We start from the raw sequence: 57,671 nt of genomic DNA, 5'->3' as shown, positions 1-57,671 counted from the left end.
GGCTCTCATCACCCCTTGGTGGCATCCTTGCACAGTGCGCTTGCGTGCATTCCGCCTCAAGTTGATACGGGGAAATGAAACACCCCCCATTACAAACGAGACAAGTGTCTGCCAGAACTGCGGCACTACTTATATCGGAAATTACTGCAATCGTTGTGGACAAAGCCGCAACACTCCACGCTATCGTCTGAGCAATGCTCTGAAAAACATTGCCGGAGGTTTCTTCAATATAGACAGGGGATTCGGACGCACACTCATCGATTTGCTCTATCGCCCTGGCTACCTGATTCGTGATTTCATCGGCGGGAAACGAATACAGTATTTCCGTCCGTTCCAAACCTTGTTCATCCTTGCCGCACTCTACCTCATGACTGTACAACTGGTAGCCCCGGAAGCATTGAATCCGAAAAAGGCTACCCAACAAGAGTTACAGGAGGAAAAGAAAGAAAAAATCATTTCCGCCCAAAAAAAACTACAAAGAAAGCTGAAAAAAGCTACGTCCGAAGAAGAAAAGAAAATGCTTGCCATTACTTTGGATGACCTGGAGAAGAGTCTGGAAAAGATTCAGGAGCAATCGACGAAAGATAGTGCAACTGTCACTTTCAATACCCGATACGAAGACAAAGAGGAGGACTTTATAGACACCCTGATAGAAAACAGTGACAAAATGGAAGATAAAATCAAACAATTCATTCGGCAATCTCCCTTCCTGACAAAAGTATGTAACCTGCTGATAAGTTGGGGACACGGCAACAAAGCATTTCATATCATCATCACCCTACCTTTGTTTGCATTCGCTACTCAGCTTGCCTTCCGCCGCAAGAAATATAAATCAAACTATAACACCACGGAACATATCTTTATACAAGCCTATATTGCCTGCCAGCTACTTCTGCTAAGTATAGTTATATTACCCTTCCACGGCTATGCAAGAATAAGTGATCTATACGAACTGCCTTGGTGGCTCATGTTCAGCCTATTTTGCTTGGACTACAAGCAACTATATCGTTGTACCTGGTGGAAAAGCTTTTGGCGCACAATAATTATGTTCATATACAGCCTGATACTGCTAATACTACTGGCTGTACTTGCCACATTGCTGGCAGGTGCAACTTTCTACATCCTACAACCATAGGAAACTTAAATCAATGGCTGCTGTCCCTCTCAAACATCATAAAAAGATGAAAGAAACATTTGCCTATATCAAATAAAAAAAGTAATTTTGTGCCCGATTATTCCGCACCGGGTTCAATCAAGTGTTTTCCAAGTGATTAGAAACCACCCGACGGAGCTAACTTATACATTATATATAAGAATGTACGCAATTGTAGAAATCAACGGTCAGCAATTTAAAGCAGAAGCTGGCAAAAAGCTGTTTGTACACCACATGCAGGAAGCAGAAAACGGTGCGACAGTAGAATTTGAAAAAGTTCTTTTAGTTGACAAAGATGGTGCTATCACTGTAGGTGCTCCTACTGTAGAAGGTGCAAAAGTTGTTTGCCAAGTTGTATCGAACATCGTGAAAGGTGAAAAAGTCCTTGTTTTTCACAAGAAAAGAAGAAAAGGTCATCGCAAGTTGAACGGTCATCGTCAACAATTTACTGAGTTAACAATTACAGAAGTAGTAGCTTAATCAATTAAAAAAGTAAGAAGAAATGGCACATAAAAAAGGTGTCGGTAGTTCTAAGAACGGCCGCGAATCACAGAGCAAGAGATTAGGCGTTAAGATATTTGGTGGCGAAGCTTGCAAAGCAGGTAACATCATCGTTCGTCAAAGAGGTACTGAATTCCATCCGGGCAACAATATCGGTATGGGAAAAGACCATACGCTTTTCGCTTTAGTAGATGGAACTGTACAGTTCAAAGTAGGTAGAGAAGACAGAAGATCTGTTTCCATTATTCCTGCTGAAAATGCAGAAGCATAAGTTTCTGGACAAGAAATAAAAGAGGATGCAATCCAAAAGGTTGCATCCTCTTTCTTTTTAGAAGAAAAACAACACCCTATCCGTTTTTTCTTTATCTTTGCATTTGCAAAACAGAGTATCATAAAACAAGTATAAGATATGCTTACCATCAAACAAATTACAGAAAACACCGACGCGGTAATCCGCGGATTGGAGAAGAAGCATTTCAAAAATGCTAAAGAAACCATTGAGCAAGTGCTCGAATTAAACAATAAACGACGTAATACCCAAACCTCTTTAGATAAGAATCTGTCAGAAGTCAATTCATTGTCCAAATCCATCGGCCAGTTGATGAAAGAAGGCAAAAAAGAGGATGCGGAAGGTGCAAAAAGCCGTGTAGCAGAGCTGAAAGAAGCCAACAAGAATTTGCAAGCAGACATGGATCAAGCCGCTACCGATTTGCAAAACGTGCTCTATACCATCCCCAATATTCCTTATGATGAAGTTCCCGAAGGCGCAAGCGCCGAAGATAATGTCGTAGTGAAAATGGGAGGTATGGAAAATGAACTTCCCAAAGACGCCCTTCCTCATTGGGAACTGACAAAAAAGTATGATATAATAGATTTTGATCTTGGTGTAAAAATCACTGGTGCTGGATTTCCGGTATATAAAGGAAAAGGCGCCCGCTTGCAACGGGCACTCATCAACTTCTTCTTGGACGAAGCACGTACTTCCGGATACACGGAAATTATGCCCCCAACAGTGGTAAACGCGGCTTCCGGATACGGAACCGGCCAACTTCCCGACAAAGAAGGACAAATGTACCACTGCGAAGTGGATGACCTATATTTGATTCCTACAGCTGAAGTTCCCGTTACAAACATATACCGCGACGTCATTTTAGACGAGAAGCAATTACCTATCAAGAATTGCGCTTACACTGAATGTTTCCGCCGAGAAGCAGGTTCCTACGGAAAAGATGTACGTGGATTGAATCGTTTGCATGAATTTTCCAAAGTAGAATTGGTCCGTATCGACAAACCTGAGCATAGCAAACAGTCTCATCAGGAAATGCTGGATCACGTAGAAGGATTACTTAAAAAACTGGAACTACCATACCGTATTCTTCGTCTTTGTGGCGGTGACATGAGTTTCACTTCTTCCATTTGCTACGATTTCGAAGTTTACAGTGAAGCTCAAAAGCGCTGGTTGGAAGTAAGTTCTGTTTCCAATTTTGACACATATCAGGCTAACCGTCTGAAATGCCGTTACCGCACAGCAGAAAAGAAGACAGAACTTTGTCACACATTGAACGGTTCCGCATTGGCACTGCCACGCATCGTTGCCGCATTATTGGAAAACAACCAAACTCCAGAGGGTATCCGAATACCCAAGGCATTGGTTCCATATTGCGGATTTGAAATGATTGACTGAGCATCAGACTAAGAATATCAACAAGAGCAAGTTTGACAACTTGCTGCCAAAGACAGGGGGGAGATAAAAACTCCCCTTTTTTTATGACCATAAGTAAGTACGTCCATCAAGCCAAAGCAAAACGGCAAGAACTCCATACGGCATGCCGTACCAATGCCACATTATAATATATAATGACATCAACATCACCTCTGTATGGAAGCTCTTTAGGAAATAACTTTTCGATACGCCGAAAACAATTTCCTCGTTACGGAAGAATAACTATCTTTGTACCCAAAAATTAGTGAGATGCTTGTAATCATCCGATAAGTTTCTTATAAACATCCCATCAGATGATTGCAAGCAGCCCATTGGTTGCCTATAAGCAGCCTGGTTCTTTTTCTAAAGAAAGGAAGTTATTCTTCCGCAACAAGAAAGCTATTCTTCCGCAGCATGGAAGTTAGATTTCACGGCTTGGGCAATTAACGGCCGAATAGGAATATCTCATTAAGGTTAACCTTTAAAACAAAAATACTTATGGCTTATTATGATTTAAAAAAGAAACCGCCCCTCACCACCAAGGAGGGGGAAGAAGATGTGCTGTATCCAGAGATTGTATATATCGGGACCATCACCGCAAAAGAATTGCTGGAATATACATCCAAATGCTCAGGATTCAAGGTTGGCGCAATGGACGGGATGCTGATGAGCATTTTTGACGGAATGGTTCATTGGCTCAATCAGGGGTTCCGGGTGGAACTGGGAGAGTTCGGCTACTTTTCAGGCAAGATAAAGGCAAACAGACTGGTGAAAAAGAAAACGGATATACGTTCCGGTTCAATTCACTTCGGAGACGTGAATTTCCGCCCTTCCGCCAAGTTAAAGAAGGCATTGGACGGAGAGTTGACCCGTACTCCCGACCATACTTTCCGCCATAGCAGCAACCATAGCATGGACGAGCTGGAGCAATGGCTGATGGCATATCTGGACAAGAACAGTTTCATAAAGCGCACCACTTACACCGAACAGACCGGACGCTTGAAATGGAAAGCGACACAAGACCTGAAGTTCTTCATGGAAAAGGGACTGATTGTGAGCAAAGGACGGGGAAACCAAAAGTACTATGTGAGGGCAGAGAAAGAACAATAATCGGATTCATGGAATTTCGCCATGTATTGATTGCCGCAAGCGCTTCAGGCAAAACCGGCAAGCTGAACTTACGAAACTTAATTTGTAATAAAAGAGCCATTTCCTGAGATAAATGTTTATTTGGGAGTAATAACGTATCAAAAAAAAAGCTATTTTTACAGCAAAACAAAACTTATAAAAATCCAAGCCCACATGACACAATCTGAAGTCTTCAGTAACTACATGGAAAAGGTACTCGACAAAAGCCATTGGTTAGAATCCACCAAATCAACTTTTATCGTTGTTGACAAGCATCTGAACATACTCTATCATAACAATAAAGAGGTGTGTAAAGTAAAAGACAAATTTATGCAACCGGGCGACTTCCTGCATTGCACCAATGCCATCCATAGCAAAGAAGGTTGCGGAACATCCGAATATTGCGCAGACTGCCAACTCCGTAATTCCGTCAAGAAAGCATTGACTACCAGCCAATCTGTTAATGAAGAAGTGGTGCTTACTTTGGATGACAACCAGAAACTGATTCTACAGGAAACAGCCACTCCTTTTGAATTTGAAGGCAATCAATATGCCGCTATCTTCGTAATCAACATTTCCGACCGCAAGCAAGAACAGATGTTGGAACGTGTGTTCTTTCATGACATGATGAATTTGGTAGGTGCATTGAGCAGCTTTGTGGATATACTGAAAGAGACTCCCGAACAAGCCATACTCGACGAAGTGAAAAAGCTCACTGATCAGATTATGGATGAATTATCCACTCAGAAAGAGCTCCTTTATGCTGAAAACGGTATTCTGACATTACAGACAAGCGACATTACCGTGAAAGAATTCCTGTCTTATGCCGCCTATTCACTCTGCCCAATGGCTGAAACCAAAAAGCACAAACTGACCATCTGCAACAACTGCAAAAAAGATATATTTATCCACACAGACACCAAGCTGCTGCACCGCATTATCCTGAACATGGTGAAGAATGCCGTGGAGGCTTCTGAAGAAAACAGTATCGTCACCCTCACTGCATCATCGGCGGAAAAGTCCGTGCTCTTTTCCGTCAATAACCCCAACGTAATACCAGAGGACTTCCGTGGCTCCATCTTCCACTTTGGACTTTCCACCAAAGGCGAGGGACGTGGCATAGGTACATACAGCATGAAATTGTTCGGTGAGAATTATCTGAAAGGAAAGGTTTGGTTCATCACCAATGAAACAGAAGGAACAACTTTCTACTTTCAAATGCCGCTGACTACAAAGTATTAGTAGAAATTATTCAATGTACTTTGACATTACTGTTTTCTCGATATTCCACTGCAAGCCGTTTATACCCGGAAGAAGACGTTGTCTCTTGCTGATTTTGCCATAGATTGAAGTTGATTTTAATAAATAAACCATATCTTTGCAAAACATATCAATCTGACAGATAATACGTAGTTATACCAACAAAATCATTAGATAATGAACAAAATTATCAGCAAAGAACAATTCTCAGAGAAAGTGTTCAAGTTTGAGGTGGAAGCTCCACTCATTGCCAAATCCCGCAAAGCAGGGCACTTTGTCATTATCCGCGTGGATGAGAAAGGCGAACGCATGCCACTCACCATCGCAGGAGCCGATACAAAGAAAGGAACCATTACATTAGTCGTACAGACCGTAGGGCTATCTTCCTCCAAATTGTGCCAATTGAACGAGGGAGACTATATCCTCGATGTAGTAGGTCCATTGGGACAAGCCACACATATAGAGAACTTCGGTACTGTAGTCTGTGCCGGAGGAGGTGTGGGTGTTGCGCCAATGCTCCCTATCATACAGGCATTGAAGGAGGCCGGCAATCGGGTGATATCCGTATTGGCAGGACGCAACAAAGAGTTGATTATCCTCGAAGAAGAAGTCCGGAAATCATCCGATGAAGTCATTATCATGACTGATGACGGCAGCTATGGCACGAAAGGACTCGTCACCGAAGGCATAGAGAGCGTCATCAAGCGCGAGAAGGTGGACAAGTGTTTCGCCATCGGCCCCGCCATCATGATGAAATTCTGCTGTCTGCTCACCAAGAAATACGAGATACCCACGGATGTGTCGCTAAACACCATCATGGTGGACGGAACCGGCATGTGCGGCGCCTGTCGCATCACCGTAGGTGGAAAAACACGCTTCGTCTGCGTGGATGGTCCCGAATTTGATGGACACCAAGTGGATTTTGATGAAATGTTCAAGCGCATGGGATCATTCAGAGATGTGGAGCGTGAAGAAATGAATCACTTGGAGGCCAGCATCTACCATGCCATGCCTGCCGAAGACACAACAGCCACTGCAGAAGCCGGAACAAGCTCCGCCACAAAAGCCCCGATGGACGAGCTGCTGGACCGCAAAGCCGCTTGGCGCGAAGAGCTGCGCAAGAGCATGAAGCCCAAGGAACGCACAGCCATCCACCGCTGCCCGATGAACGAACTCGATCCCGTTTATCGTGCCACCACCCGCACGGAAGAGGTGAACACCGGCTACACACGGGAGCAAGCCCTGACCGAAGCCAAACGCTGTTTGGACTGTGCCAACCCAACCTGCATGCAAGGTTGTCCGGTCAGCATCAACATACCGGCCTTTATCAAAAACATAGAACGCGGTGAATTACTTGAAGCTGCCCGTGTACTGAAGCATACCTCTGCCCTACCCGCAGTGTGCGGCCGCGTCTGTCCACAAGAAAAGCAGTGCGAAAGCCGGTGCATACATCTGAAGATGAACGAACCTGCCGTCGCCATTGGCAACTTGGAACGTTTCGTTGCCGACTACGAACGTGAAAGCGGCAATATTGTATTGCCTGAACTTGCGCAAAAAAACGGCATGAAGATAGCCGTAGTAGGCTCAGGTCCGGCCGGACTGAGTTTTGCTGGCGACATGGTAAAATATGGTTATGACGTAACTGTTTTCGAAGCTCTGCATGAAATCGGCGGTGTATTAAAATACGGTATTCCCGAATTCCGCCTGCCCAACAAGATTGTGGATGTAGAGATCAACAATTTAGAGAAAATGGGTGTCCGCTTTGTAAAAGACTGTATCGTAGGTAAAACTGTCAGCGTGGAAGAATTGCAGAAAGAAGACTATAAGGGTATTTTCATCGCCAGCGGCGCCGGACTACCTAACTTCATGGGTATTCCCGGAGAAAACAGTGTAAACATCATGTCCAGCAATGAGTACCTGACGCGCGTCAACCTGATGGATGCCTCCAATCCGACAACCGACACCCCTCTGAACCCTGCTAAAAGTGTAATTGTAGTAGGGGGTGGAAACACTGCCATGGATTCTTGTCGCACGGCCAAACGCCTCGGAGCAGAGAAAGTACGCATTGTCTATCGTCGTAGTGAGGCCGAAATGCCTGCCCGATTGGAAGAAGTGAAGCATGCCAAAGAAGAAGGTATCGAGTTTCTCACATTGCACAATCCAACAGAGTATATAGCGGACGAAAAGGGAGCTGTGAAACAAGTCATCCTCCAAAAGATGGAACTTGGAGAACCTGATGCCAGCGGACGCCGCAGCCCGGTAGCCATTCCGGGAGCTACCGTAACATTAGATATTGACATGGCCATAGTCGCGGTAGGGGTATCGCCCAATCCCATTGTACCGAAATCCGTAAAAGGCTTGGAATTGGGACGAAAGAATACGATTGCCGTCAATGATGACATGCAGTCGTCCATCCCGACCATCTATGCCGGAGGCGATATTGTGCGCGGTGGTGCTACCGTAATCCTCGCTATGGGAGACGGGCGACGGGCGGCAGCAGCCATGCACGAGAAATTAGGAAGCCTGTAAGGATTTTCTACAAGACTGTTCTTAGGCACGGACTGCACAGAGATTCACGGTGTTGCGCTATTACAACATTATGAAGCTGTGTCATTTCTGCATAGTCCGTGCCTTTCAGATTCATACATTCAAAACATTCCCAAACATGAAACACTTTGCATTGTTCATCTTCTTCTACTTGGCCTCGCTACAAACAAACGCACAGATTTCACTGAACAGAGACTCTCTCGTTTCCGACTTCAAATACCTGACGGAGCAACTGGAGGCCACGCACCCCGACCCTTACAGCGGCTTCGGCGGAAGAGTTTTCTTCCACAAGACTGCCCACAGACTGATACAAAGTTTATGGACAAACAACTATACGCAACAAGACTTTGCCGATACCATCAGCGCCTTCCTTTCCAATCTGCAAGACGGACATACATACCTCTCCAAGCACAACAATCAAAAAGAGAAGCCCCGCTATGCCCCCATCCGCTTCAAGACCATTCCAGACCATATCATCGTAAGTTCCATCAGCACAAAGCACAAGGAACTGCTGGGCAGCCGACTGGACAGCATCAATGGCGTCACCGTGAACGACTGGCTGCAACGCATCGCATCGCAAGTACCTTGCGAAAACCTTTATGGACGCTACTCGGAGCTATGCTGGCTTGCCGACACACAATCATTCTTAAGGCAGTTTTCAACAAACTACCAAGACAGCGTGCGCTATTCATTACATACTCCCGATGATGAAACAGTCAGCCTTACCCTACCCTTTGTCGCCGAAGATTCCTTGCGGAGCATCCCCAAGACACTTGCACCCGAATGGAAGCAATATCCTTCCGGCTACTTAGCCTACACTTTTACCGATACCACTAAACGCACTATGCTGTTCCGTGCAAGTCAAATCATGGCACGGGAAAACTTTGAATACACCTTGAAGCAAGGATGGAACAGTGCCTACACGCAACTGAAAGATTTCTACCACTATACATTGAAGCTGGAGATACCGGCAGATACAACCAAAGCCCTTGCCGCGATTCCTTCTTTCTCGGAAACATTCGCCGATATGCTGAAGGAGATGAAGAAGAATAAGTCTGCCAATCTCATCATAGACTTGCGCAACAATGGCGGCGGATGGACCCCTATCACACTTCCTACGCTACTGATGTTATACGGAGACAGGTATCTGACTACAGAAATGAACAGCCATTTCTACCGTCTCATCTCTCCACTCTATCTCAAGAAAATAAACATGACACTGGAACAAGTCAATGAAGCGAATCATTCTCACTATCAATTAGGAGACTATACCTTTGAAAAAGAAGCTGAAGAGGCAGATACTGCCTCCATCACAGTACGGCGCAAGAGGTTCATAGAAGATTGTATGAGCAATACCCGTGAACTGCTCACCCGCCAGAACGGAAAACCACTTTACCAGCCACAGAAAATATATGTCATCACAGACGCGGACACTTTCAGCGCAGCTTTTCACTACACATTCTACCTTTGGAAGATGGGAGCGACCGTTGTCGGTGTTCCAAGCAGACAAGCACCAAATACGTTTATGGAGCAGACACCTTTCCAACTGCCATACAGCAAACTCGAAGGCAGTATTTCCAACTGCATACAGGTATTTATGCCTGCCCAAGACCCGCGAGCCAAGACATTCTATCCCGACATGATGCCGACATACAAGACATACGCGAAATACAACTTCGACCGCCATACCGAAATACTCTATCTGCTTGACAAGATAAAGGAATCACTGAAATAGATTCCATACCTCAGCCGCAAAATAACAAGGACGGCACAGATAACCATAACAGAAAGCCCCACTTACAGTTTCAAGTTGTAAGTAGGGCTTTCTGTCTTTTTCTCTCCTATCGAAAGGGCTATTTCACTACCTTATTCGTAGCCGGATCGGGGAAGACGACTGTCGGCTTGAACGACTTTGCTTCTTCAAAATCCAATAGAGCATACGACATGATAATGACTATATCATCCGGTTGCACCCTACGGGCCGCAGCGCCGTTCAGGCAAATCTTACCTGACCCACGCTCACCCTTAATAATGTAGGTTTCAAAACGTTCACCATTATTATTATCGGCAATACACACCTTTTCACCGGCAATCATGTTGGCGGCATCCATCAGATCCTCGTCAATGGTAATGCTTCCCATATAGTTCAAGTTGGCTTCCGTAACGCGGGCACAATGGATTTTCGATTTCAGCACCTCAATCATCATAGCTTTGGCTTTTTTTAGTTTATTATTCCTTATACTTGATGTTATCAATCAGACGAACCTCTCCGCAGAATACCGTAATACACCCTACAGCATACGAAGTGTCCTCCCAATTAGTAATTCCTTGCAATGTGTTGCCATCCACCAGTTCAAAATATTCCAGACGAAGACCGGGAGTGGTTGCAATAGCATTTTCCACAAATCTCCGTGTTTCGGCTACTGTATGCGACACTGCAAAAGTACGACTCTCAAACAAAGTCTGCGAAATTTTCAAGGCATTTTTGCGTTCGTCGGCAGACAAACGGGCATTACGGCTGCTCAAAGCCAGTCCGTCTTCTTCACGTACAATCGGACAACCTACTATTTCCAACGGGAGTTTCATCTGACGAACCATCTCGCGAATAATCGCCAACTGCTGAAAATCTTTTTCACCGAAATAAGCCCGATCCGGCTTCACCACGTCAAAAAGTTTGCTCACTATCTGACAAACACCATTGAAATGCCCCGGACGATACGCTCCCTCCATCACTGTATCTAACGGTGCATAGCTAAACTGACGTGTATCCGGCTGCGGATACATCTCCTCCACGGCAGGTGCAAAGACAAATCTTGCACCGCAATCCTTCAACAAACGGTAATCAGCCTCTGGTGTGCGGGGGTATTTTACTAAATCATTCTTGTCATTAAACTGAGTCGGGTTTACAAAAACACTTACTACAGCAGCATCATTTTCGGCCACACAACGCTTCACCAATGAGGCATGACCGGCATGTAAAGCACCCATCGTAGGAACCAAGCCCACCTTTTTACCCTGAACCTTCAAGGCTGAAAGTTCAGCCTGCAAGTCCTTGATAGTATGTATTATTTCCATTTTTATTGGTTATTAATAACTTTGTTGTTCGCAAAAGCGGTGCAAAATAAGTTATTATTTGCCACATAAAGAAGAAATATCGTAAATTAATGCAAAAGTATCTCCACTTACATAACTTTCATTTAGTTCACGTTTCACTGAAAAACAAGCAGTTAACAATTCATAAGGAATTATAAACACCCCCCATTTGCCTGTTTGCCCGATTTTTTTTATATCTTTGCAGAATAATTGAGAACATCGTTATTATGACAAAGGCGAACAAGGTTTTATTTATTACACAAGAAATTACCCCTTACGTTTCAGAATCCGAAATGTCACTTGTGGGCAGAAATCTGCCTCAAGCCATTCAAGAAAAAGGCCGAGAAATCAGGACATTCATGCCTAAATGGGGAAATATCAACGAACGCAGAAATCAACTGCACGAAGTGATACGACTTTCCGGTATGAACCTCATTATTGACGATACCGACCATCCACTCATCATTAAAGTTGCTTCCATCCAGTCTGCCCGCATGCAGGTTTACTTCATTGATAATGACGATTATTTTCAAAATCGCCTGCAAACAACCGATGAAAATGGCACAGAATATGAAGATAATGACGCCCGTGCCATCTTTTATGCACGCGGCGTATTGGAAACTGTGAAAAAACTCCGTTGGTGTCCGGATGTTATTCACTGTCATGGCTGGATGACTGCTTTGGCTCCTTTGTACATTAAAAAAGCTTATAAAGATGAACCTTCTTTCAGAGATGCCAAAGTCGTTTTCTCCCTTTACGAAGACGATTTCAAACAATCTTTCCATGCTGATTTTGCAAGTAAACTGATGCTGAAGGGTATTACCAAGAAAGACATAGCCAACCTGAAAACTCCGATTGACTATACGGCACTTTGCAAATTAGCTGTTGACTACTCGGATGGTGTCATCCAGCAAAATGAACACGTCAATGAAGATGTGTTGGAATATGCACGCAGTTCGGGTAAGCCAGTATTAGACTATCAAACTCCAGAAAACTTTACAGAAGCCTGTAATGACTTCTATGATAAAGTATGGGAAGCAGAACAAAAAAAATAGATTAGACAATTAAAACTATGAAAGTAAGATACATAGGAACACTGCTTTTGGCAATCCTGACTTTCTTCGGATGTGATGACAATACAGGAACATTAGGCATAGATATGCTGCCTGACTCTGACGGCATATCAGCACATACTACAACTTTTAATGTAGTTACCCAATCGCTCTTTGCCGATTCTGTATATGCAAAAACCAGTACGGGATATATTGGAAAATTTACAGACCAGAAATTCGGTTATTACGAAGCCAGTTTCCTGACTGAATTAAACTGTACAGATAACTTCTCTTTCCCAGAAGCATATAAAGTAACCGAACGTGACAGCCAAGGCAATCCGACAAAAGCAACCGGTATATTGGCAGGAGACTCTGTCGTTTCCGTACAGTTGGTAATCTATTATTCAAAATGGTTCGGTGATTCCCTGAACGCATGCCGGATGAGCGTTTACGAATTGGACAAAAAGCTTGAAAAGAATCGTTATACAAATATCAATCCGGGAGATTACTATGACAAGGAAAATCCCAATTTACTGGGACGTAAAGCATATACAGCCTATGATACTTCCGTGCCCGATTCTGTCAGATTCGCCAAGAATTCATATGGAAATTACACTTATTATCCGAATCTCACTTTCCAATTGGATAAAAAGAAATTCGGTGAGGACAGAATACTGAAAGTATATCGTGAGCATCCTGAATATTTCAAGAATGCCGATGCTTTCATCAATCATGTTTTCAAAGGAATATATGCAAAAAGCGACTATGGTGACGGAACTATATTATACATAGACCGCGTTGACCTGCAGATGCAATTCCGGATTCACTATGTAAACGACACAACAGGAGTTGCCTTAAAGAAAAAAGATGGAACCGACTCTCTGGCTTATAAAATGAACACAGTTTTCGCCTCTACCAAAGAAGTTATCCAAGCGAACCAATTCCTTAATTCCAAGAAGATTGAGGAAATAGCAAAAGAAGAAACAGAATGGACTTATATTAAATCTCCTGCCGGTATCTTCACTCAGGCTACTATGCCATACGATGACATATACAAAGAGTTGTCTCAAGATACACTCAATGCAGTGAAACTGACTTTCACCAATTACAATGAGACAAATGACTATAAATTCAGCATGAGTGCCCCAAGCAATGTATTATTAATACGCAAGCAAGACTTGAAAACATTCTTTGAGGAGAATAAGGTTACAAACAATATAACTTCATTTACTGTATCCCATAATAATGTGGGCACCAATCAATATACATTCAGAAATATAGCACGTTTGGTGACAACATGCATTAATGAAAAGCAAAATGCCAAGAAACAAGCTAAGAAAGAAGCAGGCACTACTTGGGATGAAGCCAAATGGGAAAATGATTGGAGAACCAAGAATGCAGACTGGGATAAAGTGTTACTCATCCCCGTCAATCTGACGTATGATAATACAAGCCAAAGTCAGAATATAACAGGCATTCAGCACGACCTGCAGCCCGGATATGCCAAGCTGAAAGGTGGGCCAAAGGAAAATGCAAACGGCGAAGTGATAACTCCACTCAAGATAGAAGTTACCTATACAAGATTCAATAAATAAAAACGTGATAATCAATAAAAAGCCTCCTGCTCTATAAAAACAAAAGAGCAGGAGGCTTTTTATTGATGAGTAACCAAACTATTCCTTTTTAGCCTTTGAGGAAACAACAGGTTTCTTTTTTGCAGTTGTTTTTGGAGCGGCAGACTTCTTTACCGGAGTAGTCTTCACAGTTTTTTCGGAAACAGGTTTAGTGCTCAGTTTAATTTGTGCTTTCTCCAGTTCCTTGTGTAGCTCCTCTATCTCATAACCCTGATTCTTAATTGTAGTCAGCAAAGCATTCAGTTCTTCATTATCAATATCTACCGGATAAAGAGAATCAACGCGTTTGATAAAATCTCCAAGAATATTCATGTAGTTGGTGAATGCATCAAAAGGAGATTCATAAATACCACGATTCAAGCCTACTCCACTACTTTTGGTAGTCATAAAACGGAAGTTATTGCTTGCCTGAAGATAATCCCAATCCTGCTTGATACGACGGTCATCACAAAGATGGACACGCTCGGCAACACTATACAGTTTATTGAATGCTTCACGCTGCATGACATTACCCAGCCAACTACTGGTATCTCTTTCCTCGTCCACCCAAGACATCGGATAAGGAACATCCAGTTGGGAAACCGACTTCAACTTGGTAATGATTTCCGTTGGAGTGGAAAATGTGATACTTTTCTCCTTGGCGCAATTAGGCAATGCTTTCAAGAATTCCAGAATATTGGAAGACAATGGCTGAGACATACCCAAAGCACTAAGCTCCATAAAAATATTGATAACCTGCTCCTCCTGCGGTAAAGCATCAATCCAACTGATATACCTGTCAGCAAACAAAGGATATTCATTCCATTCGGAGTTGGAGAAACGAAGGCTGATGTCATCGGAAAGCTTAAAATCACGTAGCAACAACTTTAAATTTGGATTCATGGAGCAGTGATATACATAATGCGGACTCTTCCATCCCCAAATATGCTTAGCTCCTTCGGTCAACATGCCCTTGAACCCCAAAGCAGCAACCATTGCACCAATTTCATCATTATAAATCAAACTGGAATTACGGAACACCTTTGGAGCTTTACCAAACATTTGCTTCATCTTTGCACTTTGACGTGATACTTCTTCTTTGAAGCAGTCTTCATTAGCTAATGAAGAAAGACCATGGGAATAGGGCTCTGCCAAAAACTCACAGCAACCCGTATCATTCAGTTGATGCAGAAGATCAATAACAGCGGGAGCATGGATCTCGAGTTGCTCCAGTGCCACACCTGAAACAGACAAAGCAACCTTAAATGCACCACCGGAATTCTTCACCATCTCAATCAAGGTGTTTAATGCCGGAATATAAGAGCGTTCAGCCACCTCATTTATACTGGTTTCATTGGCATAATCATCATAGTAATAATGATCGACACCTATATCAAAGAAACGGTAACGTTTCAAATGAATGATTTGATGTATCTCAAAATAAAGACAGATAGTTCTCATTTCTATTATTGTTTTTGTTATTTACCATAGTTTCTTAATATATCCTCATAGAGAGCACGGATTCTAAGACCGACTTTTTCCCATGTAATTCCATCAACCTCTTTCTTGCCTTCCTCTTGCAGATACTGAAAAAGAGCAGGATTTGTACAAAGGGAATAAATGGCATCAGCCATCGCGTGAATATCCCAATAATCAGTCTTGATAACCTTATCAAGAATCTCACCGCAACCGGACTGCTTTGAAATGATAGAGGGGGTTCCACATTGCATTGCCTCAAGCGGTGCAATACCGAAAGGTTCGGAGACGGAAGGCATAACGAACACATCACTATTCTTATAGACTTCATACACCTGCCTGCCTTTCATAAAACCGGGGAAGTGAAACCTGTCTGCAATACCTCGTTCGGCTGCCAGATTAATCATGGCATTCATCATATCTCCCGAACCGGCCATCACAAAACGGATATTACGGGCACGCTTCAATACAAGCGAGGCAGCCTCCACAAAATACTCCGGTCCCTTCTGCATAGTGATACGTCCCAAAAATGTCACCACCTTTTCTTTAGAATGATCGGGACGCGGAACATCTTGAAATTCCTGCGAAAGCGGATAAACGGCATTATGCATGGCAAATACCTTCTTAGGATTCTGATGATATTCATTGATAACCGTACGGCGGGTAAGCTCAGACACACACATAATGCAGTCGGCATAATCCATACCGTTCTTTTCCATAGAATATACAGTAGGATTGACTTTCCCACGCGAACGGTCAAAATCCGTGGCATGAACATGGATACAAAGCGGTTTTCCACTTACCATCTTAGCATGCACTCCCGCAGGATATGTCAGCCAATCATGGGCATGGATAATGTCAAACTCTTGCTGTCTTGCCACAACTCCTGCAATGACAGAAAAATTATTTATCTCTTCATGTAGATTTCCAGGATACCCACCGGCAAAATCCATGCAACCGATATCGTTGACATGCATATAAGAAAAATCTGCATAAATATGGTCTCGGAAAGCGTAATAATCTTCCGGTGTCATGCTACTCGTCAAACGTGACTTCAAATAGTTATAATCAACATCACGCCACACAATAGGCACTTGATTCATGCCCACTATCTTCAAGAAATTTTCTTCTTCACCCGTAGGTTTAGGCATGCAGAAAGTAGTTTCCACATCACCTTGCAAGCTTAATCCTTTAGTTATTCCGTAAGAAGCAACCGCAAGCCCGCCATATATTTTGGGAGGAAATTCCCATCCAAACATTAAAACTTTCATCTTCGATCCTCCTTTCATAAATTATACTTTGACAACAACTTCAAGATACGCAGGATTTCTGCCGTATTCATGGCAAAAGACACTGCTCCTCTTCCTACAAACGGAGGATTGCCATCGAAGAGTTCAGGCAGCGCACCGATACAATGGGAAGTCATTTCATCTTCCATACCAATGAGGTATCTTTCAACGAACGACACACCGCTCACTTTATAGATGCGCAGATATGCTTCCATATAAAAGCCCATCAACCACGGCCATGCTGTACCTTGATGATACGCATAATCTCTTTGCATCTGAGGACCTACATAATTCGGATTATATCCACCGCTCTTAGGGCTTAATGTACGCAAACCTTTCGGTGTCAACAGTTCTTTTGTCACAATATCAAGCACTTGTTTCTTTTGTGCCCTGTCCAAAGGAGAATAATCCAGAGCTACCGCGAATATCATGTTCGGACGGACACTCCAATCCATCATATAGCCATCTACATAATCGAACAGATAACCATATTCATTGCGGAACACTTCAACGAAAGATTTCCCTGTTATTTCCGCCCGTACATTCAGGTCATCGGAAAGAGTTGTATTTCCACTCTCACGCACCATATCGGCAGTGAAGCGGAGTGCATTGTACCACAGAGCATTTACTTCCACAATATATCCCGTACGGGGAATCACAGGGCGACTGTTGGCAGTAGAATTCATCCAAGTTACGGCTTTCTCAGTTCCATTGGTATAAAGCAATCCGTTCTCATGCAAAAAAAGATTATCATGCTTACGGTCGAGAATGTAATCCATAATTTCTTCCAACAACGTCCCATACATTTGTCGGCAATGTTCACGTGAAGTCTCTTTGGCATATTGTTGCAAAGCCCAGACCGCCCATAACAAAACATCCGGATGTTCCATCTCATAAATCTTATAAGTCGAAGGCTCTCCATTGATAAATTGTCGGATGGCTTTCTCCGCTGTCTTCATGACATCCTCAAATTCCTCTTGCTCATCAACGGCCAATGTCAGTCCTGGCAATGAAATAAACAAGTCACGGGCACGGCACTTAAACCAGGGATAGCCGGCAAGTACATAGTGCTCTTCTCCCTGTTTGTTGTGAAACTGGTGCGCTGAGTTTTTCAGACAATGATAAAAGCTGTCACGCGGAGTACGATCAACGACTTCGGCTTCAAAAGTCTGCTTCAATTTGCGAGTCGAAATTTCAGAAATACCAGCAGAAAACACAATACTTTCTCCCTTCTTTATATCCACCTCAAAATACCCAGGTACATACAAATCTTCATTGAAGTCATATCCGCGCTCTTGTTCTTTGGGATACTCAATACCACGATACCAGTCAGGCTGATAATGGAACTCATTTTTCTTATTCAACTGCATGAAAAGTTCTGGATAACCAGGATACATACAAGTTTTTATACCATTTTCTATCAACTGATAATCACGGCTTGCCTGAGGATTTTCGTGCGTATATTCACGTACACTGCGAAACGCCAGAAACGGGCGAAACTTGAGTGTAGTTGCCGAATGCGCATCGACCAAGGTGTAACGAATCAGAATCCGGTTTTCATGGTGTACAAAAATTTTCTCTTTGCGGAGTATTACGCCTCCTACGCGATAAGTTGTAGCCGGAATATTTTCACAGTCGAATTCGCGGATATACTTGTGCCCATTAGGGCTAAAGTGATTTCCTTGATATTTGTGCAATCCCAGATTAAACTCCGCACCATGCTGGATTACCGTTTCATCCAGAGAAGACAGCAGCACATGATTCTCGTCATCCAAGTTGGGAACGGGTATTACCAACAGACCGTGATATTTGCGTGTGTTACAATCTACAATTGTTGTACAATGATAGGCCCCTGATTTATTTGTCCGAAGTATCTCCCTTGGTAAAGATTCCTCCAGATTAATCATCAAGGTCTTGTCAAATCGTAAATAACTCATAGTTGTGCATTATTTAAAGGTTAATTATTCAGATACCATGCGCTACAAGGCATGTAGCGATTCCCAAAAGTACAAATTAAAGATTACAGACAAAATAAAAAGTCAGTTTTTTTTCGATTTTCAATTAAATAATCCGTAGCATTGTGCAAAACATGGAATAAATACAGGATTACGCAAGAGTATGAGTAGCACGTTTAAGAAATAATAAAAAAAACAAAAAGAGGAGCAAAGAGTTTACGGTACACTTTGATAATACCTATTTTTGTTTTTAAAACATGAAAAAAGCTATATGAATACAATGTTCGATACTTTATTACAACTTCCACTCTTCCAAGGGTTAGCCCGAGAAGACCTGACTTCCATTTTGGGAAAAGTGAAACTACATTTTACCAAGCATAAAGCTGGGGAAATCATTCTGGAGGCAGACAGCCCTTGTGACCGACTTATGTTCATATTAAAAGGAGAAGTAGCAGCTTCCACCTCATCGGCAGATAACTCCTACAGCTTTACGGAACACTTTCAGGCTCCTTATCTGATAGAACCGCAATCCATGTTTGGCATGAATACGGCTTATGTGTCAACCTATGTGGCACATAACGAAGTGCATACCGTAAGCATAAACAAAGCCTTTGTACTGAGTGAATTATTCAAATATGAAATATTCCGCATTAATTATATGAATATCATCAGTAATCGCGCTCAAAATCTAAATAGTCGCTTTTGGGAAAAAAACGCCGACAGTTTGGAAAAGCGTATTTCATGCTTTGTATTGTCTCACGTTGAACGCCCCACCGGAGAAAAAGCTCTGAAGATAAAAATGGAAGAACTTGCCCAAATCATTAACGACACCCGCATGGGAGTATCAAAAGCACTGAATAACATGCAACAAAAAGGAGTATTGGAATTGCATCGGGGAGAAATTATCATTCCGGATGCAGCGAAATTGTTATAGCTCTTTCCCTTCTCAATATATCAATAAAGCCCGGAGCAATGCTCCGGGCTTTATTGATATATTATTTCCTATTCCCACTCTATCGTGCTGGGTGGCTTTGACGAAATATCATACGTCACACGGTTCACGCCTTTTACTTTATTTATAATATCATTAGACACCTTTCCCAAGAATTCATAAGGCAAATGTGCCCAATCCGCAGTCATAGCATCGGTAGAAGTTACCGCACGTAAGGCTACGGCACGCTCGTAAGTACGTTCATCTCCCATCACACCCACACTCTGTACAGGTAGTAGGATGACGCCCGCCTGCCATACCTGATGATAAAGTGATGTCTCATTGCCATTGGCATCCTTTACCTGCCAATCACGCAATCCCTGAATGAAAATATCATCGGCATTCTGCAAGATACTCACCTTTTCCGGTGTGATGTCGCCCAAGATACGAACAGCCAATCCCGGTCCGGGAAAAGGATGACGAGTTATCAGATGTTCCGGCATACCCAATTCACGACCTACACGACGAACCTCGTCCTTGAACAACCACTGCAACGGCTCGCACAGCTTCAGATTCATTTCCTCGGGCAAGCCACCGACATTGTGGTGACTTTTAATCGTTTTACCCGTAATATTCAGACTTTCGATACGATCGGGATAGATAGTACCTTGAGCAAGCCAACGGGCATCGGTTATCTTATGTGCCTCGGCATCAAACACCTCTATAAAATCACGTCCAATTATCTTGCGTTTCTGCTCAGGATCTGTCACACCTTCCAAATCCTTAAAGAATTTGGCACTGGCATCTACACCTATCACATTCAAACCCAAACATTCGTAATCGTGCATTACATTCTTAAACTCATCCTTCCGGAGCAAGCCATGATCCACAAAAATACAGGTCAAGTTCTTGCCGATAGCGCGATTCAACAATACGGCAGCCACCGAAGAATCCACACCACCGCTAAGTCCCAAAATAACGCGATCATTACCTACCTGTTCCTTTAATTCCGCCACTGTAGTATCCACAAAAGATGCAGCACTCCAGTTCTGTCCACATCCGCAAACCTCCACCACAAAGTTACGCAACATCTGTGTACCATCTTCGCTATGAAATACTTCCGGGTGAAACTGTACTCCCCATATCTTCTCGCCTTCCACCTGATAAGCGGCAATTGCTACTTTGTCTGTAGATGCAATTCTCTTGAAATTATCGGGGATGGCAGTAATTGTATCACCATGACTCATCCATACTTGCGTATTTTCCTTCACTCCATTAAAAAGGATATTGTTCCGGTCAAAGGAGCTGAGATGTGCACGTCCGTACTCACGGCTTCCAGCCGGTTCTACTCGTCCGCCGTTACTATAAGAAATAAACTGTGCGCCATAACAAATGCCCAGTATGGGGTATCGTCCGCGAATCTCGTCCAGGCTCACCTTAAATGCACTCGCATCATATACGGAAAAAGGGCTACCCGAAAGGATAACTCCTTTTACACTCTCATCCCCTCGCGGAAATTTATTGTAAGGCACAATTTCGCAATACACATTCAGCTCGCGAATTCGACGGCCAATGAGCTGTGTAGTCTGCGAACCGAAATCAAGAATAATAATCTTCTCTTGCATATCAATCTGTATGGATTTTAATAAATGATTTGCAAAAGTAGAAAAAAGTAAGGGAATAATGGAAATAATAAACCGGAAAATCTGTTTTCATAGATAAATAGCTCCCCAAAAGCAAAAATAAAGACCCCGCCCATCTATACACAATCCAGAAAGAACATACCTAATCCTCAAAGCCTACCGTTAGTAATCTTCAGGCATCAAGATTACTAATCTTCCACAAGTGTCGTCTCAGTTCCTCAAAGGAATGACACCCTGTCACCACTCTTGCACAACTTCTCTATAGTGTAAAACTTAGTATCAAAATCTCAAACACACTCTCATAATTTTTTCTTGCGCACACGTACGAGACATAATGTTAGCAAGACCGGTGACAAGGTGTCATTCTATTCATTTCTTCTCTTTCAAAATATCACGGATTTCTGTCAACAACACTTCTTCCTTGCTGGGTGCAGGAGACACCGGAGTTGCCTGTTTCTCATCCTTTTTCTTTTCTGTCAATTTAGTAAGTAATCTGATAAACAAGAAGATAGAGAAGGCTATTATCAGGAAGTCAAAAGTTGCTTGCATAAAATTGCCGTAATTCAGTGTCACAGCCGCAACCTCTTCTCCATCAATTATTTCCGCCGGTTTCATTACCCATTTTAAATCGGTAAAGTTCACACCACCCACCAACAAGCCGATAGGGGGCATAATTACATCCGCTACAATAGAAGATACGATTTTCCCAAAAGCACCACCGATAATTACACCGACAGCCATGTCTATCACATTGCCTTTCATAGCAAAAGACTTAAAATCCTGTAAAAATGAAGTTTTTCCCATCTTTTCAATTATTTAATTATGATTTTGGTTACGAATATAAAAACATTTTCTTACTTTTGCATCGCAAATCCAAAAGAAATGCAATTTATAATCGAAAGTTTATTTTTAAACATTATAAAACCCTTAAAAGTTTAAATGAAATGATTAAAGTAGGTATTAATGGATTCGGACGCATCGGACGTTTCGTATTCCGCGCTGCAATGAAAAGAAACGATATTCAGATCGTAGGTATCAACGACCTTTGCCCGGTAGATTATTTGGCATACATGCTGAAATATGATACAATGCACGGTCAGTTTGACGGTACTATCGAAGCAGACGTTGAAAACAGCAAGTTGATTGTTAACGGTCAGGCTATCCGTATCACTGCAGAAAGAAATCCGGCTGACTTGAAATGGGATGCTGTAGGCGCAGAATACGTAGTTGAATCTACAGGTTTGTTCCTGAGCAAAGATAAAGCTCAAGCCCATATCGAAGCTGGTGCAAAATACGTTGTAATGTCTGCTCCTTCTAAGGATGACACCCCGATGTTCGTTTGCGGTGTTAACGAAAAAACATATGTAAAAGGTACTCAATTCGTATCTAACGCTTCTTGTACTACCAACTGTTTGGCTCCTATCGCCAAAGTATTGAACGACAAGTTCGGTATCCTCGACGGTTTGATGACTACAGTTCACTCTACAACTGCTACTCAGAAGACAGTAGACGGTCCTTCTATGAAAGACTGGAGAGGTGGTCGTGCCGCTTCCGGCAATATCATCCCGTCTTCTACCGGTGCTGCTAAGGCTGTAGGTAAAGTTATCCCTGCATTGAACGGCAAACTGACTGGTATGTCTATGCGTGTACCGACTTTGGACGTTTCTGTAGTTGACTTGACTGTAAACTTGGCTAAGCCGGCTACTTACGCTGAAATCTGCGCTGCTATGAAGGCTGCTTCTGAAGGCGAATTGAAGGGTATCTTGGGTTACACTGAAGATGCAGTAGTTTCTTCTGATTTCTTGGGTGACACTCGCACTTCTATCTTCGACGCAAAAGCAGGTATCGCTTTGACCGACACATTCGTAAAAGTTGTATCTTGGTATGACAACGAAATCGGTTATTCTAACAAAGTTCTTGACCTGATTGCTCACATGGCTTCAGTTAACTGCTAATATACAGTTAGAAAATAATAAAAAATAGGCGGCTTCTGTAGAAGTCGCCTATTTTTTTTGCAATTTTGCAGTTAGTTTGCTTTTTATCAGATTATTCAGATTTGATAAAATAACATTAACGCTAATATTGCTTTTTATCATGAATAATACATCCAATAAGAATCCTTTTCTTGACGCATATTCTACTCCTCACGGAACTTTTCCTTTTGACAAGATAAAGCCCGGAGATTATAAGCCCGCCATTGATGAAGGTATTCGCCGCCAAAATGCCGAAATAGACGTAATCATCAACAATATCGAAAATCCGACTTTCGCCAACACTGTATTACCTTACGAAAAATCAGGTGAACTGCTGCACAATGTCAACACCGTATTCAATAATCTCCTCAGCGCAGAAACCAACGATGAGCTTCAAGAACTGGCCAAGGAGATTATGCCGCTGATGAGCGAACATGAAAACAATATCAGTCTAAATGAGGACCTGTTTGCACGCATCAAAAGCGTTTATGACCAACGCCAAAAAGAAGATCTGAATAAGGAACAATCCAAGCTGTTGGAAGACATATATAATGGCTTTGTACGTAACGGCGCCAACTTGCACGGAGAAGCCAAAGATAAATACCGCGGTCTATGTAAAGAACTTAGCCTGCTGACACTGCAATTCAGCGAAAATAATCTGAAAGAAACAAATAATTACCGGCTTATACTTACAGAAAAGTCGCAATTGGCAGGACTACCGGAAAGCGCAATAGAGGCAGCTACAGAAACAGCCAAAGAGAAAGGTGTTGAAGGCTGGGTATTCACCTTGCAGGCTCCCAGTTACGGTCCCTTTATGACGTACGCTGACAATCGAGCCTTGCGCCGTGAACTGTACATGGCTTACAACACAAAATGCACTCATAACAATGAATGCAACAACTTGGAAGTCGTGAAAAGAATAGCTAACATCCACATGGAAATAGCCCAACTCTTGGGCTACACCAATTTCGCCGAATACAACCTGCAAGAACGGATGGCACAAGACAGTGATACCGTTTATAAGTTGCTGAATCAGCTATTGGATACCTATACTCCCGCAGCCAAACAGGAATATGCCGAAGTACAAGCACTGGCTCAGCAACAGCAAGGAGGCGATTTCGTACTGATGCCTTGGGACTGGGCCTACTACTCCCATAAACTGAAAGACCGAAAATTCAATATCGATGACGAAATGCTTCGCCCCTATTTTGAGCTGAACAAAGTAAAAGAGGGTGTATTTGGATTGGCAACCAAACTATACGGCATTACATTCAAAAAGAATCCGGAAATCCCAGTCTATCATAAAGATGTGGATGCATATGAGGTATTTGATAAAGATGACAAATTTCTTGCTGTATTCTACACCGACTTCCATCCGAGGGCAAGTAAACGTTCCGGAGCCTGGATGACCAGTTATAAAGGGCAATGGATTGATGAAAGGACCGGTGAAAACAGCCGTCCGCACATATCTATTGTCATGAACTTCACTAAACCGACACAAGAGAAACCGGCGCTGCTAACTTTCAGTGAAGTAGAGACCCTTCTGCATGAGTTCGGACATAGCCTGCACGGAATATTCGCCAACACTACATACGAAAGCATGAGTGGAACTAATGTTTACTGGGACTTTGTAGAACTACCCTCCCAATTCATGGAAAACTTCGCCACTGAAAAAGAATTCCTCCACACATTTGCCCGTCATTATCAAACCGGAGAATTAATTCCGGACGAATTAGTGCAACGCATTGTCGATTCTTCGAATTTCAATGCTGCATACGCTTGTCTGCGTCAAGTTAGTTTCGGGCTTCTTGATATGGCGTGGTACACCCGAAATACACCGTTCGATGGAGATGTAAAAGCCTACGAAAAGAAAGCATGGGAAAAGGCACAGATTCTTCCTTCTGTAGAGGAAGCTTGCATGAGTACCCAATTCTCACACATATTTGCCGGAGGATATTCCGCCGGATACTACAGTTACAAATGGGCTGAAGTGCTGGATGCAGATGCTTTTGCTTTATTTAAAGAGAAAGGGATTTTTAACTCGGAGACAGCCTCTTCTTTCCGTGAGAACATCCTTTCCAAAGGAGGCACGGAACATCCGATGGCACTTTACAAGCGCTTCCGAGGACAAGAGCCCACAATAGATGCATTATTAATCAGAAATGGCATAAAGAAATGAAGAAAATGGTAAAAAATATCGGCTGTCTGTTCTTAATATTGTCACTGCTTCCCTGTTTGGGAGGATGCAATAATGAAGATGATGTGATGGAAATTCTTAACGGAAAGACGTGGAAACTCAGCCGGCTCACATCTGAAGACAGCAAAGCACAGTTCTATTCCGGCTTATGGCAGAATGAAACAGAACAGAAAAACAGTATCGAAGCTCTTTATACAGAAGGGTACTTCATTGTAAACTTCAACTGTGCCGAAGTAAACGGAGAGGTAACAGGTACGGTCGAAGCCCGTGGCATCAGAGCAAGCATCAATAATGCTACTTTGACAGTCAACGGAAAATCACGTATTCTAAACATCTCAGGGAAAATATCCGGTTCAGAAAGTGATCCTTTGGCAAGGGTATTCCTTAATGGACTGCTGAATGTCACCAAATACGAGGGAGATTCAAAATCACTGACTCTCTATTTTAAAGATGGAAATACAACTAAGGTCATGGGATTCAGCGCCCAATAATGTAATAATAAAAACATGGATGATTCTACAAAAAACAAACAAGAAGCACTGGACAAACGTTATATACGTATGGCAAGTATCTGGGCTGAAAACTCATATTGTAAAAGGCGCCAGGTAGGTGCACTGATAGTAAAGGATAAAATGATCATTTCCGACGGTTATAATGGTACTCCCGCAGGCTTCGAAAATATCTGTGAGGATGAAAATAATGTAACCAAGCCTTATGTACTTCATGCCGAAGCCAATGCCATCACCAAGATAGCACGTTCCAACAACAGCAGTAACGGAGCCACCATGTACGTCACTGCTTCTCCCTGCATAGAATGCTCCAAACTGATTATCCAGGCAGGTATCAAACGGGTAGTTTATTCCGAAAAATACCGGTTGGAAGATGGTATCGAGCTTCTGAAACGTGCAGGAATCGAAGTAGTATTTGTGGAAGTTGAGAGATGAAAGGTGAAAGTTGAGAGTTAAAAGTAATCTCAATCGTAAATTGTAAATAGTAAAATCGTAAATAACATTATGAGTACAAAAAACACTTCCCGCTTCATGCCGCTTATTATCGCAATCAGCGTAGTGGCGGGTATTCTTATCGGAACGTTTTATGCCAGACACTTCGCCGGCAACCGGCTGGGCATCATCAATGGTTCATCCAACAAACTGAATGCATTGCTGCGCATCATTGATGACCAGTATGTAGATACAGTCAATATGACTGATTTAGTAGAAAAGGCCATGCCACAAATTTTGGCGGAACTCGACCCTCACTCTACATATATTCCGGCACAGAAATTAGAAGAGGTCAACTCCGAGCTTGAAGGCAGTTTCAGCGGTATAGGCATTCAGTTCACCATCCAAGAAGATACGATACATGTAAATAGTGTCATCCCCGGCGGTCCTTCCGAGAAAGTAGGCCTGATGGCAGGTGATCGCATTGTAATGGTCAATGACAGCCTGTTCACGGGCAAAGGGCTGACAAATGAAAAAGCTATGCGCAACTTGAAAGGGCCGAAAGGCAGTCAGGTAAAGTTAAGTATCAAACGCTCTACAGAAAAAAAACTGCTTGATTTCACCATTACACGCGGTGACATCCCTCAGAACTCCATCGATGCCGCTTACATGCTGGATAATAATTTCGGCTATATCCAAATCAGTAAGTTCGGACGCACGACCCATGTAGAATTGCTGAATGCTATCGCCCAACTGAGCCATGAAAAATGTAAAGGGCTTATTATTGACTTACGCGACAATACCGGTGGCTATATGGAGGCTGCAACACGTATGGTCAACGAATTCCTTCCTGAAGGAAAACTGATCGTCTATACACATGGCCGCAAATATCCGCGTATGGAAGAATACGCCAATGGAACAGGCAGTTGCCAAAAGATGCCATTAGTAGTATTGGTTAATGAAGGCTCTGCTTCTGCCAGTGAAATTTTTGCCGGAGCCATTCAAGACAATGACCGTGGAACCATCATAGGGCGTCGTTCTTTCGGGAAAGGACTTGTGCAGCAACCGATTGATTTCAGTGACGGCTCTGCCATCCGCCTCACTATTGCCCGCTACTATACTCCATCAGGCCGTTGCATCCAGCGCCCATACGAAAACGGAAAAGACAGTAAATATGAAATGGACTGGATCACACGCTATGAACATGGAGAGTTCTTCTCCAAAGACAGCATCAAATTGGATGAAAAACTACGTTATTCAACCAGATTGGGACGCCCTGTCTATGGCGGTGGCGGTATCATGCCGGACATATTCGTACCACAAGATACAACCGGCGTAACTTCCTATCTGATAGAAGTCAGCAATAAGGGATTGGTATTGCAATTCAGCTTCCAATATACAGACCGCAATCGTGAAAAACTGAGTGAATTCCAGAATGAAGAAGACTTATTAAAATATCTCCGCCGTCAAGGAATTGTAGAACAATTTGTACGCTTTGCCGATTCAAAGGATGTAAAGAGACGCAACCTGCTGATCAATAAGTCATATAAGTTACTGGAAAAAAACCTTTATGGTTACATCATTTACAATATATTGGGCAGAGAAAAGTATATCCGTTATATCAACCAAAGTGACATAACCGTCAAGAAAGCATTAGAAATCCTGGAAAGAGAAGAAGCATTTCCCAAAGCACCGGAAGGACAACCTTTAAAGGAGGAAAAGAAAAATGATGGAAAGAAAAAAAGAACTGCGCAAGCAGATAGCTTTGCTGAAGATCCGACACATATCTTCCGCTACGCATCTCTCGCAGTCTGCTGATATACTTGCTGCCCTTGAAGCCCACCAGCTTTTTAGAGCAGCAAAAACAGTATTGCTCTACTATTCTCTCTGCGATGAAGTAGATACGCATGAATTCGTACAAAAGTGGAGCAAGTCAAAACAGATACTTCTCCCCGTAGTTACAGGTGACGACTTGGAACTACGGGTATATACCGGACAGGATGATTTGTCTACCGGAACTTATGGCATTGAAGAACCTACCGGAGAGATATTCACCGATTATGCCACCATTGATTTTATAGTTGTACCGGGAGTAGCTTTCGATCTGAACGGAAATCGTCTGGGACGAGGAAAAGGTTACTATGACAGACTTTTGCCTCGCATCCCTTCAGCCTACAAAATAGGTATCTGTTTTCCCTTTCAGGTTGTAGAAGAGATTCCTGCGGAACCTTTCGATATCTGTATGGATGAAATCATAACACAGTAATGAAAACAAACTATCACACTCATACTACCCGTTGCATGCATGCTACCGGGAGCAACGAAGACTATGTACTCAGTGCTATTAAAGGCGGTTTTCAAATTCTCGGTTTTTCTGACCACACTCCTTGGAAGTATCATTCTGACTATATAGCCGATATGAGGATGCTTCCCACTGAACTTCCCGGTTATATAGAGAGCCTGCAAGCACTCCGTGAGAAATATCACAGTCAAATTGATATCAGGATAGGACTGGAATGTGAATACTTCCCCGATTATATTTTCTGGCTGAAAGAACAAATAAAGAAATATCAGTTAGATTATATCATCCTTGGCAACCACTACTACCACACCGACGAAAAGTTTCCCTACTTCGGACGTCACACCAACAGTCACGACATGCTTGACCTTTATGAAGAAAGTGCCATTGGCGGTATGGAGAGCGGATTGTACTGTTGCCTTGCCCACCCTGACCTTTTCATGCGTTCATTCCCAAAATGGGATCACCATTGCACTACCATCAGCCGCCACATTTGCCGTACTGCCGCACGACTTAATATTCCGTTGGAGTACAATATCGGACGTTGGTATCTTGGCGAGGAGGGTGATACGGCAACCTATCCCGCCCCGGAATTTTGGAAGATTGCCGCTAACGAAGGCTGTACCGCTATCATTGGACTGGACGCCCATGATAATAAGGACTTAGAAGATTCCGCTTATTATGACCGCGCCCTTCGGATATTAAAAGAGCTGAGAATTAAAACTACGGATACGTTGATAATGCTACGATAAATAAAATCGTCTTTACAGGAAGGTGCATCAAAACCCTTTTAGTATTTTCTTTTAGTTCTATCGGAAAATGATATTAGTAATAACCTGAGCCCCTACATGCCGGTTCAGATTTCGTACCAGCAGTTCCCGTCCCATCATCAGTTCCTGACGAAGGGCGGCAGAAGTAAGATGTACATAAAGCACCTGATTTTTAATATAAATCTCGCGGGTATAAGATGCAATGGTCGTCCCCAATACCTCCGGCCATGCACTTATAAGCCTTCGTTCATTCAACGGGGACTCTAAACTTTCTTGTCTAAGGAAATTTCGGATAAGTGCTCCTATCTGTTCCGCATTATTACGCTTCATACTTCATCCTCCATGCCTGAAACAATCCCCTGATCCACACGAAACATTTTATAATCGCTGCCTACCTTATGCAGAATGCAGTCCAAATGTTCACGATTAGTATCGGTTATAAAAATCTGTCCGAAGTTATCACCCGCCACCAGTTTGATAATTTGCTCTACGCGCGAAGCATCCAGTTTATCAAAGATATCGTCAAGCAACAATAATGGCACGGTTGTCCCTGTACGCTTCAGAAAATCAAACTGAGCCAATTTCAGGGCTACAAGATAAGTTTTGTTCTGCCCTTGCGAGCCCTCCCTTTTTATAGGAAAATCTCCCAAAAGCATATTCAGTTCATCTTTATGCACACCACGTAGAGAATACCCCATAATCTGGTCACGCATGCGACTTTCTTTCAAGACTTCCGATAGAGACGCATTGCGGGCATGAGAATCATATGTCAACCCCACCCGTTCCTTATCTTGAGATATAAAAGAGTAAAAAGACTGGAAGATAGGGATGAACTCTTGAATAAAAGCTTCCCTTTTACGAAAAACAACCTCACCGGCTTGAGCCATCATTTCCTCCCATATCAGGAAAAGCTCCTCCTCTACCAACTGCTCACTCTTCAACAACGTATTCCGCTGCACAAGCGCTTTGTTATAACGTATCAACGCATCCAGATACTCCTTATCATATTGTGAAATAACCACATCCATAAAACGGCGGCGTTCATCGCTGCCTCCGGCAATAAGTTCTGAATCTGCAGGAGACACCATCACCAATGGTAAAAAACCAATATGATCCGACAAACGTGTATATTCCTTTTTATTCCGCTTGAACTGTTTCTTCTGGCGTCGCTTCATACCACAGTAAATCTCTTCCGGTGTACCATCGGTTGATTCATACCCCCCCTGAATCACAAAGAAATCTGCATCATGGCAGATATTCTGAGAGTCAACAGGATTGCCTGCACTCTTGCAAAAAGACAAAAAATAAATAGCGTCAAGCAGATTGGTCTTGCCCATACCATTTTGCCCGAAAAAGCAATTCAGTTTGGCTGAAAAAGATAATTCAACCTGTTCTAAATTCTTATAATTAAGTATAGATATACGTTTCAGTATCATATAACAACGATGAGTTCGGTTACAAAAGTAGGAAGAATTTCGGGGTTTTCAGATGCAAAACAAAAAAAGATGCCACTAAATTTCGTTGATAGACATAAAAAAGTTACTTTTGCGGGTCGAAATATCTATTTAAGAATAATAATAAAAAGAATATATAAAAAATGGCAGAACAAAAACAAGCGAATGAGCCCTTGAACGTGGAAGACGCACTGACACAATCAGAGGCATTTTTCATTAAGAACAAAAAAGCAATCATCGGTGCTATTGTAGCAATAATCATCATCGTGGCCGGTGTAGTAATGTACAAGCATCTTTATGCCGAACCTCGTGAAGAAAAAGCACAGGCTGCTTTATTCAAAGGACAGGAATACTTTGAGGCTGACGCCTATGTCCAAGCATTGAACGGTGACAGTATCGGCTTTGCAGGATTTGCTAAAATAGCAGATGAATATAGTGGAACAAAAGCCGCCAATTTGGCCAAAGCCTATATGGGTATCTGTTATGCACACTTAGGCAAATACGATGAAGCCGTAAAAGCATTAGACAGTTTTAACGCCGATGACCAAATGGTAGCTCCTGCAATAAAAGGAGCTATGGGCAACTGCTACGCCCAATTAGGGCAATTAGACAAAGCTTCCTCCATATTGCTGAAAGCTGCAAATGAAGCAGACAACAATACCTTGAGCCCCATCTTCCTCTTGCAGGCTGGAGAAATTCTTGTCAAGCAAGGCAAGTATGACGATGCTATTCAGGCATACACCAGCATTAAGGATAAATACTTCCGTTCATATCAGGCTATGGACATCGACAAATACATCGAACAAGCCAAGCTATTGAAGAAGTAATATATCTTACTATAAGACATTTCTGGGCACGGCTTACACGAATGCCACGGATGCTTTTCCGTGAAGATCCGTGTAATCTGTGCCTTTTCTTTCCTTTTCCAGCTATCAATATTCATTAACTATAAATAATCAACTATAATGGCAACAGCTTATCATAACCTTTCAGACTATAACTTCAATTCCGTTCCCAATGCCGAAAAAATGAAATTTGGTATCGTTGTATCCGAATGGAATTTCAATATTACCGGTGCTCTTTTGGAAGGAGCATTGAATACATTAAAAAAACACGGAGCAAAAGAAGAAAATATTCTGGTAAAAACTGTACCCGGAAGTTTCGAACTGACTTTTGGTGTCAACCAGCTTATCGAATATAGTGAAGTAGATGCGGTAATTGCAATTGGTTGCGTTGTAAGAGGAGATACTCCACATTTTGACTATGTCTGCATGGGTGCTACCCAAGGCATTACTCAATTAAACGCAAGTGGCGATGTTCCAGTAATTTACGGATTAATTACGACCAATACAATGGAGCAAGCAGAAGACCGTGCCGGCGGCAAGCTGGGTAATAAAGGCGATGAATGTGCAATTACTGCAATAAAAATGATAGATTTTGCTTGGAGTTTACAAAAATAGTTGTACCTTTGCATCGCAATTGAGAAACAGAGATACTAAACCAAGTTTCTGAAAAGCAAAAGGGCAAATACCAGAGTGGCCAAATGGGGCAGACTGTAAATCTGCTGGCTTACGCCTTCGGTGGTTCGAATCCATCTTTGCCCACTAAAATTGCGGAAGTAGCTCAGTTGATAGAGCATTAGCCTTCCAAGCTGAGGGTCGCGGGTTTGAGCCCCGTCTTCCGCTCTTAAGAGAATCCTGAAAGTCGAGTATTTGATTTTCAGGATTTCTTTCTTTTAACACTATCTGATTCGAACGAATATAGGAGAATATAAACTCCCAGTACACCTATTTTTTTTTGGGGGGGGCGAGGAGATTATTGAAACTCTCTATCAGAAATTCAGTAAAAACAGAAAACAGATTTACTAAAAGTTCGCCGAAGATTTACTAAAAATCGAAAATCGCACTTTCTCTTGCCGACTAAAAAAGGTGATTAGTGATTTTATGATTGACAATACTTTATAAATCGCCAGTAATATAAGAACCTCATTTAAATTCATAAAGCCACAAAAAACATATAGCCACAAATTTTCCTCAGGAATTTCAGAACGCAAGCCTTTCTTTTGCGAAAAAAGAAGCTCAAATATCAAAAAACTCTTGCTTTTAGTTACCTTTGCGCAAAATTCCACAACAATAAATGAAAACAACCTTCAACATCCCCTCACGACAAAACGCTATGCGCGAAATGAGGGATTATCTGATGATTGCCTTAGGCATGATTCTGTATGGCATTGGATGGACAGTATTTCTGCTGCCCAACAACATCACCACCGGCGGAGTGCCGGGCATTGCCTCTATCGTATTCTTTGCTACAGGATTTCCTGTGCAATACACCTACTTCAGCATCAATGTCTTGTTGCTGTTACTTTCCATCTACATCATGGGATGGAAATTCAGCATCAAAACCATCTTCGCCGTATTTACGCTGACTTTCTTTTTATCTGTCATACAAAGACTGACAGCAGGTTTTCAGCTATTGCACAACCAGCCTTTCATGGCATGTGTCATTGGAGCCTCTTTCTGCGGAAGTGGCATCGGTGTGGCATTCTCATCAAACGGAAGCACAGGCGGCACAGATATTATCGCTGCCATTATCAATAAATACCGCGACATCACATTGGGCAGGGTAATGCTGATATGCGACCTCATCATCATTTCTTCCAGTTATTTTGTCCTTCAAGATTGGGAGAAAGTCGTATATGGCTATGTCACTCTCTACATCTGCAGCTTCGTGCTTGATCAGGTAGTCAACAGTGCACGCCAATCCGTACAGTTTTTTATCATTAGCGATAAATATGAAGAAATAGCCAAGCATATCCAAGTATATCCCCACCGGGGCGCAACGGTTATCAATGCTTCGGGATTCTACACCGGACACGAAGTAAAAATGCTGTTTATTCTTGCCAAAAAACGTGAATCAACCATTATTTTCCGGTTGATAAAAGACATAGATCCTAACGCTTTCGTTTCACAGAGCGCAGTCATCGGAGTCTATGGAGAAGGATTTGACAAAATCAAGGTAAAATAAACCGACCTTGACTCCACGTATAAGAGATAGGGCGACGGATAAACGGTTTCAGTTTTTCCGCCGCCTGTTTTTCCATATAATCGGAAGTGGTAAAAGTGAATGTCAACACAGAATCTACGGCAGAAAGATCTGCTTTCATCAATATCATATCAGCCTGGCGGCGCACATTCTGGTATTCATAGACATCAACTGAATCGGGAGTTGCGACAACGAAATCATCAATCACAGGCAAAGCTTGTAAATAAGATGAAGAAGGAAGTTCTTTCCAATCTGTCGTATAAAAATTGATATGGCTGTCACAGGCAGGAGCACAAACCGTAGAAACCGTACAAATCACTTTCGTGCTATCATTTACAGGCAGAAGCTTCATCTGCCAAGAACTCTGCTCCGTCATCTTCACACGAATATAGTCAGAAGAGAGTGCTTCCATCTCCGATTTACCACTAAAGTTATTGGTTACTTCCGCTTTCATCTTACTTTCCAGAAAATCAACAAAGTCTGCGCGATTTACAGAGGAAAGCAAAGGACTCAAAGAATCCGGCATGTTCACAAAACAAGTCTTGGCTTCCTGAGCCTGCAAAACCTGTATTCCGACAAAAAACAATAACAAAAGAATATTAAATTTCTTCATTGTGCTACTTTTCCTATTAACTATACACCCATCGAAAAATATCAAAGCCACGAGCAGACTTCCTCAAGGAAATATGCATCCGTGTCATCAAAATCATTCAAATTCTTACTATCAACATCAAGGATTCCCCATACACTTCCATTCTCATGTACCAAAGGCACTACTATCTCAGAACGGGATAATGTACTGCAAGCTATATGCCCTGGAAATAAATCCACATTTGGTATTATCAATGTCCGAACCTTTTCCCACGCAGTACCACAGACACCACGTCCCTTCCTGATTCGTGTACAAGCTATCGGCCCCTGAAAAGGTCCCAATACGAGTTCTTCACCTTTCACCAGATAAAATCCTACCCAGAAGAACCGGAAAGTCTCTTTCAATGCAGCCGCAATGTTAGCAAGATTAGCTATAAGGTCTTCTTCACCAATAATAAGGCTTCTCAGTTGAGGAAGCAAAACATTATATTTCTCCTCTTTACTGCCATTGTCTATATGTAAATCTTCTGCCATCGGTTTCTCATCTATCTTATAAAACATATAAATTTCGGGAATACAAATGCAACATTCCCTCCACCATGATGCAAATATGAGAATTAACAACGAGACTGCAAAAAAATGAAGATGAAATAACACAAAAAGGAAGAAGCAAGTCTCAACCTTTATCCTGTTATTTCATTTCTTTAAGCTCCAATTCTATATGTACAGTTGCCCCCGGACGTATAGTGCGTCCGGCAGACCATATCGCATAATTTTCCGAACCACTGCCATATTGAACAGCGAAAGTGAAGAATCTGTCTCTGTTTGATTTAAACCATTCATCATAAGAAAAGACAAAAGTAGCCATTCCATTAGAATCAGTTAATACGTATGCAGTAGGATCTGTCCGATTGTCTCTTTTATATGCTTCATATGTTTTTTCATCAAACATTCGGACAATCTCTCCGGACAAGCGTTCACCCGCAGCACTGACTACGGTAACCATGACTTTAGCATCATCCCTGTTGTCGTCATCATTGCTGCAAGATGTAAAACACAAACTTATAAGCATAAGTACAGGAAGAAAAGTTTTTTGTAAGTTCATAATAGTTTTTGTTTTGTTTAAATGAGGATAATAACAAAATACGCCGGTGATTGTTCAAAGATTATCAAATGCCGACAATGATTCCCTTGAAGCGATACCAGCCAAGGAATCACGAAAAACACGACTGTTACCAAAGTCGCACAAGAAGGAAAAAAGCTTTTGTCCTACAACAGCCCTTTCATCGCCCTTTCCTCTTGCCTGATGCGTATGGTGAGCAAACAAGCATATACAGGTAACCCGACAAATAATGTGTACCAGGAATTACAAAGCAAAGCAACTCCGATAAGTTCGGGTATAATGTTCAAGTAATAATTGGGATGTCGCACTATCCTAAAAAGGAAACTCTTTTCTATCCGTTGTCCAGGAAGTATATAGAGTTTTACAGTCCATATATCACGTAATTTATAAATAACATAAAACAGCATGATATAAGCAAATCCCATTACGAAAATGCCACATATCGAGAAAACATTGAATTGGGTTCCTGAGACATACGCTTCATAGAGAGCTGAAAAATAATAAGCGATGTGTGCCAATGTCAGTAACAGTGAATTAAACTTACCGTATTGCACAGCTCCATTCTTCAGAATCTGTTTTTCGTTGCAAATAGAATAGAATAAAGATAATAGTCTAAGTATAAAAAAAACAACAAATGTAAAAATAATGTTCTGCATTGTTTCCTAATTATTTTTTGGGGGCAAAGATATATTTTCTATTCTTTATTTCAAAATCATGGAGAAATATCTGTATCAGTTAGGAGAGTCCAATAAGTATAAGTCCATACACCTATCTGCTTCCCAAATACAAGAACAACATACCTATCAATACTAAGATAAGGTCAACCGCCTTGCTTTTTAAATTCTTCTCACGAAAGAACAACGCACCGAAAAGGAAAGAAACAATCACACTGCCACGACGAACCATTGAGACGATGGAAATCATGGAATCTTGGTAACTGAGTGCATAGAAATAGGCAAAATCTGCCGAACAAAGGAAAACTGATATGCAGATGATAGTCCAGTTCCAGTGAAACGGAGTGCTTTCCTTGCGCTTGGGATACCACAGAAGCAAAATGATGGGACACATGATAAATACCTGATAGACATTATACCAGGATTGCACCAGCATCGGATTAAGCTGCTTCATAAGATACTTGTCATACAATCCGCTGACAGCACCCGTTATAGCAGCAAAAACAATGAACAGAATCCATTTGTCATGTTTAAAATCTATACCTTCTTTTTTGCCAGAACGACTCAACATAAAGAAAGAAAGTACAGCAAGCATGACACCCATCCATTGGTACAGATTCAGTCGTTCGCCAAACATCAACATGGCGCCTACAAGTACCATCACAGGACGCGTAGCATTGATAGGTCCCACAATAGTCAGCGGTAAATGCTTCATACCGAAATAACCGAATATCCAAGAAGAAAGGACGATAAAAGATTTGATGATAATGTATTTATGTACCTCCCATCCCACCACGGGAACTTCCAGCATCGTCCCTCTTAAAGCAGAAGGCACAAATGCCGAAATCAGAATAAACGGAAGAAATATAAGGCTTGAGAATATCGTATTGAGAAATAATACCGGAAGCACAGCATTATCCCGAAGCGACCGTTTCTTAAAAGCATCATAAAAACCCAGCAAGGCAGCCGAGAGAAAGGCAAGCAGTAACCACATCTTCTTGAATTATGAATTTTGAATCATGAACAGAACACTGTTAACTATAAACCATCAACTAATAAAAATCTCCTCCGGATAAGAAACATCTACCAGAAATAATGCATTGCCGGGTACAGAAGTTCCTGCCTGACAACGGTCCTGCTGCTCAATGACACGGCGGAATCCTTCCACGGTAAGTTTTCCCCGGCCAACCTCAAGCAATGTACCCACAATGGCACGTACCATATTTCTCAAAAAACGGTCGGCCTTGATTGTGAAAACCCATGTAACCTCATCCTGCTGCGTCCAGACAGCGTGCATAATCTTGCAATTATTGGTTTTTACATCTGTATGCAATTTGCTGAAACTTGTGAAGTCCGTATAATCGTACAAGGTCTGCGCAGCCTCATTCATCCGTTCAAAATCCGGAGTCTGGAAAAGCCGACAACGATACCAACGGTCAAAAGGAATTTTGGCTGTGGTGACATAATACTTATACATACGTGTCGTCGCATCAAAACGGGCATGTGCATCGGACTTCACCGCCCGCAAACGATACACTGAAATATCAGGAGGAAGTAGCCTGTTCAGTTTATCAACCATAAAAGCAGCATCCAAAGGAGCGGCGCTGTCAAAATGTGCGACCATAAGAGAGGCATGTACTCCGGCATCTGTACGCCCTGCCCCTACAACTTCCACATCACAACGCAGTAAAGTAGCAAGTGCCTTCATCAAACACTCTTGCACACTTTCTCCGTTGGGCTGAATCTGCCAACCGTGATAGGCCGTACCATCGTAAGCTAAATAAATGAAATATCGTTGCACGTTCTTTTATCTTTCGTGCCACAAAGGTACAAAAAAGACATAGAAAGATTCATTAAAAAGTGTATCTTTGCTCCGTTTTATAAAATAAGAAAAAGAAAAATCCACGAATATGCACTATAAATGCCCTATCATTCCCGTCTTCCTGATTATCGGAATAGCACTGTCAATCAACCTCTGCGGATGCAAAAAGAAAGACATGTCTTTGAAGCTGAACGAACCTCGCAACATCAAAGGGGTAATCAGCTACAAACGCTCTTTCGGAGATTTGAACGATATCCATTTAAATGTGGCACAAACTATCGGCATCTGTCCTCTTGCCTCACGCGAAGAAGCGGAGAAAATGAAAGAGAAACTTCGCCTGATTGAAACAAGCGATCTATATGCGGTCGATTCACTGACGCACTCCATCCCTTACCTGATTCCCGGAGCAGCAGCACTCTTAGATACTATCGGCGGTAACTTCCTTGATTCACTGACTGCAAAAGGATTGAATCCCAATAAAATAGTAGTGACTTCTGTATTGCGTACACAGGATGACGTAAAACGTTTGCGTCGCCGCAATGGAAATGCCTCCGAGAATTCCGCGCATTTTTATGGAACCACATTCGATGTAAGCTGGAAACGTTTCCAAAAGATAGAAGACAGAGACGGGCGCCCTTTGCAAAACGTCAGCGCAGACACCCTGAAACTCGTGCTCTCGGAAGTGTTGCGCGATTTGAGGAAAGCTGACAGGTGCTATATAAAATATGAATTGAAGCAGGGTTGCTTCCATATCACTACAAGAAGATAGAAACAGCCTATCATCCTTCCAACATCCGCCACGCCATCGGCAAAGCATTCACTATATCTCCGGCAGTCATTGCGGTTGTGCCTTGTTTCTTACAAGCGATATCTCCGGCAAGCCCATGCACATAAGTTCCCAGCCGGACAGCTATTTCCGTTTCATATCCTTGCGCCAGCAAAGCAAGTAAAACTCCGGTCAACACATCACCACTGCCACCCGTTGCCATTCCCGGATTTCCGGTTATATTAAACCAACATTTGCCTGACGGAGAAATAATGGCAGAATAAGCACCTTTCAATATAATATACACACCGGCAGTCTTCGCCAGTTCACGTGCTTTCATCAAACGATCATAAGAATTCTGACACTTACCCACCAAACGTTCCAGTTCTTTGGAGTGTGGCGTGAGAATGCTTCCCTTGGGCAGACGTCCTATATAACTGCGCTTTTCTCCTAAAATATTCAAGGCATCCGCATCCACCACCATCGGTGTCTGGCAAAGATCTATCTGCTCCAGTAAAGCAGATTCCGTTTCCACCGCCCTCCCCAATCCTGGACCGATTCCCACAGCCTGATAATCGTCCGTATCGGCAGGAGCAGTAAAACAAGTGTCGCTGATGTCCAATTCCGTCTTAGCTTCGGGTACAGAGGTCTGCACTATAAAATTATTGCAGAACGGCACATGCACAGTCAGTAAACCTACCCCGGAACGCAGGCAAGCCCTTGCCGCAAGTACAGAAGCTCCCGCCATCCCCTGCGAACCGGCTATCAGCAAAGCACTGCCAAAATCCCCTTTGTGTGCAAACCTTGCACGAAGCTTTACCAGATATGGCATATCTTCATTTTCCAGCAGATGATAGTCGGTATCTGTCTGTTCGATCGCATCTTCACTGATCCCTATATCCAAGAGTTGCCACTCACCTACAAAAGATTGGTTTTCGGCGAAAAAGAATGCCAGCTTCGGAAATTGCAGGCTCAATGTCAGACTGGCACGGATGATGCCGGACTGTACATTATAGGTATTATCCTCTCCCATCAGCCCCGATGGTACATCAATAGCCACTACCGTAGCCGCCGAAGCGTTGATATATTTCACCACTGCCGCAAAGCCACCTTTTAACGGTTTATTCAATCCGCTTCCGAACAAGCCGTCAATCACTACGTGGTTTTCGGTCAACACTGGAGGCACAAACTGCGTGGTCACCACATGAAAATCCACATCCGGCACTTTTGCCAGCCGTTCCATATTCGCTTGACAGTCGGGAGAGAGGTTGCCACTTGTATTAAACAAATAGGCCGTCACTTTAATATAGCCTCGCTGCATCAGCAAACGTGCCAACGCCAAAGCATCACCACCGTTGTTTCCGGGGCCGGCAAAAAGGGTAAAAGGAGTTGCCTTATCCTCCCAACGTTTAGTAATAGCATCAGCCAGGGCAACAGCCGCACGTTCCATCAGGGCAATGGATGCAACCGGTTCATTCTCTATGATATAAGCGTCCAGTTGCTTGATGCTTGCAGTAGGAAATATCTTCATTAATGAATCTTCTTTTAATTTGCAAAGCAAAGGTAGAGCGAATTGTTAGAAAAAGCAAAAGAAAGGGCGATGAAAAGAAAAAGATCATCTTCTTTTCACTACCCTTTTTCCTGTAACATGGCAAAGACTACTTACCCCTGCCCGGCTTTCTTTGAGGTTGCATGCTCCGGTACTTCTCATACTGCTCATCAGTCAGGATTTTCTTGATTTTGGCATCCATCTTAGTCCGCTTCTTTTCCATTTCTTCACGTGAGGATCTTTCCCCTGATTCATTCTTGCCCGGCTTCATTTCTTCCATGGCAGCCTCGAACTTTTTTATTTGCTTATCGTTCAAGCCCAAATCAGAAACCATCTGCTCGATACGTTTCGACATATCAGGATGATCGCTCTTACCTTCTTGTGCCATACATGCCGCAGAACCAATCATCAAGGTAGCGGTCAAAATCATTAATTGCTTTTTCATCGTTTCAATAAATTAAGTTTGTTATAAAAGCTCTATTATTAAGACGGCCGTACTCACGAAACGTTTACTCACCAATCAGGAGTAATCTGCCAAGAGGCACTTTTTGACGATAAACGAGCAATTTCCTTTTGTGCATCTGATTTTCGTAATGATGGGGATTGTTCAACATGATATATGGAGCACCTCAGTCAGAAACTTGGAGGCATTCAGTCAGGGACTTTACTGTCATTTTAGGCTAAAGATAGGGATAATACTGTTTGAATGCTCTTATCTCCCCTTCATTCCGTTAGCAGCATGCACCTTCTGCAGAGATCCTTCTCTGACTTGCTCTACCAGCCGATAGTTACCGACTTCCACACTTCCTTTCACCAATTCGGGGATATTATAGGAATACATGCACTTATCATAAAAGTCTCCCGACTTCTGCGGCAGCACAAAAGGCTTATGTATCCTTCCGTCCGCATCTACGTATGCCAGGTAGAGGCGAGTATAAAGTCCATCTCCCCTACGACTACTGAAAACTACCCAACGGCTATTGCTGCTCCAGCTATGGTAACTCTCCACACTCTCACTGTTCGCTTCATCCAAAGCATGCTTTTCATGCCGTTTTAAATCAATCATCCACAGGTCGGCATCCTGATGCCAAATGGAAAAATTACCATAGGCTGCCTTTGTGAACATCAGATAGTTCCCGTCAGGAGAGACACGGGGAAAAGAGACACTACCACCCTCTTTCTCCGCATTATAGAGCGTATCCACCTTTTCTCCGAAAGAACGGCTGTCCGCATCAAAAGCTATACTGCACAGGCTATATCTCACCTTATCATACTCATTGGGCATGATTCGTAATTTTGCCGTACAGAAATAAAGCCTCTTTCCGTCAGGAGAGAATGTGGGAAAGGTCTCGAACACCTCTTTATCAAACAGTTGAGGTGCTGTAATCAACTCGTTTTTCAAGACATCATACACTACCACATCCGATTGCCTGTCCAACACTTCCACCCTGTTGGGATTGTGTGTGTGGAACAATTGTTTTGTGTCATTCACAGAGAAAGTTATGAACTTTCCACTCGGATGCCAATAAGGATAAACCAAAGAAGAAATTGTTTGGTCTGTCTTTGTGTCTATTTTCGTAATTTTTCCATTATTCACAAGAATGGTTCCCGCATGTTTGGAACGCACATGAAACAACATTTTATCCGGATTTTGCTGGCAGAATGAATGACAGTTCATACAATTCCCCTCAGTCTGGCTGTTCCTTATCAAGCAGGTTTCTTCAAAAGACTCCAGATTACGTTGATAAATGCCCATCGCATCCCACATTTCATACCCCGGTGGAATGAGACGATAAACCAAGAATGGATCAATGATTTCGGCAGCCACACGTATCATAAACGGACGATAGGCCTTCCATTTTCCATCGACCAGCACGCAATGTTTCACGGTAATGTCTTTTCCCTTCGCCACCCTAAGCAGATGTTTCCAAGCACCCATGGAGGGTATCATGCCTCCCGCCTCACTCAATGCCGTCAACCGGTGCTCTCCACAGGCAAGTATCACGGCTTCCTTTCCGTCATCGGCAGAGGTATAAAAGTTAAGGGGAGCAATGTTGCAAGGCACTACCACCCCGACGCAAGTTTCTTCCAACGGTGATTTTTCCAGAGATTGCACCTCAACTTTGACCATCGGCCCGCATGCTCCCCAAAACAGCAGCACACAGCAAGCAAACAGATATTGAACAATAAGCTTCATTATTTTACGAACATTAAGTAAAACCAAAAAGAATCGCCGAAAGATTGAGCCATCTGATCCTTTTGATTGAAACTGTTTTTTGTCTGATAATATAAATTACGAAAACGATCATAGTCGGTAGTGACCTGCGATGACAGCCCAAAACTTTTCCAGCGTTCTCCATTGTCCGGATAAGCCACAAGTACAGCTTGCTGAAAAACAGCAGGCAGAACCGGTAATGCTTCCGTACCATAATAAGTATCCAGAAAACGAACAAAACCTGCCATATCCTTAGTCAATAGCAAAGAAATTCCCAGATAAGCAGCAGCCTTGGTATTCTGCGGATTAGCCTCCAATACCGCTTCCAAATCAGCTCTCCATCCCCGCCACATAGAAAAGTTATTTTGTTGACGGTAACTGCGGCGTTTGTCACCTAACTCCTTATCCGCCTCCACAGCTTTGTCATCATAAAGGAACTGACGATAATACAGCGCCCACTTTTTATAAGTCAATGATTTTCCGATAAGAGCCAAATATTTTCCGGCTACCCGGTAGTGCCCCTGTATCAGATTAGTCTTAGTCAGACGCATCAATGTCTGTATGCCATACTGACCGGGAAGAGCTGTTTGTGCCTCAAAAGCCTGGTGCTGAGACTCAGCTATGCAACCCACCGTGTATTGCACATCACTCAGGAGCATTCTCACGGCTCCTGTATTATTTTCTGCAACGAGCAGTGAAGCTGCACCATACGGACGATACTTGAAAGCTGAATCCACCAGTACTCCCTTTTCGGCCAAAGCTCGGTTCAGGTAATTCATATACAGCAGGTTACTGATCTTCTGTGACGGAGGAAACATCTTAATGATGCCATCCCAGTCTTCCATAAATGAGTAATGATTCAACTGCCATAATGTCTGATTTTTCTGATTACGGAAAAGTGGCTCATAGTGATAGAACAGACTTCCGTTCAACAGCCAAATCATACCCAAGAATCCATAGCGCCAATAGTTTCTCCACCGCGAGGTACAGTCATGTAAATTACACCCCACCACAAGCAGCAACACTATTGAAACCGTCGCAAGCCAATGATACAACGGCATTTCCAATTGCCGGCTATAATAAAATTCTGGAGAAACAGAGATGTATAAAGAATCTGAAAGCCCCTTATAAGCTACCATGCCTGCAAAAAGCATGCAGATAAGTAATGGAAGCGTAGCATAAGGCCAAGTCTTCCTCGAAAAGAAAAGGACAGTTCCCGAAAGCACATACACCGTCACAGCCGACCCCAGAAGCCAAAACACAGGCAAAATCAACAGACTGAACAATGCAATTTTCAGTTTCATTCGTCCTATCATATCCACCCACGCAAGGACTGACAATGCCAACAGCGTACTCACACTTCCCTGCCACGAATAATAATAATCTAATTGCGAAAACAGAAGGCAGGCCGCAGGAACCGCAGTTAACGGAACAAACACTTCCGCAAGCCCTTTCCTGCACAACAGGATGTACATGACAACACCTAAAGCCAGTGCCGGAAGAATAAAAATCAAACTGCCGACATGAGGCAGTGCAAAAGACTGAAGCCCCCACGCACTCAGCCACCCGCCAAAACCACCAACCGTACAGAAAGAATGAAAAAAAGACTCCGCATCCAGCACAAACAAACTGTCATGCTCCAATTGGCACAATTGATAAGGTATCAGCGTATCTACATACCAGAAACAAAGTATGCACGACAAAATGCCCAAACAAAAATTTATGATTTTCATAATATATTTTACCGGCTTTTGGGGACAAAGATACTAAAACTCTTTATCATCCCCTTTTTAAAGCCCATTTAAATTCCTGTTCCCGTACGAATTCGGAATTTATTCTTACTTTTGTATCCATTATCATAATTAATCAAAATGAATACACCGAAACATCCTCAGGGTCTCTACCTCATTTTCGCCACCAGCACGGCAGAACGATTCAGCTACTACGGTATGCGCGCCATCTTCATCCTGTTCTTAACCCAGGCACTTTTGTTCGACAAAGAGCATGCAGCCTCCATCTACGGCAGCTATACCGGACTGGTCTATCTCACACCACTTATCGGTGGATATATAGCCGACAAATACTGGGGTATCCGCCGTTCCGTATTCTGGGGAGCAATGATGATGGCAGTAGGCCAATTTCTGATGTTTGCCAGTGCCTCGATGCTGAATGCCGTCCAGTTATCCCATTGGCTGATGTATGGCGGGCTGACCTTCCTTATATTGGGCAACGGATGTTTTAAACCGACGGTTTCTTCATTGGTAGGACAACTCTACAAGCCCGGAGACAGACGCTTAGACTCAGCCTATACCATTTTCTATATGGGCGTCAATGTAGGCTCTTTCCTCGCTCCGTTAGTTTGCGGCTATTTCGGAGAAACGGGCAATCCCAATGATTTTAAATGGGGATTCCTCATTGCAGGAATAGTCACCATTCTTACCATCATATTGTTTGAGACTCAGAAAAACAAATATCTCATCGGTCCCGACGGACAGCCACTCGGCATCATCCCGGATTCAAAAAAAGGACAGCCGCAAGCAGCCAAAGCTGCCGGACAAACCGGAACCGAGAAAAATGGGCAGAAACGCAATTATCTGATTTTAGCCCTGCTTTCCGTAGCATTGGCATTTTTCTTCTATCGGTGCTTTGGCAACGACTGGATCAGTATCGGCATCTTTACTGCCTGCATCGTATTCCCCGTCAGCATCCTGCTGCAAGGTTCGCTCACCAAGATTGAACGCAGCCGCATCTTTGTCATCTATATCATTGCCTTCTTCGTGATTTTCTTCTGGGCAGCTTACGAACAGGCAGGTGCTTCACTGACGCTTTTTGCTTCGGAACAGACAGACCGCGTCATCCTGGGCTGGGAAATGCCGGCATCATGGATTCAATCTTTCAACCCATTCTTCGTAGTAATATTGGCCGCCATCATGCCGGGGGTATGGAGCGCACTGGGCAAGCGCAATATGGAGCCCGCTTCTCCCACCAAGCAAGCCATCGGCCTGTTACTGCTTTCACTGGGTTATCTGGTCATCTGCTTCGGCGTTAAAGATGTACAACCGGGCATAAAAGTAAGCCTCATCTGGCTGACAGGACTCTATTTCATCCACACAATAGGAGAAATCTGCCTCTCCCCTATCGGACTGTCCATGGTAAACAAGTTGACACCGATCCGTTTTGCTTCCCTGATGATGGGCATATGGTATCTTTCTACCGCTACAGCCAATAAATTTGCCGGTACGCTGAGTGGACTTTATCCCGAAACCGGAAAAGTGAAGACATTGCTTGGCTGCCGCATTGAAACGATGTATGACTTCTTCATGGTATTCGTTCTCATGTCGGCCACGGCATCACTTATCCTCTTTCTTCTCTCAAAGAAATTGCAGAAGATGATGCATGGAGTAGAATAAAAATTGTATTTTTGCGCCAACTTTCTAAAATAAACTCCATCTATGGATACCATACAGATTAAAGACAAAATGTTCACAGTCTCCATCAAGGAGCAGGACATACTGAAAGAAGTAACCCGTGTAGCGAACGAAATCAATCGTGATTTGGCAGGAAAGAATCCATTGTTTCTCAGCGTCTTGAACGGTTCGTTCATGTTTACTGCCGATTTGCTGAAACGTATCACGATTCCTTGTGAAATCTCGTTCGTCAAACTGGCATCCTATCAAGGGGTATCCTCCACCGGAGTCATCAAAGAAGTAATCGGCATCAATGAAGACCTTACAGACCGTACAGTAGTCATCGTGGAAGACATTGTAGATACGGGACTTACCATGCAGCGTCTGCTGGAAACTCTGGGTACACGCAGTCCCAAGGAAATTCATATCGCTTCTTTGTTGGTGAAACCCGAAAAGTTGAAAGTTGATCTGGACATTGAATATGTCGCCATGAACATTCCCAATGACTTTATCGTTGGTTACGGATTGGATTATGACGGATTCGGGCGTAACTATCCGGACATCTATACAGTAGTGGAATAATTATAAATAAATCACAAATAAATAGGTAAAGCAAATGTTGAATATTGTAATTTTCGGTGCTCCCGGCTCAGGCAAAGGAACACAAAGTGAGAAGATTGTAGAAAAGTACGGAATCAACCACATTTCTACCGGAGACGTACTCCGTGCTGAGATGAAGAATGGTACTGAATTGGGCAAGACTGCCAAAGGCTATATCGACCAGGGTCAATTGATTCCCGATGAACTGATGATTGAGATTCTGGCAAACGTATTCGACAGTTTCCAAGACAGCAAAGGCGTTATTTTCGACGGTTTCCCCAGAACTATCGCCCAAGCCGAAGCATTGAAGAAGATGTTGGCTGAACGCGGACAGGAAGTCAGCGTAATGCTTGACCTTGATGTACCCGAAGAAGAACTGATGAAACGCCTCATCAAACGCGGACAAGAATCCGGACGTGCAGACGACAACGAAGAGACAATCAAGAAGCGCCTTGTCGTTTACCACTCTCAGACAGCTCCGCTGATTGGATGGTACAAGAGCGAAGATCTGTATGCACATATCAACGGACTTGGAAAGCTGGAAGATATCACAGCAGAAGTTTGCAATGCAATAGATAAAGTAAAATAAAAAGTAATTATGGCTGAATCGAATTTTGTTGACTACGTAAAAATATACTGCCGTTCAGGTAAGGGCGGACGAGGCTCCACGCACATGCGGCGTGAGAAATACATACCCAACGGAGGTCCCGACGGAGGTGATGGAGGACGAGGAGGTCATGTTATTCTTCGCGGTAACCGTAATTATTGGACACTGTTGCACCTAAAGTATGACCGCCACATCATGGCAGGACATGGTGAATCGGGCTCCAAGAATCGCAGTTTCGGCAAGGACGGAGAAGACAGAATCATTGAAGTCCCCTGTGGCACTGTAGTCTATAATGCCGAAACCGGTGAATACCTCTGTGACGTTACCGAGCATGGCCAAGAAGTCATTTTGCTGAAAGGAGGACGTGGCGGATTAGGTAATTGGCATTTCAAAACTGCCACCCGGCAAGCGCCCCGTTTTGCACAACCCGGTGAACCGATGCAGGAAATGACGGTGATTATGGAGTTAAAGTTATTGGCAGATGTTGGTTTGGTAGGTTTCCCGAACGCGGGAAAATCAACCTTGCTTTCTACCGTATCTTCCGCAAAGCCCAAGATTGCCAACTATCCCTTTACCACTTTGGAACCTAACTTGGGAATCGTTTCCTATCGTGATGGCAAATCATTCGTCATGGCGGACATTCCCGGAATTATCGAAGGCGCCAGTGCAGGCAAAGGATTGGGCTTGCGTTTCCTGCGCCACATCGAACGCAATTCGCTACTGCTATTCATGGTTCCTGCCGATAGTGACGACATCCGCAAGGAATATGAAATATTACTGAATGAACTACGTACCTTCAACCCTGAAATGCTTGACAAGCAACGCGTGCTTGCCATAACCAAAAGCGACATGCTCGACCAGGAACTCATGGACGAAATAGAGCCTGCATTGCCCGAAGGCATTCCGCATATTTTCATTTCCGCTATCTCAGGCATGGGCATATCCGTGCTAAAAGACATTCTTTGGGAAGAATTGAACAAGGAAAGCAACAAGATAGAAAGCAAGGTAGAAAGTATTGCCCACCGCGCCAAGGACATGAGCCACCTGCAAGCAGAGCTTCAAGAAGAGGGTGAAGATGAAGACCTCGGTTATGAATACGTCAATGATGACGAGGACATAGAAGACCTGGAGGACTTTGAATACGAAGAAGACTGGGAGGAAGACAAAAAATGATTCCACTCACAGCAGACAGAAGAATGTTGGGATATGAGGTTCTTTCCTCTTATCCCGACATTTCTTGTTTTGTAACTACCCGCCACGGGGGATGTAGCCGGGGAAGCTACGCTTCTTTCAACTGCACGCCCTACACCGGAGATGATACGGAATGCGTAAGCCGCAATCAGGAGTTACTCTGCGAGGGATTACCACAACGTCCAGTTGAACTGGTTATTCCCTATCAGACACATGGTAACCGGATATTGGTTATCGGATCGGAATATTTATCCGCCTCACCTCAGCGACGTCTTGCCATGTTGCAAGGCACAGACTCACTCGTCACCTTCGAAAGAGGTTACTGTCTTTGCATCTCTACGGCAGACTGTATCCCGATATTACTCTACGACCCGAAACATCAGGCAATAGCTGCCGTTCATGCTGGTTGGCGAGGAACAGCGAACTGCATCTTAGGCCATACTTTAGCCAAAATGCGGGCACTCTGCCATACAGACGGCAAAGATGTCATCGCTTGCATAGGTCCAGGCATCTCCCTTGCCTCGTTCGAAGTAGGCGACGAGGTATATGAGACTTTCCGTGAAAGTGGGTTTCAGATGGATTACATTTCCAAATGGAAACAGGAAACGCACAAATACCACATCGACCTGTGGGCAGCCAATCGTCTGCAACTGCTTGACTTCGGTGTTCCATCAACTCAAGTAGAAACAGCCGAAATATGTACTTTCATGCAACATGAAGATTTCTTCTCAGCACGGCGATTAGGCATCAAGTCAGGACGCATACTATCGGGGATTATGATAAATACATAAAAAGGTAGAAAGATTATCAAGGGGTAATATTATTTTCTATACATTTGTACATCATGAACTAAATGAAAATGAAAAGACTAATAGGCACTTTAACTTGTACACTCATACTTTCAGCATTCCATAGTTGCAACAGTGGTGTATTCATAGAAGACATTCGACCCTCGGAAGATAATATAGAGTTAGATGGTAACGGTGATTCTGTCACTATCCATTTTAATTCTTCAAATTGGGAGATAATATCCGGTGAATGCAGCCTGACGCAAGCTTTCTTCAAAATATATAATGCAGAAGGGGTGAACATAGGAACATCTGGAGCACCCTGTTTGGACGGAGTAGGAAAAATTATACTCAATGACGAACAAATAGACCTTACCATCGAACGAAAGCATTCCAAAGAGTTGACTATTAAAGTAGACGAAAATATCATGTTCTCACGCTTCGACCTTTCTATTTTAGTAGGTAATGAGTACGAATCCAAAATCATACAGGTTATTATTTCACCATGTGAACGGTATGTATTAGACGACATCTCCTATTCACTGGATGCTTACGAATACTATGGAAACGGAGTAGGATATGGAAAGTCAATTACTGTAAATAATGAAACTTCCACGCCTTTAACTACAACCATTTACCCCTTCAGAAATATATACCATGAAGTTACATTTACGTCTTTGTCACCACTGGCATTCTGGCTATTAGAGAAAAATACAGTGGTGGATATTCCGACAATAGTCGATAAGTCTCTCGTGATGGACGGCGTCCGTGCTTCATACACAGGTGATGAACAAAAAATACCTATCTCTTTTGCTAATGAAGAGAAAAAGGTAACCATCCCGGCTCTTTCCAAACAACGAATTACCCCAATACTGTCATATGACTGGTTCGAGACTGATTTTACTATTCGTGCCCATAATCCCAAAACCAACAAGAAACGCACCATCGCCGGGAGGTTACGAAGTAATATGCCAACCAAAGAATCTCATATCATACGAGAAACTATAGAAGAATAGCTATGCACAACATCCACAAACTTGCCTATATGACTTACCTGTTAGTAGCACTTTTTACTACCGCACTATCAGCTCAAAATACAGGAAGTAATAATGACAGTTTACAGCATCCTATTATCCACAAGATAGGCTTTGACATCCGTCCAAACTATGTTACTCCCACTGCCAGTTTCCTCAAAGGAGAGAACAAACAGCAGGAGCCTATCCAAAAACACTTGTCAGCGCACTTGAAGTATGCTTTCCAGTTCAGCAAGAACTCACGATTAGGCAAGCTGTACCCGTACGCTTACCAAGGCATTGGTATTTCTTACGGCTCCTTTTTCAACACTTCTGAGGTAGGAAATCCACTGGCGTTATATGCTTTTCAAGGATCACGTATCAAACAACTTTCACCCAAATTATCTTTAGATTATGAATGGAACTTCGGTGTCTCTTTCTATTGGAAAAAATATAACGAACTAACCAATCAGTACAACAACATCGTTGGTTCCAAGATTAATGCCTACATCAACTTAGGCTTCTTTCTGAACTGGCAGGTCAGTCCACAGTGGAATCTGACAGCAGGTCTGGACTTCACCCATTTCTCCAACGGTAACACCAATTATCCGAATGCAGGAATCAATCCCATAGGCGGACGAATAGGTATTGTACATACTTTCGGCAGAGAAAACACGGATGCCGCTACTACAAGAATCGGAAACGCAAAACCAATCGATATTCTTCCCCATGTCAGCTATGACCTGATTATCTATGGAGCCACTCGCAAGAAAGGTTTCATCAAAGACAATAGAACATATCTTGTACCCGGAGCTTTTGGTATCATAGGCCTCAATTTCAATCCGATGTATAACTTCAACAAGTTCTTCAAGGCCGGTACTTCGCTGGATCTACAATTCGACGAAAGTGCCAATATTAAAGAACATCTTGCAGATTCTCCTGCTCATGACCCCAAATTCTACCGACCTCCCTTTCGCGAACAATTCGCAGCAGGCTTGTCTATACGTGGAGAATTGGTAATGCCCATCTTCTCGATAAACATAGGATTTGGACACAATATACTTTACAAAGGCAATGACACAAAGAACTTCTATCAAATTTTAGCCCTAAAGGCTTCCCTTACCCGAAACATTTTCCTGCACGTGGGTTATCAACTGAGTAATTTCAAGAGCCCGAACAACTTGATGCTCGGATTGGGACACAGATTCAATAACAAACGGTAATTAACTAAGAACTCTAAAAGAATATGTATAAAATTTCCGTATCAGATGAAATAAGAAAATACTGCCCCTCTTTCAGAGGTGTAGCCGTTTATGCAGAAGTTACCAACACCATCTTTTGTGAGGAACTTTGGAATGAGATTGATGTTTTCACCCGGAAGTTAGTCAGCACCACCTGCGCAGAAGACATCAAGCTTCAGCCTGTCATTGCTGCCACCCGTGAAGCCTACAAGCGTTGCGGTAAAGACCCAAGCCGTTATCGTCCTTCGGCGGAAGCATTGCGCCGTCGTCTGGTAAGAGGACTGGCTTTATACCGGATCAACACACTGGTGGATATCATCAACCTCGTTTCCCTCTGTACCGGCTATTCCATCGGTGGTTTTGATACCGACAAGATACAAGGCGATAACCTTGAACTCGGCATCGGACACACCGATGAACCTTTTGAGGGAATCGGACGCGGAGTGCTGAACATTGAAAGGCTCCCTGTCTATCGTGACCGTGCGGGAGGCATCGGTACTCCCACCAGTGACCACGAGCGCACCAAGCTGGATTTGGAAACCTGCCACATCCTTGCAATCATCAACGGTTACAACGGATCGGAAGGCTTGGAAGAAGCCGCTAAAATGATACAAGATCTTTTAAGAAAATACGCATTCTCCGATGGTGGAGACATAAAATTCTTTAAATAGATAAATACCATAACATAGTTATAACAGACATTCATCATGAAATCATTCATCTTATCATTCTTCTTATTTTCACTTTCCTCCCTCTCGGCACAAGAGCAAAAGCCGACATTCAACTCAATGGAGGTCAACCATATCCGTGTAGCCACTCCCGGCTTGTTTGCCGAAAGCAATCATATCGAAATCCATTTAGACAGCATTTCTTCCAAAGATTATTCTTTTCCATTGCCAGGTGGAAAAGTAATTTCACACTATGGACGGGGCAGAAGCAATCATGCCGGAGTGGATATAAAAACTTGTGCCAAAGACACTATCCGCGCCGCCTTCTCCGGAGTAGTACGCATGTCAAAGCCTTACAGTGCCTATGGAAATGTGATTGTCATCCGCCATCATACAGGATTGGAGACTATTTACAGTCATCAATTCAAGAATTTCGTAAAAAGTGGCGATGTGGTGAAAGCCGGACAACCCATCGGCCTGACCGGACGTACTGGGCGTGCCAGCACAGAGCACCTCCACTTTGAGACCCGTATCAATGGACAGCATTTCAATCCGAACATAATCTTCAACCTGCAGGCACGGACACTTCGCCCCGAATGCATCCGCTGCACCAAAAACGGAAACCGTATTGTGGTAAAGCCTGAACTAAAAAAATAGCCCATCTGCCTACCCAAGTATTCAAACGTTTCACTACATTTGCAAAGCGTTTCATTAAAAAACAAATTGAACATTAAACCATATCAATGATAGAAAAACTGATTGTTCTGGAGGATATCGACCCGGTTATCTTTTATGGCGTGAACAATGCCAACATGCAACTTATAAAAGCCCTTTACCCCAAACTGCGCATCGTGGCCCGCGGCAACGTCATTAAAGTGTTGGGAGACGAAGAGGAGATGTGCGCATTCGAGGAAAACATCACCAAACTGGAGAAATACTGCACCGAATACAACTCACTGAAAGAGGAAGTCATCATTGATATCATCAAGGGCAACGCCCCGCAAGCGGAGAAAGCGGGCAACGTCATTGTGTTCAGCGTGACGGGAAAGCCCATCATCCCCCGCAGCGAGAACCAATTGAAACTGGTAGAAGCTTTCGGTAAGAACGACATGGTATTTGCCATCGGCCCGGCAGGTTCGGGCAAGACCTATACCGCCATCGCCTTGGCCGTACGCGCCTTGAAGAACAAGGAAATCAAGAAAATCATCCTCAGCCGCCCCGCCGTGGAAGCCGGAGAGAAGCTCGGCTTCTTGCCCGGCGACATGAAGGACAAGATAGACCCATATCTGCAACCGCTCTACGATGCCTTGCAAGACATGATACCCGCCGCCAAACTGAAGGAGTACATGGAACTGAATGTCATCCAGATTGCTCCCCTCGCCTTTATGCGCGGACGCACGCTGAACGATGCCGTAGTCATATTGGACGAAGCGCAGAACACCACCACGCAGCAAATCAAGATGTTCCTCACCCGCATGGGCATGAACACCAAGATGATTGTGACAGGCGACATGACGCAGATAGACCTGCCCGCTGCCCAGACATCGGGTTTGGTACAAGCGCTTCGCATCCTGAAAGGCGTGAAGGGCATCAGCTTCATCGAGCTGAACAAGAAAGACATCGTGCGCCACAAGCTCGTCACTCAGATTGTGGAAGCCTATGAGAAGTTCGACAAGGAAACGAAAGCGGAACGGGAGAAACTTAAAAATCAAAAGAATAGCCATAATGAACAGAATTAATGTAATAGCTCTCGGAGTCAACGATATGATTAAACTTTAATATGAGAATGAATATGAAAGCATTAACAGCAACAGAATTCAATTTCCCCGGTCAGCAAAGCGTGTACCACGGAAAAGTGCGTGATGTGTACAACATCAACGGTGAAAAGTTAGTGATGGTAGCTACCGACCGTATTTCGGCCTTCGACGTAGTATTGCCGAAAGGCATCCCTTTCAAGGGACAAATGCTGAACCAGATAGCAGCCAAGTTCCTCGATGCCACCACCGACATCTGTCCCAACTGGAAGATGGCTACACCCGACCCGATGGTGACCGTAGGCGTGATGTGCGAAGGATTCCCCGTAGAAATGATCGTGCGCGGCTACCTCTGCGGCAGCGCATGGCGTGCCTACAAAGGCGGTGTGCGCGAAATCTGCGGTGTGAAGCTGCCCGAAGGCATGAAGGAGAACCAGAAGTTCCCCGAGCCCATCATCACCCCGACCACCAAAGCTGAAATCGGCGAGCACGATGCCGACATTTCCAAAGAGGAAATCCTCGCCAAAGGCCTTGCCACTCCCGAAGAGTACGCCACATTAGAGAAATACACCCTCGCCCTTTTCAAGCGCGGCACGGAAATCGCTGCGGAGCGTGGCTTGATTCTCGTGGATACCAAATACGAATTCGGCAAGCACAACGGTACTATCTACCTGATGGACGAAATACATACGCCGGACTCCAGCCGCTACTTCTACAGCGAAGGCTACGAAGAACGCTTCCTGAAAGGCGAACCGCAAAAGCAGCTTTCCAAAGAGTTTGTACGCGAATGGTTGATGGACAACGGATTTCAGGGACAGGCCGGACAGCAAGTACCCGAAATGACGGATGAAATCGTGACCGGCATCAGCGAGCGCTACATCGAACTGTACGAGCACATCACCGGTGAGAAGTTCGTGAAAGAAGATACGAGCAACATCACCGCACGCATCGAGAAGAACGTAACGGAATACTTGAAATAATGGATTACCCCCAAGAACACATCAAGCCTTACGGCAAAGAGGGCAAGAAGAGCGAACTGGTAGAAGAAATGTTCAACCACATTGCTCCCGCCTACGACCAACTGAACCATACCCTGTCTTTGGGTATAGACCGGAGTTGGCGTAAGCAGGCCATTGACACGCTTCGTCCTTTCCGCCCCCGCCGCATCTTGGATGTGGCCACGGGCACGGGCGACTTTGCCATCCTTGCCTGCCGCGAACTGCAACCCGACTCTTTGATTGGCACGGACATCTCGGAAGGCATGATGAACGTGGGGCGCGAAAAGGTAAAGCAGGCGCACCTCTCGGACAAGGTTTCCTTTGCCCGGGAGGACTGCACTTGTCTCTCGTTTGCCGACGGAAGCTTCGATGCCGTGACGGTGGCGTTCGGCATCCGCAACTTCGAAGGACTGGACAAAGGGCTATCTGAAATGTGTCGTGTGCTCACACCCGGCGGACACCTCGTCATACTGGAACTCTCCACGCCCGACCGCTTCCCGATGAAGCAGCTATTCACCATCTATTCCAAAGTCGTCATTCCCCTGATTGGCAAGTTTATCTCAAAAGACAACAGTGCCTACACCTATCTGCCTGAGAGCATCCGCGCCTTTCCGCAAGGCGAGGTGATGCAGGGAGCCATCCGGCGGGCAGGCTTCAGCGAAGTCCGCTTCAAGCGGCTGACCTTCGGGATATGCACGCTTTATGTGGCAACAAAATAGCAACAAAACCCTTAAAAAGAAACAGCATGAAAACGACTCATTTATTAACGTCTTTATTAATCCCCCTCTTTTGTCTGGGTGCTTTGACAGGCTGTGACCCATCCGATGGCAATGATGATGACATGATTTGGGACATCGCCCCCATTGTCCTCTATATATCCGTGCAAGATGCCGCAGGCAACGACCTTTTGAATCCCGAAACTCCGGGCAACATTGCCAACCAGGGCATAAAAGCTATCTATAAAGACAAAACTTATGAAAAGGATATACTTGTAGCACAAACCAAAGCTTACCTTGCAATACTCTATGGCTTGCAGACCATCAAAGACAAATCCGGCAGATATTATCTGGCCTTCGGTGAATTTGACGGTGCAAAGACCTTTGAAGATGAGTCGGTCACCATCGACTGGAACGATGGTTCAACAGATGTCATCACTTTCTCCAGTAAGTTGACTTGGGTAGCCAAGAAACCGGTAACTAACCGCAAGTTCTGCTTGAACGGAGTAGAGAACCCGGAGACAAACCGTTCTTCTTTTCTCATTACCAAGCAACCTGCCTTGCAAGCCGGGAGTTCGTTTCTTGTGAAAGACGTCCGCTATGGCATAGTTGCCGACAATGCCTCGGAGATAGAAGCCGACTTGCAGCAGAATCTCCCCTATCCGGCAGGGAGCAGCTTCGCCTTTGCCGCAAAGGACAAAATCATTGCTCCCGGAGGAAAGGCCACATTCACGTGGAAGAAAGCTGACGGCTCCGTCCTGAAAAGTGGGGAACTGCTCTATGCAATGGGCACAAGCATTTCCAAGAATATTCCCGAAGAAGCGACTTCCGTCATCAAATTAGTTCCGCCCGACAATCAGATATATACCTATCTTCAATGGGACATGACCTTTGCAGATGAAGCACCCACCTATCACCTGCTATTGGTGCGTAGTTCGTCCACCCGATCCTTCTTTCCAAACACCGACCTTTGGTTGTACGAAGACCTGACGGCACACTACCAGTCCCTCTATCCCGACCAACATGTGCAGGGAGTGACACGGGCATTAAAATGCGATTACATAACGAAAAAACAAGAATAGTATGCAGAAATACGGTTTAATAGGTTACCCCCTGAGACATTCGTTCTCCATCGGATACTTCAACGAGAAATTCGCGGCAGAGAACATTGATGCGGAATACGTGAACTTCGAGATTCCACGCATCGAGGACTTCATGGAAGTGATAGAGGAGAATCCCAACCTCTGCGGACTCAACGTCACCATCCCCTACAAAGAGCAAGTCATCCCCTATTTGGACGAACTGGACAAAGACGCCGCTAAAATAGGCGCAGTCAACGTGATTAAAATCATCCGCCAACCGAAAGGCAAGGTGAAGCTTATGGGATGCAATTCGGACATCATCGGATTCACGCAATCCATCGAACCGCTACTGCAAGCCCACCACAAGAAGGCACTGATTCTGGGCACAGGCGGAGCATCCAAAGCCGTGCATCGCGGACTGGAGAATCTCGGCATAGAGAGCACCTTCGTATCGCGCACCAAGAAAGACGGCAAATTCCTGACTTACGAAGAGCTGACTCCGGAAATCATGGCGGAGCATACCGTCATAGTGAACTGCACTCCCGTAGGCATGTTTCCCAAAGTAGATTATTGTCCGGGCATACCTTACGCCTGCCTCACCCCCAACCATTTGCTATACGATTTGTTGTACAATCCAAACGAAACCCTCTTCATGAAGAAAGGCGAAGCCCAGGGCGCCACCGTCAAGAACGGACTCGAGATGCTGCTATTGCAAGCCTTTGCTGCATGGGAAATTTGGAATAAATAATGAAGAAAGCAGTAAGATACTCATTTGTCAGCGTCATAGCCGTCTGCGCCCTCTTGCTATGTGGCGGCTATTACCTGTTGGGCTATGCGCTGAAAC

General features: G+C 43.6%; 56 protein-coding genes and 2 tRNA genes (2 of these 58 cut by a window edge). 39 read left to right on the top strand and 19 right to left on the bottom strand.

The window, feature by feature from the left end; translation table 11 throughout:
- The 8 genes from BACHE_RS07365 to BACHE_RS07330 all read left to right on the top strand — a co-directional run.
- Window positions 1-1,135: the 3' portion of an HAD-IA family hydrolase gene (locus tag BACHE_RS07365; protein ID WP_013547067.1), read on the top strand. The gene continues 878 nt to the left of window position 1, outside the view; 1,135 of the gene's 2,013 nt are visible here — the last part of the coding sequence; its start codon lies off the left edge, out of view; its stop codon occupies window positions 1,133-1,135.
- A gap of 180 nt (window positions 1,136-1,315) precedes the next feature.
- A complete protein-coding gene (gene rplU / locus BACHE_RS07360) occupies window positions 1,316-1,633 on the top strand; it encodes a 50S ribosomal protein L21 (protein WP_041579250.1) in 318 nt (105 codons plus the stop codon).
- Window positions 1,634-1,655: 22 nt separating this feature from the next.
- On the top strand, window positions 1,656-1,925 hold the full coding sequence (gene rpmA / locus BACHE_RS07355) for a 50S ribosomal protein L27 (protein WP_013547065.1): 270 nt from the start codon (window positions 1,656-1,658) through the stop codon (window positions 1,923-1,925).
- Between the two features lie 138 nt (window positions 1,926-2,063).
- Window positions 2,064-3,338 carry a serine--tRNA ligase gene (gene serS / locus BACHE_RS07350; protein ID WP_013547064.1) on the top strand — a complete coding sequence of 425 codons (1,275 nt, stop codon included), beginning with the start codon at window positions 2,064-2,066 and terminating at the stop codon, window positions 3,336-3,338.
- 516 nt (window positions 3,339-3,854) lie between these two features.
- Complete coding sequence (locus tag BACHE_RS07345; RefSeq protein ID WP_013547062.1) at window positions 3,855-4,466, top strand: HU family DNA-binding protein; 612 nt, start codon at window positions 3,855-3,857, stop codon at window positions 4,464-4,466.
- Between the two features lie 192 nt (window positions 4,467-4,658).
- The gene (locus tag BACHE_RS16635) at window positions 4,659-5,726 is read left to right on the top strand and encodes a sensor histidine kinase (protein ID WP_013547061.1); all 1,068 of its coding nucleotides are present in this window, start codon (window positions 4,659-4,661) and stop codon (window positions 5,724-5,726) included.
- A gap of 195 nt (window positions 5,727-5,921) precedes the next feature.
- The gene (locus BACHE_RS07335; RefSeq protein ID WP_013547060.1) at window positions 5,922-8,273 is read left to right on the top strand and encodes a bifunctional dihydroorotate dehydrogenase B NAD binding subunit/NADPH-dependent glutamate synthase; all 2,352 of its coding nucleotides are present in this window, start codon (window positions 5,922-5,924) and stop codon (window positions 8,271-8,273) included.
- Between the two features lie 136 nt (window positions 8,274-8,409).
- Window positions 8,410-10,026 (top strand): S41 family peptidase, encoded by a 1,617-nt coding sequence (locus BACHE_RS07330; protein ID WP_013547059.1) that lies wholly within the window; start codon window positions 8,410-8,412, stop codon window positions 10,024-10,026.
- A gap of 118 nt (window positions 10,027-10,144) precedes the next feature.
- Here BACHE_RS07330 and panD read toward each other — a convergent pair whose 3' ends face one another.
- Together panD and panC are read right to left on the bottom strand one after the other, a co-directional pair.
- Complete coding sequence (panD, locus tag BACHE_RS07325) at window positions 10,145-10,498, bottom strand: aspartate 1-decarboxylase (protein WP_013547058.1); 354 nt, start codon at window positions 10,496-10,498, stop codon at window positions 10,145-10,147.
- Between the two features lie 22 nt (window positions 10,499-10,520).
- On the bottom strand, window positions 10,521-11,366 hold the full coding sequence (panC, locus tag BACHE_RS07320) for a pantoate--beta-alanine ligase (RefSeq protein ID WP_013547057.1): 846 nt from the start codon (window positions 11,364-11,366) through the stop codon (window positions 10,521-10,523).
- A 245-nt stretch (window positions 11,367-11,611) separates the two neighbouring features.
- Between panC and BACHE_RS07315 the strand changes: the two genes are divergently transcribed.
- Together BACHE_RS07315 and bamH are read left to right on the top strand one after the other, a co-directional pair.
- Window positions 11,612-12,439, top strand: a complete 828-nt coding sequence (locus BACHE_RS07315) for a glycogen/starch synthase (protein ID WP_013547056.1) — start codon at window positions 11,612-11,614, stop codon at window positions 12,437-12,439.
- Window positions 12,440-12,456: 17 nt separating this feature from the next.
- Window positions 12,457-14,031, top strand: coding sequence for a BamH family beta-barrel-assembly machinery protein (gene bamH, locus BACHE_RS07310; RefSeq protein ID WP_013547055.1), 1,575 nt, complete (start codon window positions 12,457-12,459; stop codon window positions 14,029-14,031).
- Between the two features lie 78 nt (window positions 14,032-14,109).
- Here the strand turns inward: bamH and BACHE_RS07305 are convergent, their stop codons facing one another.
- The 3 genes from BACHE_RS07305 to BACHE_RS07295 are packed head-to-tail and all read right to left on the bottom strand — an operon-like array spanning window position 14,110 to window position 18,751.
- Window positions 14,110-15,510 carry a glycoside hydrolase family 57 protein gene (locus BACHE_RS07305; RefSeq protein WP_013547054.1) on the bottom strand — a complete coding sequence of 467 codons (1,401 nt, stop codon included), beginning with the start codon at window positions 15,508-15,510 and terminating at the stop codon, window positions 14,110-14,112.
- A 17-nt stretch (window positions 15,511-15,527) separates the two neighbouring features.
- A complete protein-coding gene (locus BACHE_RS07300) occupies window positions 15,528-16,796 on the bottom strand; it encodes a glycosyltransferase family 4 protein (protein WP_041579734.1) in 1,269 nt (422 codons plus the stop codon).
- A 14-nt stretch (window positions 16,797-16,810) separates the two neighbouring features.
- A complete protein-coding gene (locus BACHE_RS07295) occupies window positions 16,811-18,751 on the bottom strand; it encodes a glycogen debranching enzyme N-terminal domain-containing protein (protein ID WP_013547052.1) in 1,941 nt (646 codons plus the stop codon).
- Between the two features lie 289 nt (window positions 18,752-19,040).
- Between BACHE_RS07295 and BACHE_RS07290 the strand changes: the two genes are divergently transcribed.
- The gene (locus tag BACHE_RS07290; protein WP_013547051.1) at window positions 19,041-19,703 is read left to right on the top strand and encodes a Crp/Fnr family transcriptional regulator; all 663 of its coding nucleotides are present in this window, start codon (window positions 19,041-19,043) and stop codon (window positions 19,701-19,703) included.
- Between the two features lie 68 nt (window positions 19,704-19,771).
- Here the strand turns inward: BACHE_RS07290 and guaA are convergent, their stop codons facing one another.
- The gene (guaA, locus tag BACHE_RS07285; RefSeq protein WP_013547050.1) at window positions 19,772-21,325 is read right to left on the bottom strand and encodes a glutamine-hydrolyzing GMP synthase; all 1,554 of its coding nucleotides are present in this window, start codon (window positions 21,323-21,325) and stop codon (window positions 19,772-19,774) included.
- A 387-nt stretch (window positions 21,326-21,712) separates the two neighbouring features.
- Complete coding sequence (gene mscL, locus BACHE_RS07280) at window positions 21,713-22,147, bottom strand: large-conductance mechanosensitive channel protein MscL (RefSeq protein WP_013547049.1); 435 nt, start codon at window positions 22,145-22,147, stop codon at window positions 21,713-21,715.
- Between the two features lie 140 nt (window positions 22,148-22,287).
- On the opposite strand from mscL, the gene gap reads away from it, so the two are divergent.
- The 7 genes from gap (at window position 22,288) to BACHE_RS07245 (ending at window position 29,505) form a co-directional block, all read left to right on the top strand.
- Entirely contained in the window at window positions 22,288-23,298 is a 1,011-nt protein-coding gene (gap, locus tag BACHE_RS07275; protein ID WP_013547048.1) for a type I glyceraldehyde-3-phosphate dehydrogenase, read from the top strand.
- Window positions 23,299-23,437: 139 nt separating this feature from the next.
- Complete coding sequence (locus tag BACHE_RS07270) at window positions 23,438-25,495, top strand: M3 family metallopeptidase (protein WP_013547047.1); 2,058 nt, start codon at window positions 23,438-23,440, stop codon at window positions 25,493-25,495.
- Window positions 25,492-26,004, top strand: a complete 513-nt coding sequence (locus BACHE_RS07265; protein WP_041579248.1) for a DUF4847 domain-containing protein — start codon at window positions 25,492-25,494, stop codon at window positions 26,002-26,004. The genes BACHE_RS07270 and BACHE_RS07265 overlap by 4 nt, the downstream gene beginning before the upstream one ends.
- Before the next feature lie 15 nt (window positions 26,005-26,019).
- Window positions 26,020-26,457: a deoxycytidylate deaminase gene (locus BACHE_RS07260; protein WP_013547045.1), complete on the top strand. Its 438-nt coding sequence runs from the start codon at window positions 26,020-26,022 to the stop codon at window positions 26,455-26,457.
- Window positions 26,458-26,526: 69 nt separating this feature from the next.
- Window positions 26,527-28,272: a S41 family peptidase gene (locus BACHE_RS07255; RefSeq protein WP_013547044.1), complete on the top strand. Its 1,746-nt coding sequence runs from the start codon at window positions 26,527-26,529 to the stop codon at window positions 28,270-28,272.
- Window positions 28,184-28,720, top strand: coding sequence for a 5-formyltetrahydrofolate cyclo-ligase (locus BACHE_RS07250; protein ID WP_013547043.1), 537 nt, complete (start codon window positions 28,184-28,186; stop codon window positions 28,718-28,720). The genes BACHE_RS07255 and BACHE_RS07250 overlap by 89 nt, the downstream gene beginning before the upstream one ends.
- Window positions 28,720-29,505, top strand: coding sequence for a histidinol-phosphatase (locus tag BACHE_RS07245; protein ID WP_013547042.1), 786 nt, complete (start codon window positions 28,720-28,722; stop codon window positions 29,503-29,505). Before BACHE_RS07250 ends, BACHE_RS07245 begins: the two co-directional genes overlap by 1 nt.
- Before the next feature lie 57 nt (window positions 29,506-29,562).
- Here the strand turns inward: BACHE_RS07245 and BACHE_RS07240 are convergent, their stop codons facing one another.
- Window positions 29,563-29,853, bottom strand: coding sequence for a DciA family protein (locus tag BACHE_RS07240; protein WP_013547041.1), 291 nt, complete (start codon window positions 29,851-29,853; stop codon window positions 29,563-29,565).
- The gene (recF, locus tag BACHE_RS07235) at window positions 29,850-30,959 is read right to left on the bottom strand and encodes a DNA replication/repair protein RecF (RefSeq protein WP_013547040.1); all 1,110 of its coding nucleotides are present in this window, start codon (window positions 30,957-30,959) and stop codon (window positions 29,850-29,852) included. Before recF ends, BACHE_RS07240 begins: the two co-directional genes overlap by 4 nt.
- Before the next feature lie 161 nt (window positions 30,960-31,120).
- Between recF and BACHE_RS07230 the strand changes: the two genes are divergently transcribed.
- From BACHE_RS07230 to BACHE_RS07210, 5 genes are all read left to right on the top strand, one after another.
- Window positions 31,121-31,804, top strand: coding sequence for a tetratricopeptide repeat protein (locus BACHE_RS07230; RefSeq protein WP_013547039.1), 684 nt, complete (start codon window positions 31,121-31,123; stop codon window positions 31,802-31,804).
- A gap of 138 nt (window positions 31,805-31,942) precedes the next feature.
- Window positions 31,943-32,437, top strand: coding sequence for a 6,7-dimethyl-8-ribityllumazine synthase (ribH, locus tag BACHE_RS07225; RefSeq protein ID WP_013547038.1), 495 nt, complete (start codon window positions 31,943-31,945; stop codon window positions 32,435-32,437).
- Window positions 32,438-32,498: 61 nt separating this feature from the next.
- A tRNA-Tyr gene (locus tag BACHE_RS07220) sits at window positions 32,499-32,581 on the top strand.
- Between the two features lie 8 nt (window positions 32,582-32,589).
- Window positions 32,590-32,662, top strand: a tRNA-Gly gene (locus BACHE_RS07215).
- A gap of 451 nt (window positions 32,663-33,113) precedes the next feature.
- Complete coding sequence (locus tag BACHE_RS07210; protein WP_013547037.1) at window positions 33,114-34,004, top strand: YitT family protein; 891 nt, start codon at window positions 33,114-33,116, stop codon at window positions 34,002-34,004.
- Here the strand turns inward: BACHE_RS07210 and BACHE_RS07205 are convergent.
- The 6 genes from BACHE_RS07205 to truA all read right to left on the bottom strand — a co-directional run bounded on the left by BACHE_RS07205 (window position 33,991) and on the right by truA (window position 38,211).
- A complete protein-coding gene (locus BACHE_RS07205) occupies window positions 33,991-34,635 on the bottom strand; it encodes a DUF3256 family protein (protein WP_013547036.1) in 645 nt (214 codons plus the stop codon). The two genes, BACHE_RS07210 and BACHE_RS07205, sit on opposite strands and share 14 nt — an antisense overlap.
- 41 nt (window positions 34,636-34,676) lie before the next feature.
- Window positions 34,677-35,147, bottom strand: coding sequence for a GAF domain-containing protein (locus tag BACHE_RS07200; protein ID WP_041579247.1), 471 nt, complete (start codon window positions 35,145-35,147; stop codon window positions 34,677-34,679).
- A 157-nt stretch (window positions 35,148-35,304) separates the two neighbouring features.
- Window positions 35,305-35,718 carry a hypothetical protein gene (locus BACHE_RS07195; protein ID WP_013547034.1) on the bottom strand — a complete coding sequence of 138 codons (414 nt, stop codon included), beginning with the start codon at window positions 35,716-35,718 and terminating at the stop codon, window positions 35,305-35,307.
- A gap of 164 nt (window positions 35,719-35,882) precedes the next feature.
- Entirely contained in the window at window positions 35,883-36,392 is a 510-nt protein-coding gene (locus tag BACHE_RS07190) for an isoprenylcysteine carboxyl methyltransferase family protein (protein ID WP_013547033.1), read from the bottom strand.
- Window positions 36,393-36,504: 112 nt separating this feature from the next.
- A complete protein-coding gene (locus BACHE_RS07185) occupies window positions 36,505-37,404 on the bottom strand; it encodes a DMT family transporter (protein ID WP_013547032.1) in 900 nt (299 codons plus the stop codon).
- Between the two features lie 54 nt (window positions 37,405-37,458).
- Complete coding sequence (gene truA / locus BACHE_RS07180; protein WP_013547031.1) at window positions 37,459-38,211, bottom strand: tRNA pseudouridine(38-40) synthase TruA; 753 nt, start codon at window positions 38,209-38,211, stop codon at window positions 37,459-37,461.
- A gap of 109 nt (window positions 38,212-38,320) precedes the next feature.
- Between truA and BACHE_RS07175 the strand changes: the two genes are divergently transcribed.
- Window positions 38,321-39,001 (top strand): DUF5715 family protein, encoded by a 681-nt coding sequence (locus BACHE_RS07175; protein ID WP_013547030.1) that lies wholly within the window; start codon window positions 38,321-38,323, stop codon window positions 38,999-39,001.
- Between the two features lie 10 nt (window positions 39,002-39,011).
- Here the strand turns inward: BACHE_RS07175 and BACHE_RS07170 are convergent, their stop codons facing one another.
- The 4 genes from BACHE_RS07170 to BACHE_RS07155 form a co-directional block, all read right to left on the bottom strand.
- Window positions 39,012-40,529, bottom strand: a complete 1,518-nt coding sequence (locus tag BACHE_RS07170) for an NAD(P)H-hydrate dehydratase (protein WP_013547029.1) — start codon at window positions 40,527-40,529, stop codon at window positions 39,012-39,014.
- A 127-nt stretch (window positions 40,530-40,656) separates the two neighbouring features.
- Entirely contained in the window at window positions 40,657-40,992 is a 336-nt protein-coding gene (locus tag BACHE_RS07165; protein WP_013547028.1) for a hypothetical protein, read from the bottom strand.
- 267 nt (window positions 40,993-41,259) lie between these two features.
- On the bottom strand, window positions 41,260-42,744 hold the full coding sequence (locus BACHE_RS07160; RefSeq protein WP_013547027.1) for a TolB family protein: 1,485 nt from the start codon (window positions 42,742-42,744) through the stop codon (window positions 41,260-41,262).
- The gene (locus BACHE_RS07155; RefSeq protein ID WP_013547026.1) at window positions 42,744-44,495 is read right to left on the bottom strand and encodes a DUF6057 family protein; all 1,752 of its coding nucleotides are present in this window, start codon (window positions 44,493-44,495) and stop codon (window positions 42,744-42,746) included. The genes BACHE_RS07160 and BACHE_RS07155 overlap by 1 nt, the downstream gene beginning before the upstream one ends.
- A 138-nt stretch (window positions 44,496-44,633) precedes the next feature.
- Here BACHE_RS07155 and BACHE_RS07150 point away from each other — a divergent pair, with 138 nt between their 5' ends.
- From BACHE_RS07150 to BACHE_RS07080, 15 genes are all read left to right on the top strand, one after another.
- A complete protein-coding gene (locus tag BACHE_RS07150) occupies window positions 44,634-46,172 on the top strand; it encodes a peptide MFS transporter (protein ID WP_013547025.1) in 1,539 nt (512 codons plus the stop codon).
- 42 nt (window positions 46,173-46,214) lie between these two features.
- Window positions 46,215-46,751 carry a hypoxanthine phosphoribosyltransferase gene (gene hpt, locus BACHE_RS07145; RefSeq protein WP_013547024.1) on the top strand — a complete coding sequence of 179 codons (537 nt, stop codon included), beginning with the start codon at window positions 46,215-46,217 and terminating at the stop codon, window positions 46,749-46,751.
- Window positions 46,752-46,785: 34 nt separating this feature from the next.
- Complete coding sequence (locus BACHE_RS07140; RefSeq protein WP_013547023.1) at window positions 46,786-47,358, top strand: adenylate kinase; 573 nt, start codon at window positions 46,786-46,788, stop codon at window positions 47,356-47,358.
- A gap of 9 nt (window positions 47,359-47,367) precedes the next feature.
- Complete coding sequence (obgE, locus tag BACHE_RS07135; RefSeq protein WP_013547022.1) at window positions 47,368-48,549, top strand: GTPase ObgE; 1,182 nt, start codon at window positions 47,368-47,370, stop codon at window positions 48,547-48,549.
- A complete protein-coding gene (gene pgeF, locus BACHE_RS07130) occupies window positions 48,546-49,358 on the top strand; it encodes a peptidoglycan editing factor PgeF (RefSeq protein WP_013547021.1) in 813 nt (270 codons plus the stop codon). The genes obgE and pgeF overlap by 4 nt, the downstream gene beginning before the upstream one ends.
- A 68-nt stretch (window positions 49,359-49,426) precedes the next feature.
- Window positions 49,427-50,371 (top strand): hypothetical protein, encoded by a 945-nt coding sequence (locus BACHE_RS07125; protein ID WP_013547020.1) that lies wholly within the window; start codon window positions 49,427-49,429, stop codon window positions 50,369-50,371.
- 29 nt (window positions 50,372-50,400) lie between these two features.
- A complete protein-coding gene (locus BACHE_RS07120) occupies window positions 50,401-51,591 on the top strand; it encodes an acyloxyacyl hydrolase (RefSeq protein ID WP_041579728.1) in 1,191 nt (396 codons plus the stop codon).
- A 23-nt stretch (window positions 51,592-51,614) separates the two neighbouring features.
- Window positions 51,615-52,280 (top strand): B3/B4 domain-containing protein, encoded by a 666-nt coding sequence (locus BACHE_RS07115; RefSeq protein WP_013547018.1) that lies wholly within the window; start codon window positions 51,615-51,617, stop codon window positions 52,278-52,280.
- Window positions 52,281-52,316: 36 nt separating this feature from the next.
- Window positions 52,317-52,934, top strand: coding sequence for a M23 family metallopeptidase (locus BACHE_RS07110; RefSeq protein ID WP_013547017.1), 618 nt, complete (start codon window positions 52,317-52,319; stop codon window positions 52,932-52,934).
- 86 nt (window positions 52,935-53,020) lie between these two features.
- Window positions 53,021-54,016: a PhoH family protein gene (locus tag BACHE_RS07105; protein WP_013547016.1), complete on the top strand. Its 996-nt coding sequence runs from the start codon at window positions 53,021-53,023 to the stop codon at window positions 54,014-54,016.
- Between the two features lie 53 nt (window positions 54,017-54,069).
- The gene (locus tag BACHE_RS07100; protein ID WP_041579726.1) at window positions 54,070-55,011 is read left to right on the top strand and encodes a phosphoribosylaminoimidazolesuccinocarboxamide synthase; all 942 of its coding nucleotides are present in this window, start codon (window positions 54,070-54,072) and stop codon (window positions 55,009-55,011) included.
- On the top strand, window positions 55,011-55,748 hold the full coding sequence (gene ubiE, locus BACHE_RS07095; RefSeq protein WP_013547014.1) for a bifunctional demethylmenaquinone methyltransferase/2-methoxy-6-polyprenyl-1,4-benzoquinol methylase UbiE: 738 nt from the start codon (window positions 55,011-55,013) through the stop codon (window positions 55,746-55,748). The genes BACHE_RS07100 and ubiE overlap by 1 nt, the downstream gene beginning before the upstream one ends.
- A gap of 26 nt (window positions 55,749-55,774) precedes the next feature.
- Window positions 55,775-56,827, top strand: a complete 1,053-nt coding sequence (locus BACHE_RS17315) for a hypothetical protein (RefSeq protein WP_013547013.1) — start codon at window positions 55,775-55,777, stop codon at window positions 56,825-56,827.
- Between the two features lies 1 nt (window position 56,828).
- Window positions 56,829-57,575: a shikimate dehydrogenase family protein gene (locus BACHE_RS07085; protein ID WP_013547012.1), complete on the top strand. Its 747-nt coding sequence runs from the start codon at window positions 56,829-56,831 to the stop codon at window positions 57,573-57,575.
- Window positions 57,575-57,671, top strand: partial view of an alpha/beta hydrolase gene (locus tag BACHE_RS07080; protein ID WP_013547011.1) — the 5' portion only. It continues 938 nt past the right edge of the window; the window shows 97 of its 1,035 coding nt (coding positions 1-97); its start codon is at window positions 57,575-57,577; the stop codon falls past the right edge of the window. Before BACHE_RS07085 ends, BACHE_RS07080 begins: the two co-directional genes overlap by 1 nt.

Source organism: Bacteroides helcogenes P 36-108 (assembly GCF_000186225.1).
Lineage (GTDB): Bacteria > Bacteroidota > Bacteroidia > Bacteroidales > Bacteroidaceae > Bacteroides > Bacteroides helcogenes.
The sequence above is the reverse complement of the archived record's forward strand: the minus strand, read 5'-3'. Positions and strand labels throughout refer to the sequence as shown.

Coding starts and splice junctions, on each gene's coding strand:
- BACHE_RS07210 (WP_013547037.1), top strand. CDS start 33,114: ATGAAAACAACCTTCAACATCCCCTCACGACAAAACGCTATGCGCGAA.
- guaA (WP_013547050.1), bottom strand. CDS start 21,325: ATGCAAGAGAAGATTATTATTCTTGATTTCGGTTCGCAGACTACACAG.
- BACHE_RS07200 (WP_041579247.1), bottom strand. CDS start 35,147: ATGGCAGAAGATTTACATATAGACAATGGCAGTAAAGAGGAGAAATAT.
- BACHE_RS07115 (WP_013547018.1), top strand. CDS start 51,615: ATGTATAAAATTTCCGTATCAGATGAAATAAGAAAATACTGCCCCTCT.
- BACHE_RS07165 (WP_013547028.1), bottom strand. CDS start 40,992: ATGAAAAAGCAATTAATGATTTTGACCGCTACCTTGATGATTGGTTCT.
- panD (WP_013547058.1), bottom strand. CDS start 10,498: ATGATGATTGAGGTGCTGAAATCGAAAATCCATTGTGCCCGCGTTACG.
- BACHE_RS07330 (WP_013547059.1), top strand. CDS start 8,410: ATGAAACACTTTGCATTGTTCATCTTCTTCTACTTGGCCTCGCTACAA.
- BACHE_RS07265 (WP_041579248.1), top strand. CDS start 25,492: ATGAAGAAAATGGTAAAAAATATCGGCTGTCTGTTCTTAATATTGTCA.
- BACHE_RS07315 (WP_013547056.1), top strand. CDS start 11,612: ATGACAAAGGCGAACAAGGTTTTATTTATTACACAAGAAATTACCCCT.
- panC (WP_013547057.1), bottom strand. CDS start 11,366: ATGGAAATAATACATACTATCAAGGACTTGCAGGCTGAACTTTCAGCC.
- BACHE_RS07125 (WP_013547020.1), top strand. CDS start 49,427: ATGAAAAGACTAATAGGCACTTTAACTTGTACACTCATACTTTCAGCA.
- serS (WP_013547064.1), top strand. CDS start 2,064: ATGCTTACCATCAAACAAATTACAGAAAACACCGACGCGGTAATCCGC.
- BACHE_RS07170 (WP_013547029.1), bottom strand. CDS start 40,529: ATGAAGATATTTCCTACTGCAAGCATCAAGCAACTGGACGCTTATATC.
- BACHE_RS07155 (WP_013547026.1), bottom strand. CDS start 44,495: ATGAAAATCATAAATTTTTGTTTGGGCATTTTGTCGTGCATACTTTGT.
- BACHE_RS07120 (WP_041579728.1), top strand. CDS start 50,401: ATGACTTACCTGTTAGTAGCACTTTTTACTACCGCACTATCAGCTCAA.
- gap (WP_013547048.1), top strand. CDS start 22,288: ATGATTAAAGTAGGTATTAATGGATTCGGACGCATCGGACGTTTCGTA.
- BACHE_RS07205 (WP_013547036.1), bottom strand. CDS start 34,635: ATGAAGAAATTTAATATTCTTTTGTTATTGTTTTTTGTCGGAATACAG.
- ribH (WP_013547038.1), top strand. CDS start 31,943: ATGGCAACAGCTTATCATAACCTTTCAGACTATAACTTCAATTCCGTT.
- BACHE_RS07240 (WP_013547041.1), bottom strand. CDS start 29,853: ATGAAGCGTAATAATGCGGAACAGATAGGAGCACTTATCCGAAATTTC.
- BACHE_RS07140 (WP_013547023.1), top strand. CDS start 46,786: ATGTTGAATATTGTAATTTTCGGTGCTCCCGGCTCAGGCAAAGGAACA.
- BACHE_RS07300 (WP_041579734.1), bottom strand. CDS start 16,796: ATGAAAGTTTTAATGTTTGGATGGGAATTTCCTCCCAAAATATATGGC.
- BACHE_RS07270 (WP_013547047.1), top strand. CDS start 23,438: ATGAATAATACATCCAATAAGAATCCTTTTCTTGACGCATATTCTACT.
- BACHE_RS07150 (WP_013547025.1), top strand. CDS start 44,634: ATGAATACACCGAAACATCCTCAGGGTCTCTACCTCATTTTCGCCACC.
- BACHE_RS07295 (WP_013547052.1), bottom strand. CDS start 18,751: ATGAGTTATTTACGATTTGACAAGACCTTGATGATTAATCTGGAGGAA.
- BACHE_RS07260 (WP_013547045.1), top strand. CDS start 26,020: ATGGATGATTCTACAAAAAACAAACAAGAAGCACTGGACAAACGTTAT.
- obgE (WP_013547022.1), top strand. CDS start 47,368: ATGGCTGAATCGAATTTTGTTGACTACGTAAAAATATACTGCCGTTCA.
- pgeF (WP_013547021.1), top strand. CDS start 48,546: ATGATTCCACTCACAGCAGACAGAAGAATGTTGGGATATGAGGTTCTT.
- BACHE_RS07175 (WP_013547030.1), top strand. CDS start 38,321: ATGCACTATAAATGCCCTATCATTCCCGTCTTCCTGATTATCGGAATA.
- BACHE_RS07345 (WP_013547062.1), top strand. CDS start 3,855: ATGGCTTATTATGATTTAAAAAAGAAACCGCCCCTCACCACCAAGGAG.
- BACHE_RS07305 (WP_013547054.1), bottom strand. CDS start 15,510: ATGAGAACTATCTGTCTTTATTTTGAGATACATCAAATCATTCATTTG.
- BACHE_RS17315 (WP_013547013.1), top strand. CDS start 55,775: ATGAAAACGACTCATTTATTAACGTCTTTATTAATCCCCCTCTTTTGT.
- BACHE_RS07245 (WP_013547042.1), top strand. CDS start 28,720: ATGAAAACAAACTATCACACTCATACTACCCGTTGCATGCATGCTACC.
- BACHE_RS07255 (WP_013547044.1), top strand. CDS start 26,527: ATGAGTACAAAAAACACTTCCCGCTTCATGCCGCTTATTATCGCAATC.
- bamH (WP_013547055.1), top strand. CDS start 12,457: ATGAAAGTAAGATACATAGGAACACTGCTTTTGGCAATCCTGACTTTC.
- BACHE_RS07105 (WP_013547016.1), top strand. CDS start 53,021: ATGATAGAAAAACTGATTGTTCTGGAGGATATCGACCCGGTTATCTTT.
- BACHE_RS07195 (WP_013547034.1), bottom strand. CDS start 35,718: ATGAACTTACAAAAAACTTTTCTTCCTGTACTTATGCTTATAAGTTTG.
- BACHE_RS07230 (WP_013547039.1), top strand. CDS start 31,121: ATGGCAGAACAAAAACAAGCGAATGAGCCCTTGAACGTGGAAGACGCA.
- mscL (WP_013547049.1), bottom strand. CDS start 22,147: ATGGGAAAAACTTCATTTTTACAGGATTTTAAGTCTTTTGCTATGAAA.
- BACHE_RS07185 (WP_013547032.1), bottom strand. CDS start 37,404: ATGTGGTTACTGCTTGCCTTTCTCTCGGCTGCCTTGCTGGGTTTTTAT.
- recF (WP_013547040.1), bottom strand. CDS start 30,959: ATGATACTGAAACGTATATCTATACTTAATTATAAGAATTTAGAACAG.
- ubiE (WP_013547014.1), top strand. CDS start 55,011: ATGGATTACCCCCAAGAACACATCAAGCCTTACGGCAAAGAGGGCAAG.
- BACHE_RS07085 (WP_013547012.1), top strand. CDS start 56,829: ATGCAGAAATACGGTTTAATAGGTTACCCCCTGAGACATTCGTTCTCC.
- BACHE_RS07190 (WP_013547033.1), bottom strand. CDS start 36,392: ATGCAGAACATTATTTTTACATTTGTTGTTTTTTTTATACTTAGACTA.
- BACHE_RS07250 (WP_013547043.1), top strand. CDS start 28,184: ATGGAAAGAAAAAAAGAACTGCGCAAGCAGATAGCTTTGCTGAAGATC.
- BACHE_RS07100 (WP_041579726.1), top strand. CDS start 54,070: ATGAAAGCATTAACAGCAACAGAATTCAATTTCCCCGGTCAGCAAAGC.
- BACHE_RS16635 (WP_013547061.1), top strand. CDS start 4,659: ATGACACAATCTGAAGTCTTCAGTAACTACATGGAAAAGGTACTCGAC.
- rplU (WP_041579250.1), top strand. CDS start 1,316: ATGTACGCAATTGTAGAAATCAACGGTCAGCAATTTAAAGCAGAAGCT.
- BACHE_RS07160 (WP_013547027.1), bottom strand. CDS start 42,744: ATGAAGCTTATTGTTCAATATCTGTTTGCTTGCTGTGTGCTGCTGTTT.
- BACHE_RS07290 (WP_013547051.1), top strand. CDS start 19,041: ATGAATACAATGTTCGATACTTTATTACAACTTCCACTCTTCCAAGGG.
- BACHE_RS07335 (WP_013547060.1), top strand. CDS start 5,922: ATGAACAAAATTATCAGCAAAGAACAATTCTCAGAGAAAGTGTTCAAG.
- hpt (WP_013547024.1), top strand. CDS start 46,215: ATGGATACCATACAGATTAAAGACAAAATGTTCACAGTCTCCATCAAG.
- rpmA (WP_013547065.1), top strand. CDS start 1,656: ATGGCACATAAAAAAGGTGTCGGTAGTTCTAAGAACGGCCGCGAATCA.
- BACHE_RS07110 (WP_013547017.1), top strand. CDS start 52,317: ATGAAATCATTCATCTTATCATTCTTCTTATTTTCACTTTCCTCCCTC.